This is a genomic window from Pseudoselenomonas ruminantium, from assembly GCF_900142515.1.
Taxonomy (GTDB): Bacteria; Bacillota; Negativicutes; order Selenomonadales; family Selenomonadaceae; genus Selenomonas_A; species Selenomonas_A ruminantium_D.
Genome location: NZ_FRBC01000027.1, coordinates 1 through 40,794, shown reverse-complemented (window position 1 = coordinate 40,794; position 40,794 = coordinate 1). Strand labels below are relative to the sequence as shown.

The window sequence follows — 40,794 nt, the reverse complement described above, 5'->3', positions numbered from 1 at the left end:
CCAAGAAATGGTCCATGCCCATCCGAAACTGGGGCAAAGTAAGGGGCGAACTGACCATTATGTACCCTGATAGATTACAACCGTAAAATACATCCATGCTGAAATCATAGAAGACCTTTTACAGACTTTTATTCACACCCTCCGATGAAGTCTATTCTATTGATAATGTTTCTTGATTATATTTTTGTTCAATTTCAACTTGCAATTTACCGGAGAAAAATAAGGATGTTCAGGAGCAAAAGATAAGCCTAGAAAAAATAGTTCACTGGCTGTGCAAACTCGTTCACTGCTTATGGCAGGGCATGGCTTCCTTGGTGCATTCCCTGGCCAGGGTAATGAACTTGTAAATTGCCGAATTCTTATCCATGCCGCCCTGCTGGCGGTAGTAAATACCCATAGGTGCATGAGGAGATTCCTCCCAGGGAAGAAAAATCAGTTCCTTATGGGGCAGCGTCAAATGCTGGGGAATAAGAGCAAAGCCTGCTCCGGCCAAAGCCAGGTTATAGGCTTCACTGGTGGTGGCACAGAGGATGTTGTCTAGCTCATCATTGATGGGGACGATATGATGACCACGGGAGAATACATGCTTCAAAAGATAGGGAGGAATATCAATAATCTGGCGGTAGGGCCACATATCTTTAGAGGAGACGCTTTTTCGGCGTCTCTTTTTGCATGCCAAAGCCAAAGGATGATTTTTCCGCATGACACAGACAAAGGCATCGTCATGGAGTTTCTGGAAGGTAATGTCCTCGGCAGTAAATTTGGCATCCTTGATGCCCAACACCAAATCCAGCTGACTGGTGGTAAGTCGGTGCAGATTGGCATCGGTCTGGTCAAGGGTAAGCTCTGGCACAATATTCTCGTTATCGGCCAGTACACAGGAAAGAATCTTGCTGATAAACCAGTTGGCATGGGAGTCAGCGTAGCCAATGCGGAGCACTGTGCGTTTGTGCTTATGGAAGGTGGAAATCCATTCCAAAGAATGGTAGTAGAGTCCGAGCATCTGCTGGGCATCAGGCAGGAACTGGAATCCCACCTGAGTCAGGGAGACGGAACGGGTGGTACGGTTAAAAAGTTTGGCCCCCAGTTCTGTTTCCAGACTTTGAATCTGCCGGGATATGGCAGGCTGGGACAGGGATAGCTGTTCCGCGGTTTTGGCGTAGTTTAACGTCTTTGCTAGGGTAGTAAAACATTCAAGCTGCTGGGTATTCATCCTATACACCTCATCACGAATTCATCAGGATAGCGATAATATTATGATAGCACATATTGATACGCTTTGTGCATAAATAATGCAATAATAGCATTTCACAAGGGGATTTATTCCTGTTAAGATATGCCTGTAAGCAAAAATTCCCAATCAATTTTGGAAAGGAAGATGTATTATGGCACTTACGAATTTAGCAGCATGGAATCAGAAAGCAACAGGTGTTTTAACAAACTCTGCCTGCGGTTCGGCTTGCGGCTCCGGGGACAAAGTAGTTTCCGCTGCCTGTGGCTCGGCTTGTGGCTCTGGCGACAAGGTGCTGCCCACTGCTTGTGGTTCTGCCTGTGGTGCAGGTGACAAGTAAGCATTTTTGATGAGGTATGGAGGATGGTCAAATGAAACCGTATTTTTCCTTTCAATGGCATATCACCGATGAATGTGACCAGAGGTGTAAGCATTGTTATATCTTTGCGGAAAATACCGGCAAATGTCCTGACCGCATGACAAGAAAACAGATGGAGGCAGTGCTTAAAAACTGCCGGGACTTTTGCGAAAAATTTGGCCGTCAGCCATACTTCTATCTGACCGGCGGCGATCCAATCCTGCATCCGGAATTTTGGACACTTATGGAAATGTTCAAGGCGGAGCAGATTCCCTTTACGATTATGGGCAATCCATTCCATCTGACCGATGAAGTATGCCAGAGGTTGCATGACTACGGTTGTGTACGTTATCAGTTGTCGATTGACGGGATAGAGAAAACCCATGACTGGTTCCGCAAGCCTGGTTCCTACAAAACTACGCTGGAAAAGGTGACCATGTTGAATAAAGCGGGTATCCGCTCCATCATCATGACCACGGTTTCCGGGAAGAATATAGATGAAGTTCCGGCCATCATTGATGCCGTGGTGGCAGCAGGAGCTAAGGTTTATGCTTTTGCCCGCTATTGTCCGACCAGTGAGGAGCGGGAAAACAGCATTTCTCCGGAGCGTTACCATAAATTATTGGAAGATTGCGATAAAATTTTCCAGCAATATGAAGCAGCTGGTTGTGAAACCTATTTTAATCGCAAAGACCACCTGTGGACACTTTACGATTATGAAATGGGCAGGTTCCAGATTCCTGAGGACGCTGAACCCGATATGATATATGGTGGCTGCAACTGCGGTAATGGCCATTTGACTATTTTGCCCACAGGCGAAGTTTATGCCTGCCGGCGGGTGCAAAACAGCCGGGTGGGAAATGTGTTTACCGATAGATTGGCGCAGTTATGGACCGGCAGGATGGAAGCTTATCGCGATTATGATAAATTCAAAAAGTGTACGCATTGCAAATTGCTGGCCTGGTGCCGTGGCTGTCCTGCTGTTGCCAGCAGTACGAGCGGCGGTGATTTTTACGCCGCTGACCCGCAGTGTTGGGCAGAACAAATAGAAGGCTTGCTGACTTTGTAAGGAGATAGGCATGGATATTTTAGAATTGATGAAAAAACGTCGTTCCATCCGTAAATATCAGGCGAAACAAGTGCCGCGTGATATTGTGGACAAGATTGTGGAGGCTGGGCTTTACGCACCAAATGCCGGCGGCGGACAGCGCAGTATGATTGTAACGCTCCATAATGCTTGCCTTACCGAAAAACTGGGACGGCTGAACTTTTCCACCTTTGACCGCAGTCAGCTATTGGGAGCGCATGTATCGGCTGAACAGCCTTCGGTAATTGATGACCCAAAAATCAAAAATGGTTTTTATGATGCCCCCACGGTTTGTGTGATTTTTGGTCAGAAGGATTTTCTCTACAATGTGGCGGATGCTTTTTGCATGGCGGAAAATATGATATTGGCTGCGCATGAGCTGGGCGTTGATTCCTGCATTATCTCTCGGGCAGAGGAAACCTTTGCTCTGCCAGAAGGTAGACGATTCATGCAGGAGTGGGGCGTGCCGGATAATATGGAGGCCAAAGCCTTTGTGACATTGGGCTATTGTGATGGTCCTTATCCGCAGGGAAAACCGCGGAAGAAGTGCCGGAATGTCGTTATTGAATGATTTAGATGTGTGTTTATATGAGGAGTGTGGGTAATGAGCCTGATCAAAGGATTACATCATGCCGCTTTGCGTTGTTGCGGCAAAGCTGAGATGGATCGTGTTATTGAATTTTATTGCAATGTGCTGGGCATGAAGCGCCTGCGCAGCTGGGGCGAAGGTGATGAGGCCGGAGCTATGCTGGATACGGGGAGTGGCGTAATCGAATTGTTTGCCAATGCCGAACCGGGGCGCAGACCGGGACAGGTTGACCATATTGCTCTTTATACGGACAATGTCGATGAATGTGTGGCAGCCTGCATCGCTGAGGGGCTGCCTGTGGTGATGCAACCGGCAGATATCGTGGTTCCCTGTGAAATTCCCTATCCGTTGCGGATTGCCTTTGTACAGGGCAAGGCCGGCGAGATTATTGAGTTTTATCATGAACGATAATTGGTGTGTTGATTTTTAGGAGTGTTTAATAAGTATGCATTTTTCGAGTGGTATTAATCGCCCGCCTTATGAAGCCGCTGATGGTTTCCTGCAGATAACTTCCGGCTGCAGTCATGCAACCTGTGAATTCTGCACCTTTTACAAGGACAGCCCCTTTATGCTGTCGCCGATGGAGGAAATCGAGGAAGACATCAAGGAACTGGTTCAGTCCGGCTGGAATTTTGACCGCGTTTATCTGCAGGGGGCTGACCCTTTCATCCGCAAGACGGAGGATTTGCTGCAAATTGCTGATATGATTTACTGTTATCTGCCGCAGGTGAAATCCATCGGCGGTTATGCCCGTGTGGATAATCTGAAAAATAAGACGGTACAGCAGGTAAGACAGCTGGCAGAAAAAGGTTACAGCTATTTCTACTTCGGCGTGGAAAGCGGCGATGATAAGCTGCTTGACCGCATGAATAAGGGCTATCATGCAGATTTGGTCATCGAGCAGTGCAAAAAGATGGACGAGGCCGGCATGCCGTGGATTGCCAACTTTTTAGGCGGCCTGGGCGGACATGACTGGGGACTGTCTCATGCATGGGAAACAGCGAAAATGTACAATCAACTGAAGCCGGCTATGGTGTATGCCTCCGAACTGACGTTGTTCCCGGATACGCCTCTGTCCTGTGATGTAGCTATGGGCAAGTTTGCCGAAGCAACGGAAACGGAACGCATTGCCGAAATGCAGGAATTTATCCGCTGTCTCGATATTCCCACGATTTTCCGGGCAGAACATGTGACCATGCCGATTCGCCTGAATGGCCGTCTGCCGGAAGATAAAGAGGCGCTGATTGCCCAGTTGCAGCGTTTGCTGGATGATAACGGTGAAGAAGTATTGCAAAGGTACCGCAGCCGGGTAAACAGCTTATGATGTAGGGGGAATTCGATGCTGGAATATAATGGTACAATTTATCGTCCGCCGATGGAGGCAGAAGCTACGGCTAGACTGGAGAATGCGATTAAGCCAGATATGGTAATTTTGACCACTATGTCCATATTCCCTGGGACGGAGTTGGAAAAAGCGGTGAAAGAGGGGCGTTTTGAGGTGGCGCCGGAGTCCGAAGTATTGACTGCGGAAAAACGGTTTATTGAACTTTTGGATATCCCCGAGACTTACCTCTGGGCAGCGCATTCGCTGGATTCTACTAGAATTGCTGGTTTACTGGGAAACCATAAGGATGAAATGCTGGCTACGTTACAGCATAGTATTGATACGATAGATGATGAGGTTTTCAGCAAGACTTTTCGTCGGGATCATTTGTAAGTTTGTGAAAAAAGATGGAGGCGATAATCATGCCGATGATTCAGGTAAAACTTACCGTATCACTTCGTGAAGAACAGAATGTGAGATTGCACAAAGATATAACGCAAGCCGTGGTGAATATTTTCCATAAGCCTGTAGAATATGTGATGGTCAATGTGGAGCCGGAAGCAGACCTATGGATGGCCGGTGAAAAACTGGCCAAGGGGGCGTATGTTTCGGCTGCGCTTATGGGCGAGATAAACAATGCGGATTGTGATGCCTTTACGGCTAAAATCAGTGAATTATTCGCGCAGGAACTGGCCAAAGCTACGGGGGAAGCAATGCTTCCCCTTAAAGATTTGGTGCGCAACAACAAATATGAGATTAACGTAATAGAGGGAGAAAGTCTGGGCATTGTTATGCCGACCTATTGGGAAGGTTTGCCCTCTATCCTGCTCGATTATCTGGAAAAAGTCCGCTTTGCATTTGCAGGCAGCGAGCATTATTGCTATTTTGTGGCGACATATGGTTGTGACTATGGCAATATCCTGTCTACGGCACAGAAAGAATTTGCCAAGGTGGGTGTTCATTTTGACAGCTTATATGCGGCAAGATTCGTGGATAACTGGAGTCCGATGTTTTATCTAAAGGATGTTAGCCGCAATCGGCGCGCGGAAGAAAACGGCGAAGCGGAAACACGGCTGATTGTTCAGCAGGTACTGCGCAAGGAAAAAGGCCATACCCTGCCCAATCAGATGTCTGCATTGGGGGCGGCGGCAGCCAAGGCGAATTACAATCGTATCCGCAAGACCAAACGGTTTAAGCTTGTTGCTGATAAATGCATGGGCTGCGGACTCTGTGCCCGTCAATGTCCGTTGAACGCTATTGAGATGCAGGAGGGCAGACCGGTATGGGTGAAGGAAAAATGCACATTGTGCCTGGGCTGTTTCCATCGTTGTCCGGCAGGTGCCATCGATTATGACGGCGGTCTGCGAAACGGACAGTATGTTTATGATAAGGTGAAACTGGACGATTAAGTAAGGTGTGTGGTTATGGACTATAAGAAGATGGGTTCCCGCGTTTACATTCGTATGGACAAAGGGGATGAAATCCTCAGCTGTATTCGCAGAGTCTGCTGCGAATTGGATATAAAATCGGGAATGTTTCAGGGAATTGGTGCCTGCGATAAAGTAGTGGTCGCAACGTTTATCCCTGAAAAGCAGGATTTTTTGCAGCACGAGCGTAATGGTATGTTAGAGATGATTTCCCTGCAGGGGAATGTGGTGACTGATGTCAACGGGCGGTTAAAGGAACATGCGCATGGTATGTTTTCTTATCTGTTGCCGGACAGAGATGAGCTTGCTTATTTAGGCGGTCATTTGCATAGTGCCTGGATAAGTTATACAGGCGAAATCGTTTTGGACGTAGTGGAAGATGGTTTTATCGGTCAGCAGTTTGACCCTGTTACTGGTATTGACGTTTGGAAATTGGAGGGCAAGGCATGAGAAGGAAAAAGGGAGCCCAATGTCTGACGGCACTGGTGCTGGGCATGACGATGTTGTTTGGTACGACTGGCGGTACAGTAAATGCAGCAGCACCTTTGCATTATTTTATGCAGCAGCCGGGAAATTATGAAAGCACTACGCCTTACGGCAACAATGAAAAAGCCGGCCATTATGTACAGGCCGGCGATGCAAAGATTTATTATGAAGTCTATGGCGAGGGCAAGCCTGTTTTTGTCTTTCATGGCGGTGGAGTAGGCACGCCTTATGAAATGGGGCAACTAATTGACAAACTGCGTCAGAACTATCAGGTGATTACGGTATCTACCCGCGGTCATGGTCGTTCGGAAATCGGTCACTCACCGTTGACTTATGAGCAAAAGGCACAGGATATGCTGGCGGTGATGAAAGCCGTTACAAATGAACCGGCAATCCTGCTAGGCTTTAGCGATGGCGCTTACACGGCTTACAAGGTAGCATCCATGTATCCCGAGCGCGTGGACAGGGTAATCGCTATCGGTGCCGGTACGCTGAAAAAAGGCTTTTTCAGCGGGGAAATGAAGGTCGAAGATTTAACTAAAATTGATGCGCAGTTTATCGAGCAGCAGAAAAAAATCATGCCGGAGCCGGAACGCTTTCAGGAATTTTGCACGAACTATATGAAGTTCTGGAGCCAGATGGAAGTGGGTGAAGACTTCCTCAAGACCATAAAGTGCCCGGTACTGCTTATTGCTGGGGATGAAGATGACCATGCGCCCCTGGTTACGATGGTGGAGGCCGAGCAGTATATCCCGAATGCCAGACTCTGCATTGTCCCCAAGGCCTGGCATTCGGCGTTCATTGACAATTTCCCTGTGACCTGGACGGCTATGGAAAGTTTTTTGCAGGCTGACCGGTCAAAGTTGCCAGGCAGCAAGAAAGTAGCGTATAACAGACGATGATTGAAAAAGGAGCATTGACCATGAACAACAGCGAGGAAAAACAATTACTGGTTGCGTTTGAAACGATGATTAATACAGCGGATGAAGCTTTGGCGGAAAAACTGATTGCTCCAAATGCCATCTTTTACGCACCGACGCAGTCGGAGCCGTTGGTGGGGCCAAAGGGATATCTGACGATTGTGCACATGATGCGGTCGGCGTTTTCCGATGTAACATGGCATTTGGAGGACTGCGTGACAGAACCGGGGAAAATCGCCGTATGCTGGACCTGTACGGGAACGCATGATGGTGATTTTATGGGACAGGCGGCTACGGGCAAGAAGTTCAAGGTTCGCTGCATGAACTTTTACCAAATAAAAAACAGCCAGTTCGTTTCGGATACTGGCTGTCCTGATATTTTCGGTATTCTTATGCAGACAGGGCTGATGCCTGTTTGAGTTTCTATGTTATGTTCCGGGATGGGATGGGGATACATACTTGAGAAGAGTTACGGTACATGACTGTGGCTTTACATCAAATTCCCCTATCATAACCATTTGATTATAGCAACCCACGAAATAGATATTTCCCTTCCGAGTCCTCCTTCTGTATAATGAAATCAACAAAGCAAGAAGGAGGAAATGCGGTTATGAAAAAATTCTCGGCAGAAACATGGAGCCTTGCCCTTTGTATCGCCATTCTTCCGCCAATATGGGCGGTCTTGGCACCTTATCTCAGCGTCGATGTGGGGGCGGTTGCCCTGATTTGCGCCGGATTGTATGTCACCAATGGCAACAAGCTGATGGATGCCCTCAAGATAACCATTGGATTCTTGCTGGGGGATCTTTGGGGGTGGCTGGCAGTGAATGCTATGCAAAATTCCTCTTGGAACGCAGATATCACCACCTTCATGACGTTATTTTTGCTGGGCGGAGCGGCGGTCATCATAGCGGCTATGGGTTCAGAGATGATACATTGTCCGTCATGGCTTTGCGGCTGGGCAATTACCCTTACGGTGCTTTCGCCCCTTGAACAAAGTTTGCAAGGCAGCTATGCCATACAGATAGCCGTGGCAATGGCAGTCGGCGTTTGGTATGTTGGAGCTTTTCTTAATGCGGTGCAGCAGTGCATGCTGCATTTTACGGAAAGGTATACTTCTAATGATATAAATTTTGCAGGGAGGAAATCATCATGAAACTGTTTTTAGGCAAAAAAGTCGGCGTGAGCAAAGAGGAGAAGGCACTTTCTTATTACAAATTCTTTGAGCGGGATATGGCGAACATCCCGGCGGAGAAAATCGCTCTTCTGGATGCGCCGCAGGAAAAGTCCGCTGTGCCTTTTGAAGAGAAAAACCTCTATTTGGCAGGGAAAGACAAGGACTATGCTCAGGTTGGCTACGGCACGGCGGCAAACGGCACTGGCTTTGTCTGCAACGAAACCTATATGCCAGGTGTCACACCGGAAATGCTGGACTGGTGGTTCCCGTGGCACAGCGTAGGCTCGGATTTGCGCTATAAGATTTGGGATCCAGAAGACCATTATTTTGCTCGCGCCGATAAAGCGGATTATGTTTGTGACCCCAATGTGCCGGTCAACGAAAAGACATGGGGAGTTAATCATTATATTTTGGAGGATGTGGGTGGTGGCCCCGGCTTTTTGAAGATTTGCTTCAAAAGCCCTGCTGATTTTGGCTTTGACACGTCCCTGATTGGCAAGGATTACTGTGCTTCGCTGGTATGTGGTATCGGTGACGGCTCCTGCGCTGCAGCTATGGTGCATAAATGGTATCCTTATCAGGACGGTGTGATGCTGTGTTCCCGTTTTTGGATTGGCTATGGCATGGTGGATGGAGAAATTCGCTGCACTCTGCCCGAGGGTGCGAAAGTTCCCGTGGAAGTGTCCAAAGGCTTGTTTGCCCATAATATCAAAGAATTTACCAATCTGGCTGCAATCCTGCCGGAAGTTTACGCCGAGAACAAGGATAATTTCTGACTATGAACATTCAGCAGCTACGATATTTCCTTGTCTTGGCCGATACATTGAGTTTTACCAAGACGGCGGAAAAATACTACATCTCTCAGACAGCGGTTTCCAATCAAATCAAAGCCTTAGAGGAAAAACTGGGCGTGCAGCTTTTTCAGCGGGATAATCGTAAGGTTATTCTCACCCCGGCAGGAAAAGTCTTTGTCAAGGAAGCCAAAAGCATCATCACGAGAATCGAGGAGGCTGTCCAGCATACCAAGGATGCCGCCGAGGGATTCGCCGGAGAAATCCATGTGGGCTATCAATGGGGCTTTGAGCGTACCGTCTTTCCGAGAGTTTTGCAGGATTTTCAGTACGAATACCCAAACATTGAAATCCTTATCGAACGGGATGAAGTGGCAGCCTTATATGATGGGGTGATGGAAGGAAAGTATGATATTATTTTCAATCTGCCCCTGCCCGGCAAAAAGAAGTCCGGGCTGAAAGAAATGGTGCTTGCCCGTTATCCGCTGTATGTAGCAGTACCGCCCCAGCATCCTTTTGCAGAGTTCCATTCCCTGAAAAGGGAGCAGCTGGCAGATGAGATATTCATTTCCTATCGGCAAAATGCTCTCAGCGAATATGACCCCACACAGGCCATCCTGGCTGATTTTGCGGATGTCGGCCTCATTCCGAATATAAACTTCCAGCATCAGGCCATAGAAAGTATTTTGCTGTTTGTAGCGTTGGGCAAGGGAATCACCATCGTTCCCGAGTATTTCCTGCCATGCGCTCCGGCAGGAATCAATCTGCTGTTTATTCCGTTGGAGGACAGCGCGCTCCCCGCCGAAGTGGCTGCTATCTGGCAGGAAAAAAATACCAATCCGGCGCTTGATAAGTTCGTGGAGTGCATACAAAAGGATTAGCTTTATGTCGCTTTTGAGTGTTGGTATTCTTGCGGTGTTATTGTCATTCCGGTGGGACTTTCCTGCGTCACCATTGGTATGTATATGCACGCAGTACACACGGAGATCAGCCCGCTTCTCGCCCTGCCGGTTTTCTTGCCTTCTTCGCACTCGCATAAAAAATCATTGACATATCGCGAAAACAAGATATAATATGAGCATGAACACATTAGAAATTTACAAAGCCTTGGCGAACGAAATACGTTTGAATATCATGGAATGGTTGAAAGAGCCGGAAAAACATTTCCCACCGCAAGGACTGCATCTACCGGATGGCAGCACATGGACAGGAGGCGTTTGTGTCGGCAGCATTCAGGAGAAAGCGGGGATTTCCCAGTCCACGGTGTCCCATTATCTTGACATTCTTCAGCGTGCTGGGCTATTGAAAGCCGAGCGCATAGGCAAGTGGACATACTACCAACGCAATGAAGAAACAATCCGTGAATTTGGCGAGTATGTCAAGAGCAATCTGTAAAAGGGCAGAATCAACTGCCCTTTTCTAAGAAATAATTATATCTAAAAAAAGCGATATATAGATTTATTAAGGAGTGTTGTATCATGCATTTTGCCAGTACCGTTGTACGTCCGCCTTATGAGGCAAACAGTGTTTTCCTGCAAATAACGTCCGGTTGTTCCCATAATGCCTGCCGGTTCTGCACCTACTACAAGGATGCGCCCTTTGGCGTATCGCCATTGGATGAGGTCAAAGAGGATTTGCAGGAACTCAAGGAGTATGGCGTATCTTTCCCACGCATCTGGCTGCAGGGCGCCGACCCCTTCCTGCTGACTTTCGATAAGTTGAAAAACGTTGCCGAGCTTATCCACGAATACCTGCCTTTTGTCCAGTCCATCGGAGGCTATGGTCGTGTGGACAGCGTAAAGAACAAGTCGGTTGAGCAAATCAAAGAACTTCACCGGATGGGGTATGACCGTCTCGTATTTGGCATTGAATCCGGCGATGATGCTGTGTTAAAACGCATGAACAAAGGTTATGAAGCAAAGGATATCGTGGAACAGCTGGGAAAACTGACGGAGGCAGGCATGGATTATGCCGTTATTTTCCTGAGTGGTCTTGGCGGTCACGGCTACGGTCTTTCCCATGCGGAAAAAACAGCAAAAGTTATCAACCAGCTCACGCCGTTTCGGGTTATGGCGGCAGGGCTTACTCTTTTTCCCGATACCCCGCTCATGGAAGACGTGAAAAACGGTACTTTTGTTGAAGCCACGGAAGCCGAACGAATTGAAGAACTTCAGACGTTTTTGCGTAAATTGACGATAGAAACGACCATAGATGCGACCAATGCTTCCATCATCACGCCTATCTATGGGCAATTGCCGAATGACAAGCAAAAGATGCTCGATACTCTGGAAACTATCTTTCGACATTTCGGAGAAGAAGGCTTGCGTTCTCGGCGGGAAAATCTCCTCATGATTTAATTCGCTGTATGAATTTTTACCAACAAAACAAAAAAAGTCAGTTCCTGAAATAATCTAGGGTAAATGATATAATATATCACTGCAAAGGCTCGATTTTACTAGGGATACAGTTTGATTATATATAATCAAATTGAAAGACGCTATGACGAAGTATGATTTTCGTCATAGCGTCTTTAGTTATGTTCAGTCAATATCATTTAAATAAAATTTTTGATATAACCAACCAAGCTCACAGAGATTTTCTAAAAAATAAAAGCTGGGACCAGTAATTAAAAATGATTGTAGTGAAATATTCCCTGACCTTGATTTCGAGATAAAGGAAGTTGCCAGTCATTTTTTTCCTTTAATAAAACCCAGCCTTCTAATCCTTGAATGTTTTTTACACATATCCATTCCTCGCAGAAGAGGCTATTTTCTGTACCTTCAAAAACAGCATAGAAACCTCTATGAATACCATCCATATCGTACTTGTCAGAAATATTTTTTATGCCGTTGTATGGGACGCTTATGATATTATCTCGATACAATGCTTGATATACGCCTTCACCACTATATCGAAGTAGGTATATATAATCTCCAACGCTAGGCAAGATTCTACCAGCATTTATTGATGAATATGTTCCCCGTATGTGTATAAAATCTTCAAATGGATTATTTATTATTTTTGTTTTCCCCTTTTTAGGAAAACTATGCATTTCTGTTGCAATAACATTTAAGTATTGACCTGCACTTTCCGTGCTTACTATTTTTGAGTTTTCGTATGGTTCCTTATATATAGGAATATTTATCTTAGGAATAATATGGGTTTTGTGAAGCAATTGGTTTATATCAACCTCACCCCAAAGTGCGTTATGCGTAATGATTATATTGGGAACAGGGTCATTTAATACAAACCTAGAATCATCACCTAGTTTATCTCGGAGTTTTTTAATTTTTTCATTCGCAAGAATTAATTCGTTTTCGTAGACTTGTAATTTCTGAGACATTTTTAAAACATTATCTGTATCAACAGTAGCAGTAACATTGACAGAGAGTTCTCTTTGCCCCACATCATTATACAAAACAGGAGAGTATTCAACACAATTTACTTTAACCACGGCACTACTTATAACTGTTGTGATATCGCTCTTCAGTACTTGATTTTCGACTTTAGTATATGATTCGACATAGACTCCAGCTGATTCAGCGATTGAGCGAAGTGCTTGATGAAGTAAACGTTCTTTTGTATCATCCAGAGTTTCATTGAGCATTACTTCGGATTTTGCTGAACCAGAAAAAACCTTTACCTCAGCAGAGCAAAAACCATTTGAAATAATCACAATAGATAAAAGTAAAATGATAAGCTGTTTCATAGCATTTCTCCTAAACGTATCTTTTGGAATAAAGTAACATCTATGAATTTTTTCATATTTTTCTGTTCAAGGGACAAAATCACGCTCTTGTATTATTGAAGCGACGCTACATTGGTCTTTGGGATTTCTACCCGTAGCAAGAACGTCAATGGTTCAGCCTACCGCTTCATGTCTATGAGTATAAGGGGGATGACAATGAAGGGCATTAAAGCATTAGCTACATACTTTGCTGCATGATATTTCAAAACCACAAATGATTTGCTATATATTTCGACAAACTACCATAATTCACCTGCTTTTGTAGGACAATATCTATTCAAAAATTTTGTGGTATTCATGATTGGTCGTTCCGTTAAATTTTGAGACTTCCAAACCAATTTTTTGACAGGCTTTCGTATGCGATTCTGTCTGCGTTCTTGCAGGCATCATTTCACCAAAATATCTCGAATCTAATGAGACAAAAGCAAACGGATGTGTATCTTGCACTCCACACCGCAACCGTTGTAGTAGATAGTTCCTCCAAGCGTACATGAACCATTTTCCTGCTTCTGCTGGAAACCAATATACCTGCATATATTTCTCGGCTTCATTATCGAGTCTCGGATTCTTCCATCCAGCAAATCTTTTGTTTGATGAAGTATATTGATTTCGTGGCAATAATCCGTATCATAATAACAGATAGGAGGCTCTATCTATAATGGGCCTGTGAATTCAGACCAGTACTGAAAATTTTAAGAGTGCATGATATAGTATTAGGTAACGAAAATTGGAGGATGCTATCATGCCAAGAAAAAAGTACACTTCTGAATTTAAGACCAAGATTGTTCTGTCAATTCTTCAAGGCGACAAGGAATTCAATATCATCTGTTCTGAAAACGGCCTGAACCCAAACATGGTCAGAAAATGGAAGCAAGAATTCCTGCAAAATGCCCATCTTGCCTTTGGTGCAGATTCTGAGCGTAAGGCCGTTCAGAGGAAGGAGGACGATCTGAAGAAAAAGAATGACCAGATGCTAAGGAACATCGGTCAGCTTACGCTTGAGCGCGACTTTCTTCAGGACTGCTTTCGCCAAGCTGGGGAAGCCATCCCAAGAATCCCGGAATATGATCAGAAAGGATAACGGCCTTTCCATACGTCGTCAGTGCGAATTACTGGGACTGAACCGTTCCGGCCTATATTACAAGTCTGGAAGCAGAATCTGTTATTCATGCCGTGACGGAAACCGTTAAGGCATGCGGCGTTCCAGCCATTATCAATTCAGATCAAGGCAGCCAGTTTACCAGTGATGATTACAAGAATCTGTTTCGTAACCTCAATATCCGTCAAAGTATGGACGGCAGGAGCCGCTGGGCTGACAACATCATGATTGAACGTTGGTTCCGTAGCCTCAAAACGGAGCAGCTCTATCCGAACGAATATCGCACCCCAAGAGAGCTTCGACGTCTGATTAACCAATACGTAGATGATTACAACAACATACGGCCCCACGAGGCATTAGGCTACAAAGTTCCCAACGAGTTTTACTTTGCTTGCTTCGCTGCTTAGAATAATTCTGCTTACTGCCACTCTTAAAATTTTAGAACGTGGTCTTGACAAGGGGCCCATTATAGAGTAAGCGCGATATAAATGTGATGAAGATATTTATTCCGCAACGCTGTCCCGTGCCAATTTTCTTGTATTCCTTTCTTATTTTATGGTAGAATGGTTAATATGTGAGTTCGTAGAGGTGGCAACCAGATAAGGTATGCTCTGGGATATTGCCCCGAGGATACTGCAAAAGGCTCGGAACTTAGTCGTAGCAAGGCTTCTCGGTACTCGCACACGAATACACTTTTTTGAACCCCCCTTAGGCGTTTCAAAAGGGAAAAGTGTGTTTGTATCAAAATTATTCAACAAATGGAGGATTTATTTTGTCAGAACTCGATAAAGAGATTGAAAAACGCCGTACGTTTGCCATCATCTCTCATCCAGATGCTGGTAAGACGACTTTGACGGAAAAACTTTTGCTTTATGGTGGTGCCATCCATCTGGCTGGTTCCATCAAGTCCCGCAAGACGCAGCGTCATGCGGTATCCGACTGGATGGAAATCGAAAAGCAGCGTGGTATCTCTGTAACTTCTTCTGTGTTGCAGTTCGATTATGATGGCTGCCGTATCAATATCCTTGATACGCCGGGCCATCAGGACTTCAGTGAAGATACCTACCGTACTTTGATGGCTGTGGACAGTGCTGTCATGGTCATCGATGTGGCCAAAGGTGTCGAGGCCCAGACCAAGAAACTCTTCAAGGTCTGCAAACAGCGTGGTATCCCTATTTTCACCTTTGTCAACAAGCTCGACCACTTCGGCAAGGCACCGATTGACCTGATGGATGAAATCGAAAACGTATTGGGCATCCGTTCCTATCCGATGAACTGGCCAATCGGTCAGGATGGTCAGTATATGGGTGTGTATGACCGTCGCAATGATAAGGTACTTCTCTTTGCAGCGGATACCACGCATGGTCAGGAAGCCCGTGTAGCAGATGTCTTTGAACCCAATGATCCGCAGGTTATCGAGCGTGTTGGTGAAGATGTTTGGGAGGCTTTGCAGGAAGATTTGGAACTCCTGAATGAAGCTGGCGAAGAGTTTGATATGGAAAAAGTAAACGCCGGTGAACTTACGCCGATGTTCTTCGGCTCGGCCATGACCAACTTCGGTGTACAGGATTTCCTTGAAGGGTATATTTCCATGGCCCCCACGCCGCAGCCGCGTAAATCATCGGAAGGCATGATTCCGGCAAATGATGAGAAGTTCTCGGGGTTCGTGTTCAAGATCCAGGCCAACATGAATCCGGCACATCGTGACCGTCTGGCTTTCATCCGCATCTGTTCCGGTAAATTCGAGCGCAATATGGAAGTATGGCATGAGCGTACGGGCAAGATGCTGAAGCTTGCCCAGCCCCAGCAGTTCCTGGCCCAGGACCGTCAGATCATCGACACGGCTTACCCTGGTGATATTGTCGGTCTTTTCGACCCGGGCGTGTTCGGTATCGGCGATACGGTCTGCGATGCTTCCCATAAGTTCAAGTATGCAGACTTCCCAGTATTCCCGCCAGAAAAGTTTGCCCGCGTACAGGCTAAGGATACCATGAAGCGCAAACAGTTCGTCAAAGGTATCGAACAGCTGACACAGGAAGGTGCCATCCAGCTCTTCCAGCAGGCCGGTGCCGGTACAGAATCCTACATTGTTGGTACCGTTGGTACTCTGCAGTTTGAAGTGTTGGAATACCGCCTTAAGAACGAATACAATGTAGATATTGAAATGAATATGCAGCCCTATGAGGTTGCCCGCTGGATGGCCTTTGAAGACGGCCATGAAGTGACGCCGGCAGAGCTCAAGGGTGCTGACCGTGGCATGTTTGTGTATGACCGTCATAACAATCCGGTGCTGTTGGTCAATAATGAGTGGGCCTTGGGATGGATCGTGGATAATAATCCAGAATTAATCTTGAACCATGTGCCTTTTGACAAAAAAGAAGCATAATAATGACATCAACCCTCCGCAAGTGGTATATTATGAATACTTGCGGAGGATTTTTATTTATTTTTGATATGAAATGTGTTAATATGTAAACAGTGTTTAGTCTAAAAGAACAAACTTATTTTATAAGCGAGGTAATCCATATGGTCAACAACAAAATGTATGAATTAGGCACCAAAAAATCTACAATACGTACCATTTTTGAATTTGGGCGCCAACGGGCAGCTGAAGTGGGGGAGGAAAATGTTTATGACTTCAGTTTAGGGAACCCTAATGTTCCTACTCCTAACTTTATCAAGGAAGCAGCGATAGACATTCTTAACAATATGCAGCCTGCAGCAATTCATGGTTATACGGTAGCACCAGGAAATCCCCAGGTGCGCAAGGCCTTGGCGGATAGTATCAACAATCGTTTTGGCATGGATATCACGGAGAAGAATCTTTTTATCACAGCTGGTGCGGCGGCCTCTATCACGATCTGCTTCAAGGCGTTGTCTCAACCCGATGATGAGTATATTACATTTGCACCGTTTTTCCCGGAATATCGTGCCTTTGTGGAATCCGTAGGGGGAAAATTGGTGGTAGTACCTGCCCAGCCAGAAGATTGGCAGATTGATTTTGCAGCATTTGAAAAATTGATCACCACTCATACAAAGGCTGTTATTGTCAATAGTCCCAATAATCCCAGTGGAGCAGTTTATTCTGAAGCGACCATAAAAAAATTAGCTGAAATCCTCAAGGCTAAAGAAGAAGAATATCATCATCCGATTTTCATTGTGGCGGATGAGCCCTATCGTGAGATTGCATTTGAAGGGTATGATGTGCCTTATATCCCTAAATATTATGCCAATACATTGGTTTGCTATTCTTATAGTAAGTCTTTCTCGCTGCCTGGTGAGCGTATCGGTTATATTGTTGTCCCTAATCGTGTTGCCGATTTTGGCAAAGTCTATGGCGCAATTGCCGGAGCAGCCCGGGTGTTGACGCATGTCAACGCGCCGTCTCTTTGGCAGTTGGTTGTAGGGCGCTGCGCCAATATGCCTTCAGATATCAGCACTTATGTGAAAAATGGTCAGCTTCTGTACCAGGGCTTGATTGAAGCAGGCTTCGAATGCGTCAAGCCTCAAGGGGCATTTTATCTCTTCCCAAAATGTCTGGAAGAGGATGATTATGCTTTCTGTGAACGGGCGAAGAAATATGATCTTTTGCTGGTCCCTGGTACTGATTTTGGCTGTCCCGGTTATTTTCGTGCAGCTTACTGCATAAAAACGGAAACGATTGAAAAATCCTTACCTTTGTTTAAAAAATTAGCAGCAGAATACAAATAAGACAGCATAAAAATACCAGCCTTGCTTGGCAAGGCTGGTATTTTTATGCCATGATGGCAAAATAGCGACTGGTTGCTTGCTCCATCATATATTCATAGCACTGAAAAAGATTATCCAAAACCGAATGATTCTCATGACAGCGCTTTTGATGAAAATACGCATGTATCGCTTGACGGGCAGCAATATCATCTTCATCGTAAATGTCCATCAACAGATTTTTACTGACCATATGGTTGCGGCTTTTTTCCTCGGACATAGGCGCCAATAATAACTGATATAGCCTGGCTATCCGTTCTGAAAATTCCTTGACATCTTTGGCTGGGTGTTTTTTGAAATGGATGGACATGATCTGCCCCACAAGCATTTTCATATCCTCCCATTTGTCTTCATTCATTACCCAACGCTTCTGATGCCGCAAATCCTTCTCGATATACGCATAGGCTCTTAGACGCTCAGCCCAGGAAGTTGACAACAGCCATCGATAAAAATTTTCCACAGTAATCCCTCTCTTTCTCAGTGACTACCTGTCGGCTTACTCTTATCGATTCCAGATCCACCTGAAACCGCTGTTGTCATGACGGCTTCAAATATGTTCTTTTCATTTCTAATCCTCTTGCTGATTTGGTTCTATAGTCCTATTTTACACCCTAATGGGAATTTTCGCAATACTTAACTAGTGTATACTTATAATATTTCATTATAAATCGTGTTGAAAAAAAACTTCTTAAATGGTAGGATAGAAGGGTGACAGGTCACATGACCCGTCAAATACTTAAGAGAGAAGAGATTGTTGTATGCTCAAAAATATTTGTGCTGGTTTGGTAGGTGCCGCTTTATTGACAGGCAGTATGGGTACTTATGAGGTAGTCGATGCGGCAGCTTCTGTGCCTACATTTGCGGATATGTCTGTACAGGTTAAAGAACCAGCTGTCTCAGCAGAACCTGTAAAAACGGAAAGTGCTGTCCCCGCTGAGACCGTCAATCAACAACCGGCGCAGGAATCTGCTCCGCAGGCTGCCAGCCAAAATGTCCCTGCTGTAGAAAGTAAACCAGAGGTACCTGCAGCACAGGATCCAGAAAAGAAAAATCAGGAAATGAAGATTTCTATTAATTTAGCTGCTCGTTCTCTGGCCCTCTTTGAGGGGACGGAGAAGATCCGTCTGTACCCCATCGGTCCGGGCAAGGCATCTACTCCGACGCCCGTAGGGTATTATAAGATTCGTAGCAAGGATGTCAATCCTACCTGGACGGATCCGTCATCTGGTCAGAGTATTGGTTCCGGTCCGGATTGCCCATTAGGTTATCGTTGGATGGAAATCCAGGGAAATTATGGGATTCACGGAACCAATCGCCCGGATTCTATTGGACATTATGTATCCAACGGTTGTATCCGTATGCATGAAAAAGATGTAGAAGCACTTTTTGATTTAGTAAAGATCGGTACACCGGTAGAGATTACGTATAATCGTGTAGTTGTTGAAAAGATGGCTGATAATACTGTAGTCTACTACATTTATCCTGACGGTTATGGTTGGCAGAAACTCAGCACGGATGATGTCAACAAATGGCTGGCTGGCTATGGTGTAGCTAACTTCGTCAGCAATGAGGACATTGAGGAAAAAATCAATGCTTCTGATGGTGAGCCTACCTATATTGCCAAGGTATATCCATTGTATGTCAATGGTGTAAAAATGAAAAATAATGCAGTTGAGCAGGATGGCGTTATGTATTTGCCGGCTATTGATTTGGCTGACGCAGCTCATGTAAACCTGGGCTGGGACGAAAAGAGCCAGAAACTCATTAGTACGTTGGGGACTGCTGCGGGGCTGGACAAAAAAGATGTGCTCTATTGTAAGGCAGCAGATACTCGTACGCTGTTTAATCTTGCAGGTGCTGTAGAACATACCAATTTTGTGATGAAGTCTGTAGCAGCTGAAAAGAAGGTTGCACCGGTACAGAATCAACCCGTTGATATTGCCAAACCGGTAGATCATGATGCTGCACCTGCTGTTAACAGTGCACTTCCGGATAAAGACAATACAACCAACAACGACACAGATAAGACGAAGTAAAGTATGACATTCGAATAAGGAGGAATTCGCTTGAGCCAGCGTTTTGTGATTTTGGATGGCAGCAGCCTTATGTATCGTGCTTTTTATGCGCTGCCTGACTTGATGGATTCCCAGGGTCATCATACCAATGCTATCTTTGGCTTTTCCAATATGCTCACGAAGTTATTGGGAGAGCTGAAGCCGGATAAACTGGTCATTGCCTTCGACAAGGGCAGAAAGACCTTCCGTACGGAACGGTATGCTGATTACAAGGGAACCCGAGACAAAACACCGGAAGAGCTCCTCGCCCAGATTCCGCTGCTGCATGAATTTGCAGCAGCTTTTGGTATCTCATTTATCGAAAAGGAACGCTATGAGGCTGATGATATCATCGGTACCTTAGCGACAAAAGCGGCAGGAGCAGGTCATGATGTTTTGGTAGTGACAGGGGATAAGGATGCCCTGCAGTTGGTACGGCCTAATCTGAAGGTCCTGCTGACCAAGAAGGGCATAACCAATATCAAGGAATATGATGAAGCAACCTTTAAAGAAGAGTATGGCTTTGAGCCCATCAAACTTATCGATTACAAAGGATTGATGGGGGATACCTCGGATAATATTCCCGGTGTACCCAATGTAGGGCCGAAGACTGCCGGAAAACTCCTGATTGCCTATGGTTCTTTGGAAGGTGTTTATGAGCACATTGATGAAGTCTCTGGCAAGAAGCTCAAGGAGAATCTGGTTAACAATCAGGAACAGGCCGTGCTTTCCAAGGAACTGGCCACTATCGAATGCAATGTGCCGGATATGGAACTGGAGTGGGAAAGCTATGCCATCAGTCCTGACCATGAAAAGATGCGTGCGTTCTGTGATGCTTATGAGTTGAAGGCTGTCTGGAAGAACTTTACCAAGCTCTATGGTGAGGGCGACGACAATCCCGTGTTGGAATTCTTCATGCCGGAAACTGTTGTGGCGGACTTGCACTATACGCGGCTGCAGGGACAGGATTTGCAGAAGGAATTGACCACTGCTGACAGCCTGGCTGTCAGTGGCCTGTTTTCTCAGGAGAAGCCGTTTGCCCGGACACAGGCTTTACTCATCTGTACGTTGCCTGCACAGAACATGATCCTGGTGGATACCGATGAGGATCTGACAATGGTCAAAGAGATTTGTGCGCAAAAAAATACAGCCGTCTATAATCTCAAGGCTTACTATCAGGCAGGTTTCACTCCGGCCGATTGTTATTTTGATGTGGAATTGGCTGCGTATCTGTTGAATCCTGAAGCCAGCAAATACGAAATGGAACGCCTGGCAGCGGAGTATCTGCCGCAGGAAACGAAGCCGGCTGACTTTGCTGACGAACAGGAGGAAGCGGCCTGGCAGGCGCATGTGCTGGCCCAGCTGCAGCCCATCCTGAAGGCTAAATTAAGTGAATTGCAGCTGGGAAAGCTTTACCGGGAAATCGAACTGCCCCTGGTGGAAGTGCTGGCAGCCATTGAACAGAATGGTATCTATATCAATCGGGATGAACTGGATAAAAAAGGCAGTGAGCTGGAATATCGGCTGAATGCTCTGCAGGCAGATATCTATGTATTGGCGGGAACAGAGTTCAATATCAATTCGCCCAAGCAGTTAGGTGAAGTCTTGTTTGAGCGTCTGGGATTGCCGCCTGTGAAAAAGACCAAGACCGGGTACTCCACCAATGCGGAAGTGCTGGAAACCTTGCGGGACAAACACCCGATCGTGGAGCAGGTCCTGCATTACCGCACTCTGAGCAAACTGAAATCCACTTATATCGATGGCCTGCGGGAATTGATTGGCAAGGAGGGGCGTATCTATACTACCTTCAATCAGACTGTGACGGCTACGGGCAGACTTTCAAGTTCCGATCCGAACCTGCAGAACATTCCTGTGCGCACGGAGGAAGGCAAGGCAATCCGGGCGCTCTTTGAACCGGGTAAAGGTTATGATTGCTTGTTATCGGCTGACTATTCCCAGATTGAACTGCGGATTTTGGCCCATGTGTCCCAGGACGAACGCTTCATGGATGCGTTCCAGCAGAATCAGGATATCCATGCCCGTACTGCTTCGGAGGTCTTCAATGTACCCTTGGACGAAGTGACCAGTCAGCAGCGCAGCCATGCCAAAGCAGTCAACTTTGGCATAGTCTATGGCATCAGTGACTTTGGTCTGGCCAAGGATCTGCACATTGCCAAAAAGGATGCCAAACAGTATATTGACAATTACTTTGCCCGCTATACCGGCGTCAAGAAGTTTATCGATGATACAGTAGAAAAGGCTCATGCAAATGGCTATGTGTCAACAATCTTTGGCCGGCGCCGGGATTTGCCAACCATCAACAGCCGCAACTTTATGCAGCGATCCTTAGCGGAAAGAATGGCTATGAACACACCTATTCAGGGGGCAGCTGCGGATATCATCAAGCTGGCCATGATTTCTGTGTATAGCAGGCTGCAGGAAGCGCAGGTCAAGAGCCGCATTCTCGTACAGGTTCACGATGAATTGGTGCTGGAAGTGATGGATAGCGAACGGGAACAGGTGGAGGCAATCCTCAAGGAAGCCATGGAGCAAGTAACGGCGTTATCCGTGCCCCTGATTATCGATATTCATGCAGGCAGGAATTGGGCGGAGGCGAAGTGAGATGCCGGAAATGCCGGAAGTAGAAATCATCCGTCGCTATCTGGATACACAGGTGGCGGGGAAAAAAATCATGGACTTGGATATCCGTCTGCCGCGCATGATCAAATGGCCGGATACGGAGGGATTCCGAGCCCTTGTCACTGGCCGGACCATCAGGATGATAGCCCGCCGTGGCAAGTACCTCTTGATGGAACTGGATAACAATAATGAAGTCGTCTTTCATCTGCGCATGACTGGCCGATTGGTCTATGAGCCTACGGGGAAAACTGCTGACGAACATGCCCGCGTCATCTTCCAGCTGCAGAATGGGGCTGCTCTCGTCTATGGTGATACCCGCACATTGGGGACCATCCATGGGCTCAAGCCCCAGGAACGGGCGATGTTGAAAGGCTTGGCCGAGATGGGACCGGAGCCATTGTCACCAGAATTTACGCCAGCATATCTGGTGCAGGCGGCAAGCCAGCGCAAAACAGCCATCAAATCTTTTCTGCTCAATCAGAAATATATTGGCGGCATCGGCAATATTTATGCGGATGAAGCACTGTTCTTGGCAGGGATTCACCCGCTGAGGCAATCTAAATCCCTGTCAGCAGAGGAATGCAGGCGGCTATGGGAAAGTGTCAATCAGGTGATTGCCGCAGGTATCGAAGATGGCGGTACAACCTTCCGTGATTATCAAAATGGAGAAGGTGGCAAGGGCAGCCATCAGGAGCATCTTTACGTTTATGGGCGCAAGGGAGAGCCGTGCCGTAATTGTCATACGCCGATTGAACGCATAACCGTTGGCGGCAGGGGAACACATTTTTGTCCCCATTGTCAGGAGGAGTGTTGATGGCAAGGATTATCGGTCTTACCGGCGGTATTGCCAGTGGCAAAAGCACCATGGCCAAGTTCTTCCGCGATAAGGGCGCAGCTGTCCTCAATGTGGATGCTATAGCCCATCATCTGTCTAAACCGCGGCGGGTGCTTTATAAGATTTATGTGCAGCATTTTGGCGAGGATATCATCCAGCCCGATGGTACTCTTGACCGACAGGCTATCGGACGGAAGGTCTTTACTGATGAGAAAGAGCGCCAATGGCTCAATGACCATAGTCATCCAATCCTGGCACATGTGATGCATCAGCAAATCGAGTGCATGCAGCGAAAAAATTTTCCGGTCATTATCCTCGATGTGCCATTGCTCTTTGAAGCCGGATGGGATAAAATGACAGAAGAGAATTGTTTGGTGTTTGTGGATGAGGCTACTCAGCTGGAGCGTCTGATGCAGCGTAATGGCTACACGGAGGCCGAGGCCAGGGGGCGCATTGCTGCCCAGATGCCGCTGGCAGAGAAAAAGCAACGGGCAGACACCTTTATTGATAATAATGGCAGCCTGGAAGAAAGTTTTGCCCAGGCTGAAAAACTTTGGAAGGAGTGGACCCATGCAGGGATTTCGTGACAGGGTCCAGCAGAATCGGCGTATTCAGCGACGCATGGCTACCTGCTTTTGCGTTGCTTTATTTATTTTTCTTGTGAGTTTGAGCGCATTCTTTGTGTTGCAGTTCGAACCCGTACAACGCAAATATTTTTATGTGTACCCTTATCATGATACGGTGATGAAATATGCGGAGGTTTATCATGTGGACAGCAACCTGACCGCTGCCGTCATCAAGAGCGAAAGCAAATTCAAGCATACAGCTCGTTCCCATCGTGGGGCAGTGGGGCTCATGCAGCTGATGCCGGAAACGGCGGAATGGATTGCGGGACAGCTTGGTGACAAGAACTATAATCTGGAGAACCTCCACGAACCGGATCGCAACATCCGCTATGGAACCTGGTATCTGGCCGAATTGCAGAAGGAATTCAAAGGCAATGATGTTCTGGCACTGGCAGCTTATAATGCCGGACGCGGCAATGTCAAATCGTGGATGGAAGAGAATGACTGGAATTATGAGTTCCATGATATTGATGCCATTCCCTTCAAGGAAACACGGGATTATGTAAGACAGGTTATCGGCGACCGCAAGAAGTATAAAGAGTTGTATCCAGAATAAGTAAGTGTTCTGGTGCTTTTCTTTGGCGTAAAGAAAAGCACCCAAAAGAAAACGCGGTGAAATCCCATCACGGGATTTACGTCAGCCAACGCTCATTCTTGAGCGTTGAGCGACGATATAGCACGATTTTCATGGCTTCCACAAAAGTGGGGAGCCTGTCAGGCTAACAAATTAAGTAGAAAGCTGACTGTAAGGAGTATGTTTGTTCGTATGCAGAAGTATCGCATTGTTCCGCAACAAGAGAATATGTTTTGGCAGTTGGTGCAGGGAATGACCTTGCAGGATGAGGAAAAGACACTGCTCAAGAATGCGGTAATCCGTCATGTGGAGGTCAGCATCAAAACCAGCCTTTGGGAAATTGCTCTGACCAGCCAGACGCTTATTCCGGACGCACTCTTGCAGCGGGCGGCTGCGCAGATCAAGAGCAAGTGCAATTTGCAAGCGGTTATTTTCTATCAGGATATCATTGATATCGATGATGGTATCCGCAAGGTCTGGCCACAGCTGGTTACCATTGTAGCCGAGGGCAATCCTACGGTTTTCCAGCTGCTGAAACGTTCACAATATGTAGTTGACGGAAGCAAACTCATTATCAAGGTCCCCGGTGAGCTGGGGGGCGAGATTATGCGGGCTCATGCTGTAACCCAACTCATGGGCAGGGCCATCAAGGACATGCTGGGGTATCGTTGTCCTGTGATTTGCGAAGCTAGTGACGAGGTTTTGCAGAATCTCTCCGTAGATGACAGTTTTGATACGCCCGAATATCAGGCAGCGCTGCATAAGGAACGGGCAACTGAATCTCAGGTAGACGTTCAGGTGGCAGCGCCTGTCAAAGCAGCACCAACACCTAAGCCGACAGCAAATGACAAGCCTGAATCCGCACCGGCCCCCAAGCGGGAAGATTTTTCCCGTCCTGTGGTAGTGCAGGGAGCGGGAAATACTATCTTTGGACGCAGTATCATGGGCGAACGTCAACTTATCGCCGAATTGGAAGGGGAGACGAAGAATGTCATTCTCGAAGGCTTTATTGGCGAAGGTGCTGGTTCCGGTCTCAAGACCATCGAATTCAAGACTGGCACGAAGATGCTGGCGTTCTGTCTGTCCGATGAATCTGACGGCATTGCCTGCAAGAAATTTTTCAAGTCCGGTAAGGGGCGCAATGGCCAGGAAGAAGACTTCGATGAAATCATGGGGAAGCTCAAAGAGGGCATGGCTGTGCGTATCAAAGGTTCTGTGCGCTTCGATACTTATATGAATGAGTACGTGGTGTTTGTCGATTCGCTGGCCAAAAAGGAAATCAAGAAGCGGGAAGACAATGCCGAGGTCAAGCGCGTGGAACTTCATGCCCATACCACCATGAGTGCTATGGATGCCGTGGTCTCCGTGAAAGACCTTATCAAGACCGCTGACAGCTGGGGCTGGCCTGCCATTGCCATCACCGACCACGGTGTGGTACAGGCTTATCCGGATGCTGCTAAAGCTGCGGAAAAACTCAAGATCAAGGTCATTTATGGCATGGAAGGGTATCTGACCGGCGATGACTTTGAACAAAAGCGGGCCAATCATATTATCTTTTTGGCGAAGAATCCCAACGGTCTGCGGAATCTCTACCAGCTGGTATCTTTGTCTCATGTCAAATATTTCCATCGCCAGCCCCGTCTGCCCAAGAAGATTGTCGAGGAATATCGTGATGGCATTATCATCGGTTCCGCCTGCGAAGCAGGGGAGCTGATTCGGGCCATTGTGGAGGGGCAGAATGATGAACAGCTTATCGAGATTGCTTCTTTTTATGATTATCTGGAAATCCAGCCCATCCATAACAACGACTTCCTGAAACGCAGCGATAAATTCCCGGATATCAACACGGATGAAGATCTGATTCGCATCAATCTCAAAGTAGCCGAACTGGCCAAAAAACTCGGCAAGATGCTTGTCGCTACCTGTGATGTGCATTTTTTGAATCCCGAGGACTATATTTACCGTGCTATATTAATGAAGGGAAAAGGCTTTGATGATGCGGATATGCAACCGCCATTGTACCTTCGAACTACCGAGGAAATGCTGGCAGAATTTGAATACCTCGGACCAGAAGCCGCTTATGAAGCTGTGGTAACCAATCCTCGGAAAATCAATGATATGATTGAAAAGTTCAAGCCGATTCCGGATGACTTATATTCGCCCATGATTCCCGGAGCTGACGATGAAATCGAGAGTATGTCCTATAACCGGGCAAAATCCATGTATGGCGAAAATCTGCCGAAAATCGTTGAAGACCGTCTGCAGCAGGAACTAAAACCTATCATTGGCCATGGCTTTTCCGTATTGTATCTGATTTCCCAGCGTCTCGTGAAAAAGTCCAATGATGATGGGTATCTGGTTGGGTCCCGTGGTTCTGTTGGTTCTTCCTTTATTGCTACCATGACGGGTATCACAGAGGTTAATCCCTTGCCGCCACATTGGCGCTGCCCGCATTGCCAGTACAGCAAGTTCATTACCGATGGTTCCTATGGCTGTGGTTATGACTTACCGGACATGGAATGTCCTGTCTGCGGCACACCGCTTATAAAAGACGGTCATGATATCCCCTTCGCCGTATTTCTGGGCTTCGATGGTGATAAGGTACCGGATATCGACCTTAACTTCTCTGGTACTTATCAGCCTGTTGCTCATAAGTATACGGAAATACTTTTCGGCAAAGACAATGTATACCGTGCCGGTTCCATCCAGACCGTAGCCGATAAGACGGCTTTCGGCTATGTGAAAAAGTATTTTGAAGAAAAAGGGATAAAGAAACATATCTCCTATATCGACCGGCTGGCCCATGGCTGTATGGGCGTCAAGTCTACAACTGGCCAGCATCCCGCAGGCATCATGGTTGTGCCCCGTGATATGGATGTGCATTTCTTTACGCCCATCCAGCATCCGGCCAACGATATGAACTGCGGCACGATCACCACCCATTTCGATTACCATTCCATCAGCAGCCGTCTGGTCAAGCTGGATATCCTAGGCCATGATGACCCGACCGTAATCAAGATGCTGGAGGATCTGACTTGCCGTGACCCCAAAACCATCCCCTTTGATGATGTGGCCACCATGTCCTTGTTCAACTGCACGGACGCACTGGGAGTTTCGCCAGAGGAGCTGGGCGCGACGTCCGGCACATTCGGCATTCCCGAGTTCCGTACGCCCTTTACCCGGCAGATGATTGACGATACCAATCCTGACGTATTCTCGGACTTAGTGCGTATCTCCGGTTTCTCTCATGGTACGGACGTATGGCTGGGCAACGCTCAGGACCTTATCCGCAGTGGTCAGTGTACCATCAAGAACGCCATATCAGCTCGTGACGATATCATGATGTATTTGATTCATCATGGCATCGACCCATTGCTGTCCTTCAAAACGATGGAGAAGGTGCGAAAGGGGAAGGGCATTGATCCGGAAGTAGTCAAGAAACTTCAGGATGGCGACATTCCTCAATGGTATATTGACTCTTGTCAGAAAATCAAATATCTGTTCCCCCGCGCCCATGCTACGGCCTATGTTATGATGGCTTATCGCATCGCCTTCTGCAAGGTGCATTATCCTTTGGCTTATTATGCAGCGTATTTCTCCATCCGTGCGGATGAATTCGATGCCAATGTCATCGCGCGAGGTCAGGAATTCGTCGGCGAAAAGATTAAAGAGCTGGAAGAGATTTCCAAGGAGAAAAAGCTGGATGCCAAACAAAATGCCACATTGATTGTGTTGCAGCTGGCTTGGGAGATGTATCTCAGAGGCTACGACTGTGAGAATGTAGATATCTACACATCAGATGCCGAAAAGTTCATCATCCATGAAAAATCCTTGCTGCCACCATTGGCAAGCTTAAGCGGAATGGGCATCAAAGCATCACAAAGCATTGTTGAGGCCCGCAAAGATGGTATATTTACCAGTATTGAAGATTTGCGCCGCCGTACGGGCATATCCAAAACGAACATAGAAATTCTTCGCGATCATGGATGCCTGAACGGAATGGGGGAGACGGATCAGATCGCATTGTTTTGTTGAATGCAGATGAGATTGGGCTAATGACTTATAATTCATTAGGTATAAAGACCCGCACACTATAATTGTGATGCGGGTCTTTGTTATGCCTAATTTTAACTGTGGGTAAACTATTTTAAATACCACACTTAAAAAACGAATATCAATTCATACAAAACAAAAAGCCCAAGCAAAACAGCCGGGCCGATAAAACCAACCACCTTAATCTATTTCAGGTGCCAAACAAGAAGTACAGCGATTATTCATCCGCTCATGAACATGAGCATATCGTGCTGCCATATTCGGATCCGTATGACGAAGCTGCATTTGGACAATATGCAGATCTTTTGTTTTAGCATACAAATTAGTCCCACAACTATGTCGCAAAATATGACACGAATATCCTGGATGCTTCAAGTTACATCCAGAAAGGATTTCGTTCATGATTTCGCGAATACCATTCCTTGATATGCGGCTATAATGACGCCGATGAGTTGAGACAATAGTAGGGGTAAGGTTGTTTTCTCTTTGAGCATTTGGTCTTACCTCTAAATACCGCTTCAAAACTTCGAATGTTTGGTTGCAAGGATAGACAATCCCGCCGTGTCCTTTGCTTCGGATTGCAATGGATTTGTAATCCCAATTAATGTCTTCATCACACATACGATGAATCTCAACATTACGGAAGCCTTCCACAGCCATAAGATAAAGTATAGACATATCCCTATAACGAATGAAATTGTCTTCCTTGTTATTTTTTATATAATCACACATAGTCTGAATTTGCTCACTGGAATAGAAGCGAAACTTTTCATCCCAAACAAGTTTTCGTTCCGCCTTAAGATCAGCACAGGGATTTATTTCAATAAGGCCAATTTTACAGGCCGCATGGTAAAAAGCCCTTATAGCAGCCAATTTTATGGCAATGGTATTGTCGGAGTATTTCCGGTTAAACATGAATTCCATATACATGCGCATCTGATAATCATGCATGGCTAATGGATGGCGATCATGTTCTGAACACCAGCGAATAAAACTGTTGATATGTAAACGGTAATCTCGTAGGGTATCTGCGGTGGGGCGGCCTTTAGAGATATAACGAGAAAGAAACTGTAGATAATTCATGACAAAGTAATCAGGAGTTATAGCTTCCTGATCTAATGACTGTGACATAGACAGATCATATTGTTTGTTTGAGGCAATTTTCTGTATAGCCATCTTGTATACCTCCATTTCTAATTTATATTTAATTTATATTTAATTTATATTATATCGCGAAATAATTGTGTATGCAAGAAATTACAGAAAATGCTGAAAGATAAGATAAAATATCAAATACACAAAAAATAAAATATATTTTATAATAGTAGAACATATAATATTAGGAATATTAGTTTACAGAGATTTTCTTACTCGCAACAGAACCTTAAATTGTGTAGATAAAGTATACAATTCGATTTAATGGTCATAATAGACTCATAGAGCAATTTTTGACTGATACATATAAGTTTGTATTAACAACACTATAAACGCGCCTTAAAAGTGATTTTACGAAGTCGTTTTTAAGGAGTGTTGGTCTATTGGTTTGCAACACAAACAATAGACTGCATTCCAATCGTTAATAGTGTTTAGAAAATTTGATGCCGGATATATAAAAGGGATGATGTAACAACCAGACAAATTCTAAAAGTAACGCCTCATAGTTATCCCCCATGTATAACTTCCGATAAGTATAAATTATCGGAAGTTATGCACGGGAGGAATTATCTTTAACTACTAAAACACCGCCATCCCCTTATTATTAAAGGATTGACGAGGTTTTAGTAACTAAGCGTGTCTAGGCAAAATTTATGCGATTGCAGACGTTTTGCAGACAAATCCCTCTTTTATGCAGACAAACTGCTGCTGTATCCTTTAACTCAATCTAACGTAATCTAACTCGTTTTTAACTTATGATTAACTCAACGATGAATTGTCGTCGAGTTAATCATCATAATAGATATTGGCATCGTACCCGAAACCGGCCAGATTATCCGTGAACTGGTGCATCCGGATGATGTTGCCCGGGTATTCCTCTTTGAGATAATCCCGACATGCCGTTTCAAAGGTATTGCCGCTCCCGTAGTTGGCCACCCAGTACGGCACGTAATCGGGCAAATCCTCAATCCGGATGTAATGGCTCCCTTCAGCGCTCAGCCAGTTCCAGCTGGCGTAGATTCCATTATACTGATGGCCATAATCGGTCAATCGGTTGATGAAAGCCCGGCAGCACTCCGTTACATCCCCGTTCAACATCCGCTTGCTTTCCGCATCGTACCAGATTCCCAAGGGTGGAGTCTCCCCGCGCAGATATTCTTCAAGCCATGCGGCCACCTGGTCAGCCTCGTCCACAGCTTCATCGTAGGTACATGCATGGGCAAAGTAGTACACGCCATACTGCAGGCCATATTCCACGGCTTTATTGATATGGTCGATAAACATATCATCAAGATGGGCATGTTCGCCAATTTTAAGGATAACGCCCTCGATGCCAGCCTCCTTGATGGCTTGCCAGTCTACATTTTCCTGCCATGCACTGATATCAATTACCTTCGCACCTGCCCCACATAAAAGCCCTGCCGCCTTGCTACATAAGCAAAGGCGGCAAATTTGTTGTATAGTTCTGTCCATGCTAAGCCATTCATTTAACCTCATCTTTCTCCCGTGCAATCTCATGCGAATTTTCAAAATGATTAACAGCGGTCTTAGACAGATAACCGCTAAGTCCACCTGCTATGCCTGTGAGTAGTTCAGCAGGTGCGCCCATGACTACGCCGACAATTAGCGCAATACTAAGACCACCCACCACAACTAAATCTGTCGTTATTTTCATTCATGTGCACCTCCTAACAGATTGTCGATTCTATCAATGCGATGATGTGCACTTGCCGCACTTGCTTCGACTTTTGCAACACGCTCCTGTAGTTCGTGTCTGCGTTGCTCACTGTAGCGCAATTCGTCTTTTAGTTCCTGCACGATTGTTCTTAAGCCTTCGATTGATTTGTTCAATGGAGTTAAGACAATGAAGTAGTACACTTATAGTTGACAGATATAAAACAACCATTCAGTATAGAAGGTACTGAATAGAAAAGGACGGTAAGCACAAATGTCAACTGGAAAAAGATACGATAATGACTACAAAGTACAAGCCGTAAAATTGGCAATGGAAATCGGGCAAACAAAAGCTGCCCATGAGCTTGGAATCTCTAAAAGTGCCATAACTACTTGGGTTAGAAATGCACGCATCGGAAAACTGGATATGGGTGAAAACTTCATAGAGTTTGATAAGCCGCTGTCTGCCAGCGAAAAGTTAGCCATCTTGGAGCGAGAGAACAAGGAACTTAAGAAAGAAAATCGCGAGCTGCGGGAAATGAATGAATTTCTTGAAGAGGCTTCTGCTTTTTTCGCCGCCAGCCGTCAGAAGTATGCAAAGAAGAACGGATGAAATTTCTGGCTCAAAAGCTGTCTGATGGCAAAGGGAATCGAAACATAGCCCATTTCTGTCGCTGGCTCAGCGTTAGCCGCCAAGGGTTCTACAAATTTCTGAACAAGTCGGAACGCCCCTGGAAACATGCCGGAATAGCTAAGGAAATACAGGATATAATCGCAGAAGATGAATGGAATGATAGTTATGGTAAACAGCGAATCTTGGAAGCACTCCAGCTAAAGCACCCGGATGGCGGGCTCCCCAGCATTACGACGATATACCGGATAATGAAGCAGATGGGTATTATCCATAAGCCCAAGAAAAAGCCTAACGGCATTACAAAAGCAGATAAAAACGCCAGGAAATCAGATGATTTGCTACAACGGAATTTTCTGGCAGATGCTCCATTTACCAAGTGTGTTACAGATATGACGGAAATTCCTGTAAGATTACCGTGCTGCCATGAAGCGGCACGGCTTTATTCAAAGCATGAACAGCGATGGCGGCCGTTGCCATGATAATGCCCGTTGCGAAAGCATGTGGGCCAGAATGAAGGAAGAGCTTCTCTACGGCCGCTATGACACCACCAAGATGTCTGTAGGCGAAGTAAAGAGCCTCGTTTGGCGTTATTATGAATCCTACTGGAATAATCGTCGTATATGCTCCGCCATAGGCGGTATGCCTCCAAGGGTAAAACTGGAGAATTACTATGATTCTCTTCAGGCAGTAGCATAGAATAAATTTCTTGTAAAAAAAGTGTCAACTAATATTGACAACTTCATCTGCAAGGCAACTCTTAGCACATAGACATGACCTGTTTCGCTCATGGTTTATTCCTCCTATCAGACTGTCTGCTCAATCACCGGCAGCACATCATGCTTTTTCAGCAGTTCATACAGGAACAATCTGCCCTTCTGCGTCCACTTCGTATTCATGGCCACGTCCGGACGCCCATCCTTGTGCTTGAAGTCGATGGTTTCGCTATGGGTGTACCCTTTGGCCTGGTATTTGCTATACAGGAGCCACTGTCGCCCCATCTTGTAAATCACTTTCAGCTCATGCAAAAGCTCATTCATGGCCGCCCCGCTCATGCCGTAATCCTTCGCAATGGCAGTTATCGGCACCAGCCCTTTGTTCTTCAGAATGTTGTCTGGGTAGTCGGCCTTCGGTTTCAGCTCCCCGATAATCTGAGACTGTTGAGCGGTCTTTTCTTCCAACAAAGCTACCTGCTGGCGGTGAGCTTTCTGTTCTTCCGCCCATTTCAAAGCTCTTTCGATAGGATCGGCTATCATGTAGCTGCTGGCGTTTCGTTCCCTGAGTTGCTTCTCCATCGCATTGAACGCCTCGATGAACTTGATTTTCCACTGCATCGCCTTCGAGCCCGTGAAGCCCATCACCAGAAGCGAAAAGCCATCTCGGTTCATCAGGTACATGGGAAATTTCTGTCCACGGTATTCATGTTCGGTTTCATAGAAGAATTTAGTGGCTTGATTTTCAGCCACTAAAATATCCCTTATGGCTGTAAGCACATTCTTATGTTCCTTCCCAAACACTTCCGCTACCTTGCGGGAATCCGTAACTACCTGCTCTTTGTTGACTTCCACCAGCTCCATAATGTTGGTGTTTGCAATTGTCTGTACTTTCATATTGTTATGCCTCACTTTCTGTTTTAGCAAGTCTAAAGGTATAAAAATGGCTTATCTTACATTTCAAAGCCTGAGCCAGCAACGGGAGCTTATCCGCGTTAAATTTATAAACTCCATGTTCGTACTTCCAGTATACTGAGCCATTGCTAAACCCTAATAGCTTGGCCATTTCAATAGACGAAAGCTTCAACTCCTTTCTCCGTCTAGCAATATACTCAAGATTGAAGTCACTCATATACTCACCCCCTTTTCTTGACTTTCTATTTCAGAAAGTCATCATGCCTATAATATATCCTTTCTAAATCAGAAAGTCAAGCATTTTATTTTCCATTTTAGAAAAAAAATATTTCTACAGTAGAAATTACCTTATAATAAAAATTGACATAATAGAAAGAGGTGACCGTCATGATTACCGGAGAACGCATTCGTAATATACGTGAAGACAAGGATATACTACAACAAGAACTAGCCGACGCTGTGGGCATAAATGTTAGCGTTTTAAGTCGCATAGAAAAAGGAACTCGACAACTGCGTGATGATGAATTAGTAAAAATTGCCGACAAGCTCAACGCCTCCGTAGACTACCTCCTCGGCCGCACCGACGAGCCGCAGGGCACAGGCTTCCAGAAGGGCCTGCTGGGGGATATCAACGGCGACTCCCCCGGCGGCTGGCAGAATATGTCCCTCGATGATGACGATGATTCAATGGACACTGAATCTCAAAAGCTTCTTGCTGATTATCGACAACTCGACGAAAAAGCCCGAGAAACCATAAAAAGCATGATTGAAATCTCATTACGAAAGAAGGCAAATTCAGATGACTAAGGCTGACGAATTACTTTTAACGACCGTCAAACTCGATGTAATTACGAACCAAGAACGTCATAGGGCTGGTACTGCATTCTTTTATACTTTTGATCTAAAAGGCAGAAAAGCTATGGTCTTGGTATCTAATAGGCATGTATTAGAAGATGCGCATATTGTAAATTGCTATATTGCGCTAGATTTGGAATCAGATGAAGTGCAGACTGCTTGCTGGACAATGTTTTTGCAAAAGGACAATATCATCACACACCCGGATTCCAAGGTTGACCTTGCCATTGTGCCTATCGGTGGATCTATGGACGAACATGCTCAGATAGGCATCAATTATGATTACAGATCTTTTGATAAGGAGACTATGCCGACAACAGATGAGCTCAGGGAAATATCCGTTATGCATAACATCGTTATGGTTGGATACCCAAATGGGCAGATTGACGTAGTCAATAATACCCCACTATGCCGTCATGGTATTACTGCCACTCCGCCCGCGAAGAAATTTAACGGCGAGAGAGCATTCCTTGTCGATATCGGCTGCGCCCCAGGCTCCAGCGGTTCTCCTATCATTGCATACGACAGTATTTGGAGAGAACTACCTAACGGGCAACTCACCAAAGTAGACCAAGCACGCCTTATCGGTATTTTTTGCGCTGGCAACACGTCAAAAGTACAAGGCATAACTATCCCCAAAGATGGAGAAGAACCTCAAAAAGTTAATGCGTATATCCCCTACGGAATTGGCAAAGCTATAAGTGCGCAATGTCTTAATGACTTTGTGCCTTTGCTTGAATCCCGTTGCAAATAAAAATCAAAAACATAGAATAAAATACAACTATATATAAAGGAGCTTGTTATACTTTATGAAAACATATCGAATATATGATGTTGCTAAAAAATTTCACACAACAAATCAAATCATCCTGTCTATTTTAAGCGAATTTAATATTTCAAAAAAAAGTTATATGTCTACAATAAATGAAAAAGAATATAAATTGATTCAAGATTATTTTCAAACTAATCCTGACGATTTGCCAGATGAAATAATTAATAAATCCAAAGCAAATATCTTGTCAAAACAACCTAAATTAATATTAAATGACACTTTAAAAATCAAATCGTTAACAATAAAATCATTTAGAAAATTTGCCCCCGAATCTCACATATACCTAAATGATATTCTTACATTAATAGTTGGTCAAAACGCTACATCAAAATCAACATTATTAGGAATGATTGCTCAACCATTCGAATTTTCAAAGCAATGGAAAATCTATACACCTTCATACAATGAAATCAATAAATCAAAACAAAAAACCATTTTAAATTGCCCTTATGAGACAGAGTACTCAGAAATATTTCGTATGTCGTATAAATATGACGCCCCCGAAACTAATGACTACGCCTACAACATTGTTTTAGAAAGTAAACTCGGCGAACTAAAATTGCCTATCACAATGAAAAAACGAACAGATCAAACCGATAACAAAATACGATTCGTTACAGGGAAAACACGAAATGCAGGTGAAGGCAATTATCCTCACCCGTTAATCTATCTAGGATTAAATCGTTTATACCCTCTTGCAAATAGCGAAAAAATAGAAGTTGACCCCAATTATTCTTTGTCAATAGAAGAAATGAATCTATATGCAAAATGGCAAAAACAAATAACTCTTATTCCTGAAAATATAACCCCAGAATTTATATCCAGCGATACAAAAGATTTTTTAGCATGTGAGAGTGAGTTTTACGATGCTGAAGCTAATTCAGCAGGGCAAGATAATATAGGACAAATATTATCAGCAATTTTATCATTTCGTCGTTTAAAAATAAAACTAGGTGAAAAATATCGAGGCGGTATCTTGCTAATCGATGAAGTCGATGCAACGCTTCATACAGTTGCACAAGAAAACCTTATCAAGGTATTAATCCAATCTGCAAAGGATTACGATTTACAAATCATTTGCACTACACATTCAACAAAAATGATAGAATTATGTTCGCATAAATACAAAAATGAATCTACTATTGTTTCCCTTTTTAGACGGAATGGAAACATCTTATCTGACTGTGGCGCAACGTATGAAAGTATAATTGCAGAAATAAATGCCGTTGTATCTCAAAAAAAGACAACCACTTTATTGTTCGAAGATACTGTCGCATCGAATTTTTTCAACGCCATAACAAATAACTATTTCAAAGATTATATTAATACAAGCACTTACGAAAACAATGATAAGCAAGATATCAGTTTGCCGGCTGATGTGTTGTGCAGATTAGCTTCAAGAAATATACCAGAATTTAAAAAAATTTTTTATATAGTTGACCCTGATATGTATAAACAAGTTCCAAATAATAAAAATAACATTTTAGCTCTACCAGGGAAATTACCTATAGAGGTGATGATGTATAATTTCCTCCATACCGAAAAATGTCCGTTTTGGGACAGTTCAATTGGTGGATACAATTATCAAATGTGCTTTAAAGATTATCCTGATTTAATCTATATACCAGACGATGATGATGATAAAAAGGAAAAAATACAATATTTTAAAAAATGGTTTAACGAACAATCATCCCTCCTTGTTTGGGGGAGACAAAACAAAAAATTATATCACTGCTGGATCCACAATAACTTAGATTTAGTGAAAGATTTTATAACTAATTTTGTAAAAAAATTCAACAAAATACCACCGCAAATAAAAATCCCTAATTCTGCTATTGAAAAATTTGATAATTGGCTTGATAAATGTTAAAATGACATTTAGGAGGTGATACCATGCCCAGCACTAATACCCCACTTAGATATCCAGGTGGGAAATCTCAGCTTACCGATTTCGTGTATCATACAATCCAACTGAACAACATCAACGACACGATTTACTGTGAGCCGTTCTCGGGGGGCGCTGGCGTGGCCATGTCTCTCCTGTTGAAGAATCGAGTAAGTTCTGTCATCTTGAATGACCTGGACACAGCCATCTACTCAATATGGCACGCAATTCTCCAAGATACAGAGAGACTGCTCAACGCCATTGAGAACGTCAATGTGTCCATGGAGACCTGGCACCAGCAGCGACAAATCTACGATAAACTCCGAGACTCTGAAGATTACTCTTTTGAACTGGCCTTTGCCGCCTTCTTCTTGAATCGCACCAATCGTTCCGGTATAATCACTGGCGGCCCTATCGGCGGTATGGAGCAGACCGGCAAGTATCTTGTTGATTGTCGTTTCAATAAAAAAACGCTATCCGCAAAGATTCGCAAGATAGCTGATAAGCGTGCTCGTATTGAGCTACATCATCTTGATGCAGTAGATTTGATTCGTGATGTGCTTCTTCATCAGCCAGCCGATAAGCTTTTCACCTTCTTTGACCCCCCCTACTATCAGCAAGGCAAAAACTTGTATAAGAATGCTTTTGATGATGAGAAGCATAGCGATTTGGCTATGGCCATACGCACAATGCAGGGCTACCATTGGATTGTTACTTATGATAACACTCCTAAAATTGAAGAGATTTATGGCGCCGATATCGAAATCAAACGCTATACTCTCCAATACATGGCCACACAGAAACGACGAGAGCAAGAACTCTTCTTCCATAGCTCTATAACCACAGTTGAATCCTTCGACAAAGTTATCTTTGAAGATTAAAACAAGCCGCCCCACGACTGGGACGGCTTTTTTTCACGTTGCAATATTTAGTTGCTGTTTAATCGCATTCTGTAGCGTATGTGAGAAGTTAATCCCCTGACGTTCAGCCTCGACGTTGAGCCAGTACGGGATGGACAGGGTTTTCTTCACAAACCGCTTGTTTTGCTTTTCTCGGAACGGCGGCATGAAAGCCTCGACGAGGTAAAATGACTCGTTTGGCTCCAGCGCTTCCTCTTCCGCCAGCTTTTTCATGCTGGACGGCTCAGGTATAGGCTCTTTGTCCTGCTCCATGCCATATATATGCAGGGAGACAGCTTCTTTGGCCATGCGGATTGCTTCTTCCTCATCCTTGCCGAAGGTGATGCATCCCGGCAAATCCGGGAATACGACATTCACGCCATCATCTTCATAGGTAAAGATGGCATGATAGCGGTAAAAATCAGGCATTTTCATGATACTCCCCCACTTTCAATATAATAAGGGGAAGGGCTTAGAAACTAAGCCCAGACTGTTTCGCAATGCTTCTCAAATCTCGGATACCCAAGTCTTTGACCGGGTGCCGCAGGGTAACCCTACCCGGCTTTATCGGATGTTTGAATTGGTGATGATCACCAACACAGTTTACCTCATACCAGCCGTCATCCAGAAGCATTTTGAGAACTTCCCTTGAAGAGTAGCTTTTCATTGTCTTCCCCCTATGCCTATATTTTAGTACGTATTTTGTTACGTGTCAATATTTATTCCTGCGCATCGGCACAGGAATGGCTTGCCTGCTCCGTGGTATAATCACTCTTGAAAAGAACTGGATTTAAGGAGTTGATTATATGGCCACAATCAGAACACGCAAGCGCGGCCGGACATACAGCTATATTTTTGAGGCAGGTCAGGTCAATGGCAAAAGAAAGACTGTGGAAAAAGGCGGCTTCAAGACAAAGGAAGCGGCATATAATGCCGGTGTAGAGGCTTACGCAGATTTCAAACATGGCAACATTGGTATTGTCAGCGACCATATAACACTAAAGGACTCTGGCTGCATGGCGTGGCTGCAGTTAATGTTCGGGCTTCTACCCTATCCCAGTACCAAAAGATGATTAAATATCATGTCACTCCGCTCTTGGGCGATATTGACATACAGGTCTTAACCCCAGCCATACTAGATAGTTGGATGCGGCAATTAACGCGCAAGGGGCTGGCCCAGAAATCATTAAAGCTTATCCTGGCCATCCTGCGGCAGGCCCTCAACTATGCCGTGTACCCCAGCAACTTGATACAGTCAAACCCTGCCTTGTATATTAAGGTACCGCGCACTGCGCCGCGTGATCTGGTCAAGCGCAGGATAATAGCGCCCCAGGAATTTGCTGCACTTATGGAAGCTTTTCCAAGGGGCCATGTCATGCACATCCCTACCCTGCTGCTTTACAATACGGGGATGCGTGTGGCTGAAGTAGCGGGCCTTAGATGGCAGGACATTGACTTGAAGCAGATGACCATATCTGTGAACAAGCAGATCCGCTATATCGCCAAGGATAAGAAGTATTGCCTTACCCCGCCCAAGACCCGCAGCAGTCAGCGCACCTTTACCATAACGCCGGAACTGGTCGGGGAACTGTCCAGCTGGAAAGCCACCCAGGCTGAGCAGGAGCTGGCCTATGGGGAGCATTATGTATATGTCTACGAAGAGCCAGACAGCACGATACGCAATATGTCCAAAGGGCTGCCACATGGGCCGCTGGCCAGAGTCGATTTAGTCTGCACCAGATCCGACGGGCACTCCTACTCCGTAGACTGCATGAGGAAGCAATTGAATGCCAAAGGATACAACTCGCATTCCTTCCGGCATACCCACGCCACGCTCCTGGTCGAAGCCGGGGTATCCATAAAAGGTGTTGCCAATCGTCTGGGGCAGTCTACCACACAACTCACGGAGCAGGTATACACCCACGCTACCAAGAAAATGGACCGAGATACGGCTTCGCTCTTCCATGAAATCATGCAGACAAATTGCAGACAAAAACGCCTATAACCCCAGTAAAATCAAGGATTATAGGCGTTTTCTCACTAGGTATAAATTATCGGAAGTTATGTTTTGGTGTATTTTGCTGAAACCTGTAGTCTTAGATTTACTGGGGTTATTACAAGATTTGAAGTGATAAACTAAAGTTGTAACACCAGTGACTAATAAAATATAATATCCTTGGAGGTTTTATTATGCCACAACATTACGACGAAACATTTAAAAAGCAGATTGTCCGCCTTCGGCTTGAAGAAGGCCGATCTATAAGAAGCATCATTGAAGAGTATGGAGTGTCAAAAGCCAGCATTATCAACTGGTGCAACGAATTTCGCGAAGAATGCCAGAACAATCCTGAAAGCCAGAATGAATACGACTCCATGAAAGAAATACGTAAGCTCAGAAAGGAAATGGAAGAACTTAGAAAGGAGAATCTTTTCCTAAAAAAAGCAGCGGCATTCTTTGCAAAGGAAATC

44 protein-coding genes and 1 pseudogene are annotated in these 40,794 nt (G+C 45.2%); 35 read left to right on the top strand and 10 right to left on the bottom strand.

Features of this window, described 5'->3' with window-relative positions:
• Positions 1–283 precede the first annotated feature (283 nt).
• Positions 284–1,213 (bottom strand): LysR family transcriptional regulator, encoded by a 930-nt coding sequence (locus BUB68_RS12335; RefSeq protein WP_073091881.1) that lies wholly within the window; start codon positions 1,211–1,213, stop codon positions 284–286.
• A gap of 172 nt (positions 1,214–1,385) precedes the next feature.
• Here BUB68_RS12335 and BUB68_RS12330 point away from each other — a divergent pair, with 172 nt between their 5' ends.
• The 15 genes from BUB68_RS12330 to BUB68_RS12260 all read left to right on the top strand — a co-directional run bounded on the left by BUB68_RS12330 (position 1,386) and on the right by BUB68_RS12260 (position 11,747).
• Positions 1,386–1,571 carry a hypothetical protein gene (locus BUB68_RS12330; protein ID WP_073091878.1) on the top strand — a complete coding sequence of 62 codons (186 nt, stop codon included), beginning with the start codon at positions 1,386–1,388 and terminating at the stop codon, positions 1,569–1,571.
• Between the two features lie 31 nt (positions 1,572–1,602).
• Positions 1,603–2,658, top strand: a complete 1,056-nt coding sequence (acgM, locus tag BUB68_RS12325; protein ID WP_073091876.1) for a radical SAM/SPASM domain protein, ACGX system — start codon at positions 1,603–1,605, stop codon at positions 2,656–2,658.
• A gap of 10 nt (positions 2,659–2,668) precedes the next feature.
• On the top strand, positions 2,669–3,247 hold the full coding sequence (locus BUB68_RS12320; protein ID WP_073091873.1) for a nitroreductase family protein: 579 nt from the start codon (positions 2,669–2,671) through the stop codon (positions 3,245–3,247).
• 33 nt (positions 3,248–3,280) lie between these two features.
• On the top strand, positions 3,281–3,676 hold the full coding sequence (locus BUB68_RS12315) for a VOC family protein (RefSeq protein ID WP_073091871.1): 396 nt from the start codon (positions 3,281–3,283) through the stop codon (positions 3,674–3,676).
• Between the two features lie 34 nt (positions 3,677–3,710).
• Complete coding sequence (locus BUB68_RS12310; RefSeq protein ID WP_073091869.1) at positions 3,711–4,589, top strand: radical SAM protein; 879 nt, start codon at positions 3,711–3,713, stop codon at positions 4,587–4,589.
• Positions 4,590–4,604: 15 nt separating this feature from the next.
• Positions 4,605–4,982 carry a hypothetical protein gene (locus BUB68_RS12305; protein ID WP_073091866.1) on the top strand — a complete coding sequence of 126 codons (378 nt, stop codon included), beginning with the start codon at positions 4,605–4,607 and terminating at the stop codon, positions 4,980–4,982.
• Between the two features lie 29 nt (positions 4,983–5,011).
• Positions 5,012–5,998, top strand: a complete 987-nt coding sequence (locus BUB68_RS12300) for an EFR1 family ferrodoxin (RefSeq protein ID WP_073091864.1) — start codon at positions 5,012–5,014, stop codon at positions 5,996–5,998.
• A gap of 15 nt (positions 5,999–6,013) precedes the next feature.
• Complete coding sequence (locus BUB68_RS12295) at positions 6,014–6,466, top strand: PPC domain-containing DNA-binding protein (protein WP_073091862.1); 453 nt, start codon at positions 6,014–6,016, stop codon at positions 6,464–6,466.
• A complete protein-coding gene (locus BUB68_RS12290; RefSeq protein ID WP_073091859.1) occupies positions 6,463–7,404 on the top strand; it encodes an alpha/beta fold hydrolase in 942 nt (313 codons plus the stop codon). The genes BUB68_RS12295 and BUB68_RS12290 overlap by 4 nt, the downstream gene beginning before the upstream one ends.
• Positions 7,405–7,424: 20 nt before the next feature.
• A complete protein-coding gene (locus tag BUB68_RS12285; protein ID WP_073091857.1) occupies positions 7,425–7,841 on the top strand; it encodes an ester cyclase in 417 nt (138 codons plus the stop codon).
• 191 nt (positions 7,842–8,032) lie between these two features.
• Positions 8,033–8,578, top strand: a complete 546-nt coding sequence (locus tag BUB68_RS12280) for a DUF1097 domain-containing protein (RefSeq protein ID WP_073091855.1) — start codon at positions 8,033–8,035, stop codon at positions 8,576–8,578.
• Positions 8,575–9,375 (top strand): DAPG hydrolase family protein, encoded by an 801-nt coding sequence (locus BUB68_RS12275; RefSeq protein ID WP_073091852.1) that lies wholly within the window; start codon positions 8,575–8,577, stop codon positions 9,373–9,375. Before BUB68_RS12280 ends, BUB68_RS12275 begins: the two co-directional genes overlap by 4 nt.
• Positions 9,376–9,377: 2 nt before the next feature.
• The gene (locus BUB68_RS12270) at positions 9,378–10,271 is read left to right on the top strand and encodes a LysR family transcriptional regulator (RefSeq protein ID WP_073091850.1); all 894 of its coding nucleotides are present in this window, start codon (positions 9,378–9,380) and stop codon (positions 10,269–10,271) included.
• A 199-nt stretch (positions 10,272–10,470) separates the two neighbouring features.
• Positions 10,471–10,785 (top strand): ArsR/SmtB family transcription factor, encoded by a 315-nt coding sequence (locus tag BUB68_RS12265; protein ID WP_026767554.1) that lies wholly within the window; start codon positions 10,471–10,473, stop codon positions 10,783–10,785.
• A gap of 83 nt (positions 10,786–10,868) precedes the next feature.
• Positions 10,869–11,747 carry a radical SAM protein gene (locus BUB68_RS12260; protein WP_073091848.1) on the top strand — a complete coding sequence of 293 codons (879 nt, stop codon included), beginning with the start codon at positions 10,869–10,871 and terminating at the stop codon, positions 11,745–11,747.
• A 269-nt stretch (positions 11,748–12,016) separates the two neighbouring features.
• On the opposite strand, the gene BUB68_RS12255 is transcribed toward BUB68_RS12260, so the two are convergent.
• Positions 12,017–13,099 carry a hypothetical protein gene (locus BUB68_RS12255; RefSeq protein WP_073091845.1) on the bottom strand — a complete coding sequence of 361 codons (1,083 nt, stop codon included), beginning with the start codon at positions 13,097–13,099 and terminating at the stop codon, positions 12,017–12,019.
• A gap of 781 nt (positions 13,100–13,880) precedes the next feature.
• Between BUB68_RS12255 and BUB68_RS12250 the strand changes: the two genes are divergently transcribed.
• From BUB68_RS12250 to BUB68_RS12235, 4 genes are all read left to right on the top strand, one after another.
• Positions 13,881–14,219 carry a transposase gene (locus BUB68_RS12250; RefSeq protein WP_073091843.1) on the top strand — a complete coding sequence of 113 codons (339 nt, stop codon included), beginning with the start codon at positions 13,881–13,883 and terminating at the stop codon, positions 14,217–14,219.
• A 209-nt stretch (positions 14,220–14,428) separates the two neighbouring features.
• Positions 14,429–14,644: an integrase core domain-containing protein gene (locus tag BUB68_RS15850; RefSeq protein WP_071602049.1), complete on the top strand. Its 216-nt coding sequence runs from the start codon at positions 14,429–14,431 to the stop codon at positions 14,642–14,644.
• Between the two features lie 365 nt (positions 14,645–15,009).
• Positions 15,010–16,623 carry a peptide chain release factor 3 gene (locus tag BUB68_RS12240; RefSeq protein WP_256625931.1) on the top strand — a complete coding sequence of 538 codons (1,614 nt, stop codon included), beginning with the start codon at positions 15,010–15,012 and terminating at the stop codon, positions 16,621–16,623.
• Positions 16,624–16,763: 140 nt separating this feature from the next.
• Positions 16,764–17,948 (top strand): pyridoxal phosphate-dependent aminotransferase, encoded by a 1,185-nt coding sequence (locus tag BUB68_RS12235; protein ID WP_073091839.1) that lies wholly within the window; start codon positions 16,764–16,766, stop codon positions 17,946–17,948.
• Positions 17,949–17,991: 43 nt separating this feature from the next.
• Here BUB68_RS12235 and BUB68_RS12230 read toward each other — a convergent pair whose 3' ends face one another.
• Positions 17,992–18,444 carry a hypothetical protein gene (locus tag BUB68_RS12230; RefSeq protein ID WP_073091836.1) on the bottom strand — a complete coding sequence of 151 codons (453 nt, stop codon included), beginning with the start codon at positions 18,442–18,444 and terminating at the stop codon, positions 17,992–17,994.
• A gap of 298 nt (positions 18,445–18,742) precedes the next feature.
• Here BUB68_RS12230 and BUB68_RS12225 point away from each other — a divergent pair, with 298 nt between their 5' ends.
• The 6 genes from BUB68_RS12225 to BUB68_RS12200 all read left to right on the top strand — a co-directional run bounded on the left by BUB68_RS12225 (position 18,743) and on the right by BUB68_RS12200 (position 28,748).
• Positions 18,743–20,020, top strand: a complete 1,278-nt coding sequence (locus BUB68_RS12225; RefSeq protein WP_081371998.1) for a L,D-transpeptidase — start codon at positions 18,743–18,745, stop codon at positions 20,018–20,020.
• A 30-nt stretch (positions 20,021–20,050) separates the two neighbouring features.
• Entirely contained in the window at positions 20,051–22,660 is a 2,610-nt protein-coding gene (gene polA / locus BUB68_RS12220) for a DNA polymerase I (RefSeq protein ID WP_073091833.1), read from the top strand.
• A 1-nt stretch (position 22,661) separates the two neighbouring features.
• The gene (gene mutM, locus BUB68_RS15475; protein ID WP_073091830.1) at positions 22,662–23,492 is read left to right on the top strand and encodes a bifunctional DNA-formamidopyrimidine glycosylase/DNA-(apurinic or apyrimidinic site) lyase; all 831 of its coding nucleotides are present in this window, start codon (positions 22,662–22,664) and stop codon (positions 23,490–23,492) included.
• A complete protein-coding gene (gene coaE, locus BUB68_RS15470; protein WP_073091827.1) occupies positions 23,492–24,100 on the top strand; it encodes a dephospho-CoA kinase in 609 nt (202 codons plus the stop codon). The genes mutM and coaE overlap by 1 nt, the downstream gene beginning before the upstream one ends.
• Before the next feature lie 94 nt (positions 24,101–24,194).
• Entirely contained in the window at positions 24,195–24,695 is a 501-nt protein-coding gene (locus BUB68_RS12205; protein WP_371914870.1) for a lytic transglycosylase domain-containing protein, read from the top strand.
• Positions 24,696–24,905: 210 nt separating this feature from the next.
• Positions 24,906–28,748, top strand: coding sequence for a PolC-type DNA polymerase III (locus BUB68_RS12200; RefSeq protein ID WP_073091824.1), 3,843 nt, complete (start codon positions 24,906–24,908; stop codon positions 28,746–28,748).
• Between the two features lie 198 nt (positions 28,749–28,946).
• On the opposite strand, the gene BUB68_RS12195 is transcribed toward BUB68_RS12200, so the two are convergent.
• The 3 genes from BUB68_RS12195 to BUB68_RS12185 form a co-directional block, all read right to left on the bottom strand.
• Entirely contained in the window at positions 28,947–29,942 is a 996-nt protein-coding gene (locus tag BUB68_RS12195; RefSeq protein ID WP_073091821.1) for a tyrosine-type recombinase/integrase, read from the bottom strand.
• A 765-nt stretch (positions 29,943–30,707) separates the two neighbouring features.
• Positions 30,708–31,394 carry a glycoside hydrolase family 25 protein gene (locus tag BUB68_RS12190; RefSeq protein ID WP_081371996.1) on the bottom strand — a complete coding sequence of 229 codons (687 nt, stop codon included), beginning with the start codon at positions 31,392–31,394 and terminating at the stop codon, positions 30,708–30,710.
• Between the two features lie 10 nt (positions 31,395–31,404).
• Complete coding sequence (locus BUB68_RS12185) at positions 31,405–31,596, bottom strand: hypothetical protein (RefSeq protein ID WP_073091818.1); 192 nt, start codon at positions 31,594–31,596, stop codon at positions 31,405–31,407.
• Positions 31,597–31,869: 273 nt separating this feature from the next.
• Here BUB68_RS12185 and BUB68_RS12180 point away from each other — a divergent pair, with 273 nt between their 5' ends.
• The 3 genes from BUB68_RS12180 to BUB68_RS15675 are packed head-to-tail and all read left to right on the top strand — an operon-like array spanning position 31,870 to position 32,925.
• Complete coding sequence (locus BUB68_RS12180; RefSeq protein ID WP_073091815.1) at positions 31,870–32,208, top strand: transposase; 339 nt, start codon at positions 31,870–31,872, stop codon at positions 32,206–32,208.
• Positions 32,205–32,708 carry an IS3 family transposase gene (locus BUB68_RS12175; RefSeq protein WP_256625927.1) on the top strand — a complete coding sequence of 168 codons (504 nt, stop codon included), beginning with the start codon at positions 32,205–32,207 and terminating at the stop codon, positions 32,706–32,708. The genes BUB68_RS12180 and BUB68_RS12175 overlap by 4 nt, the downstream gene beginning before the upstream one ends.
• Complete coding sequence (locus tag BUB68_RS15675; protein ID WP_371914869.1) at positions 32,653–32,925, top strand: integrase core domain-containing protein; 273 nt, start codon at positions 32,653–32,655, stop codon at positions 32,923–32,925. Before BUB68_RS12175 ends, BUB68_RS15675 begins: the two co-directional genes overlap by 56 nt.
• A 107-nt stretch (positions 32,926–33,032) precedes the next feature.
• On the opposite strand, the gene BUB68_RS12170 is transcribed toward BUB68_RS15675, so the two are convergent.
• A complete protein-coding gene (locus BUB68_RS12170; protein WP_218587701.1) occupies positions 33,033–33,836 on the bottom strand; it encodes a phage regulatory protein/antirepressor Ant in 804 nt (267 codons plus the stop codon).
• A 4-nt stretch (positions 33,837–33,840) separates the two neighbouring features.
• Positions 33,841–34,071 (bottom strand): helix-turn-helix domain-containing protein, encoded by a 231-nt coding sequence (locus tag BUB68_RS12165; RefSeq protein WP_073091811.1) that lies wholly within the window; start codon positions 34,069–34,071, stop codon positions 33,841–33,843.
• A gap of 170 nt (positions 34,072–34,241) precedes the next feature.
• On the opposite strand from BUB68_RS12165, the gene BUB68_RS12160 reads away from it, so the two are divergent.
• Genes BUB68_RS12160 through BUB68_RS12145 form a run of 4 tightly spaced genes read left to right on the top strand, consistent with a single transcriptional unit; the run spans position 34,242 to position 38,307 of the window.
• Complete coding sequence (locus BUB68_RS12160) at positions 34,242–34,661, top strand: helix-turn-helix domain-containing protein (protein ID WP_073091808.1); 420 nt, start codon at positions 34,242–34,244, stop codon at positions 34,659–34,661.
• Positions 34,654–35,463 (top strand): S1 family peptidase, encoded by an 810-nt coding sequence (locus tag BUB68_RS12155; RefSeq protein WP_073091805.1) that lies wholly within the window; start codon positions 34,654–34,656, stop codon positions 35,461–35,463. The genes BUB68_RS12160 and BUB68_RS12155 overlap by 8 nt, the downstream gene beginning before the upstream one ends.
• A gap of 55 nt (positions 35,464–35,518) precedes the next feature.
• A complete protein-coding gene (locus tag BUB68_RS12150; protein WP_073091803.1) occupies positions 35,519–37,411 on the top strand; it encodes a translation initiation factor IF-2 N-terminal domain-containing protein in 1,893 nt (630 codons plus the stop codon).
• Between the two features lie 23 nt (positions 37,412–37,434).
• Complete coding sequence (locus BUB68_RS12145) at positions 37,435–38,307, top strand: DNA adenine methylase (protein ID WP_073091800.1); 873 nt, start codon at positions 37,435–37,437, stop codon at positions 38,305–38,307.
• 33 nt (positions 38,308–38,340) lie between these two features.
• Here the strand turns inward: BUB68_RS12145 and BUB68_RS12140 are convergent, their stop codons facing one another.
• The gene (locus BUB68_RS12140; RefSeq protein ID WP_081371995.1) at positions 38,341–38,760 is read right to left on the bottom strand and encodes a type II toxin-antitoxin system HicB family antitoxin; all 420 of its coding nucleotides are present in this window, start codon (positions 38,758–38,760) and stop codon (positions 38,341–38,343) included.
• Between the two features lie 37 nt (positions 38,761–38,797).
• Positions 38,798–38,992, bottom strand: coding sequence for a type II toxin-antitoxin system HicA family toxin (locus tag BUB68_RS12135; RefSeq protein WP_073091797.1), 195 nt, complete (start codon positions 38,990–38,992; stop codon positions 38,798–38,800).
• A gap of 139 nt (positions 38,993–39,131) precedes the next feature.
• Here BUB68_RS12135 and BUB68_RS14920 point away from each other — a divergent pair, with 139 nt between their 5' ends.
• From BUB68_RS14920 to BUB68_RS12125, 3 genes and pseudogenes are all read left to right on the top strand, one after another.
• Complete coding sequence (locus BUB68_RS14920) at positions 39,132–39,398, top strand: Arm DNA-binding domain-containing protein (protein WP_081371994.1); 267 nt, start codon at positions 39,132–39,134, stop codon at positions 39,396–39,398.
• Positions 39,399–39,472: 74 nt separating this feature from the next.
• A complete protein-coding gene (locus tag BUB68_RS12130; protein WP_256625926.1) occupies positions 39,473–40,330 on the top strand; it encodes a site-specific integrase in 858 nt (285 codons plus the stop codon).
• Positions 40,331–40,515: 185 nt separating this feature from the next.
• Positions 40,516–40,794, top strand: a pseudogene (locus tag BUB68_RS12125) (transposase); the annotation flags it as partial.

Bases quoted from the DNA above. Each gene is read 5' to 3' on its own strand.
- BUB68_RS12135 (WP_073091797.1), bottom strand. From the start codon at position 38,992: ATGAAAAGCTACTCTTCAAGGGAAGTTCTCAAAATGCTTCTGGATGAC.
- BUB68_RS12200 (WP_073091824.1), top strand. From the start codon at position 24,906: ATGCAGAAGTATCGCATTGTTCCGCAACAAGAGAATATGTTTTGGCAG.
- BUB68_RS12225 (WP_081371998.1), top strand. From the start codon at position 18,743: ATGCTCAAAAATATTTGTGCTGGTTTGGTAGGTGCCGCTTTATTGACA.
- BUB68_RS14920 (WP_081371994.1), top strand. From the start codon at position 39,132: ATGGCCACAATCAGAACACGCAAGCGCGGCCGGACATACAGCTATATT.
- acgM (WP_073091876.1), top strand. From the start codon at position 1,603: ATGAAACCGTATTTTTCCTTTCAATGGCATATCACCGATGAATGTGAC.
- BUB68_RS12255 (WP_073091845.1), bottom strand. From the start codon at position 13,099: ATGAAACAGCTTATCATTTTACTTTTATCTATTGTGATTATTTCAAAT.
- BUB68_RS12170 (WP_218587701.1), bottom strand. From the start codon at position 33,836: ATGAAAGTACAGACAATTGCAAACACCAACATTATGGAGCTGGTGGAA.
- BUB68_RS12250 (WP_073091843.1), top strand. From the start codon at position 13,881: ATGCCAAGAAAAAAGTACACTTCTGAATTTAAGACCAAGATTGTTCTG.
- mutM (WP_073091830.1), top strand. From the start codon at position 22,662: ATGCCGGAAATGCCGGAAGTAGAAATCATCCGTCGCTATCTGGATACA.
- BUB68_RS12150 (WP_073091803.1), top strand. From the start codon at position 35,519: ATGAAAACATATCGAATATATGATGTTGCTAAAAAATTTCACACAACA.
- BUB68_RS12235 (WP_073091839.1), top strand. From the start codon at position 16,764: ATGGTCAACAACAAAATGTATGAATTAGGCACCAAAAAATCTACAATA.
- BUB68_RS12275 (WP_073091852.1), top strand. From the start codon at position 8,575: ATGAAACTGTTTTTAGGCAAAAAAGTCGGCGTGAGCAAAGAGGAGAAG.
- BUB68_RS12130 (WP_256625926.1), top strand. From the start codon at position 39,473: ATGCGGCAATTAACGCGCAAGGGGCTGGCCCAGAAATCATTAAAGCTT.
- BUB68_RS12265 (WP_026767554.1), top strand. From the start codon at position 10,471: ATGAACACATTAGAAATTTACAAAGCCTTGGCGAACGAAATACGTTTG.
- BUB68_RS12335 (WP_073091881.1), bottom strand. From the start codon at position 1,213: ATGAATACCCAGCAGCTTGAATGTTTTACTACCCTAGCAAAGACGTTA.
- BUB68_RS12165 (WP_073091811.1), bottom strand. From the start codon at position 34,071: ATGAGTGACTTCAATCTTGAGTATATTGCTAGACGGAGAAAGGAGTTG.
- BUB68_RS12280 (WP_073091855.1), top strand. From the start codon at position 8,033: ATGAAAAAATTCTCGGCAGAAACATGGAGCCTTGCCCTTTGTATCGCC.
- BUB68_RS12295 (WP_073091862.1), top strand. From the start codon at position 6,014: ATGGACTATAAGAAGATGGGTTCCCGCGTTTACATTCGTATGGACAAA.
- BUB68_RS15675 (WP_371914869.1), top strand. From the start codon at position 32,653: ATGAAGCGGCACGGCTTTATTCAAAGCATGAACAGCGATGGCGGCCGT.
- BUB68_RS12285 (WP_073091857.1), top strand. From the start codon at position 7,425: ATGAACAACAGCGAGGAAAAACAATTACTGGTTGCGTTTGAAACGATG.
- BUB68_RS12180 (WP_073091815.1), top strand. From the start codon at position 31,870: ATGTCAACTGGAAAAAGATACGATAATGACTACAAAGTACAAGCCGTA.
- BUB68_RS12185 (WP_073091818.1), bottom strand. From the start codon at position 31,596: ATGAAAATAACGACAGATTTAGTTGTGGTGGGTGGTCTTAGTATTGCG.
- BUB68_RS12155 (WP_073091805.1), top strand. From the start codon at position 34,654: ATGACTAAGGCTGACGAATTACTTTTAACGACCGTCAAACTCGATGTA.
- BUB68_RS12195 (WP_073091821.1), bottom strand. From the start codon at position 29,942: ATGGCTATACAGAAAATTGCCTCAAACAAACAATATGATCTGTCTATG.
- BUB68_RS12290 (WP_073091859.1), top strand. From the start codon at position 6,463: ATGAGAAGGAAAAAGGGAGCCCAATGTCTGACGGCACTGGTGCTGGGC.
- BUB68_RS12140 (WP_081371995.1), bottom strand. From the start codon at position 38,760: ATGAAAATGCCTGATTTTTACCGCTATCATGCCATCTTTACCTATGAA.
- BUB68_RS12270 (WP_073091850.1), top strand. From the start codon at position 9,378: ATGAACATTCAGCAGCTACGATATTTCCTTGTCTTGGCCGATACATTG.
- BUB68_RS12190 (WP_081371996.1), bottom strand. From the start codon at position 31,394: ATGGACAGAACTATACAACAAATTTGCCGCCTTTGCTTATGTAGCAAG.
- BUB68_RS12175 (WP_256625927.1), top strand. From the start codon at position 32,205: ATGAAATTTCTGGCTCAAAAGCTGTCTGATGGCAAAGGGAATCGAAAC.
- BUB68_RS12305 (WP_073091866.1), top strand. From the start codon at position 4,605: ATGCTGGAATATAATGGTACAATTTATCGTCCGCCGATGGAGGCAGAA.
- BUB68_RS12315 (WP_073091871.1), top strand. From the start codon at position 3,281: ATGAGCCTGATCAAAGGATTACATCATGCCGCTTTGCGTTGTTGCGGC.
- BUB68_RS12300 (WP_073091864.1), top strand. From the start codon at position 5,012: ATGCCGATGATTCAGGTAAAACTTACCGTATCACTTCGTGAAGAACAG.
- BUB68_RS12320 (WP_073091873.1), top strand. From the start codon at position 2,669: ATGGATATTTTAGAATTGATGAAAAAACGTCGTTCCATCCGTAAATAT.
- BUB68_RS12260 (WP_073091848.1), top strand. From the start codon at position 10,869: ATGCATTTTGCCAGTACCGTTGTACGTCCGCCTTATGAGGCAAACAGT.
- BUB68_RS12330 (WP_073091878.1), top strand. From the start codon at position 1,386: ATGGCACTTACGAATTTAGCAGCATGGAATCAGAAAGCAACAGGTGTT.
- BUB68_RS12145 (WP_073091800.1), top strand. From the start codon at position 37,435: ATGCCCAGCACTAATACCCCACTTAGATATCCAGGTGGGAAATCTCAG.
- BUB68_RS12160 (WP_073091808.1), top strand. From the start codon at position 34,242: ATGATTACCGGAGAACGCATTCGTAATATACGTGAAGACAAGGATATA.
- BUB68_RS15850 (WP_071602049.1), top strand. From the start codon at position 14,429: ATGGACGGCAGGAGCCGCTGGGCTGACAACATCATGATTGAACGTTGG.
- coaE (WP_073091827.1), top strand. From the start codon at position 23,492: ATGGCAAGGATTATCGGTCTTACCGGCGGTATTGCCAGTGGCAAAAGC.
- BUB68_RS12310 (WP_073091869.1), top strand. From the start codon at position 3,711: ATGCATTTTTCGAGTGGTATTAATCGCCCGCCTTATGAAGCCGCTGAT.